The sequence below is a fragment of the Desulfocurvus thunnarius genome, assembly GCF_055390965.1.
This window is the reverse complement of sequence record NZ_AP042411.1, coordinates 2,225,001-2,281,590: the sequence shown is the minus strand read 5'-3', so window position 1 is coordinate 2,281,590 and position 56,590 is coordinate 2,225,001. Positions and strand designations below refer to the sequence as shown.

Annotated in this window: 50 protein-coding genes and 1 tRNA gene (2 of these 51 only partly in view); 24 read left to right on the top strand and 27 right to left on the bottom strand. The window is 67.0% G+C overall.

Going from position 1 to position 56,590, the window contains the following annotated elements:
- Together ACZ5KV_RS09960 and ACZ5KV_RS09955 are read left to right on the top strand one after the other, a co-directional pair.
- On the top strand, positions 1 to 367 hold the 3' portion of the coding sequence (locus tag ACZ5KV_RS09960) for an ABC transporter permease (protein WP_464241831.1). 428 nt of this gene lie to the left of the window's left edge; the window shows 367 of its 795 coding nt (coding positions 429–795); the start codon falls outside the window, past its left edge; it ends in the stop codon at positions 365 to 367.
- 121 nt (positions 368 to 488) lie between these two features.
- Positions 489 to 1,769, top strand: coding sequence for an EAL and HDOD domain-containing protein (locus ACZ5KV_RS09955; RefSeq protein WP_464239148.1), 1,281 nt, complete (start codon positions 489 to 491; stop codon positions 1,767 to 1,769).
- 511 nt (positions 1,770 to 2,280) lie between these two features.
- Here ACZ5KV_RS09955 and ACZ5KV_RS09950 read toward each other — a convergent pair.
- From ACZ5KV_RS09950 to ACZ5KV_RS09920, 7 genes are all read right to left on the bottom strand, one after another.
- Positions 2,281 to 2,730, bottom strand: coding sequence for a VanZ family protein (locus ACZ5KV_RS09950; protein WP_464239147.1), 450 nt, complete (start codon positions 2,728 to 2,730; stop codon positions 2,281 to 2,283).
- A 3-nt stretch (positions 2,731 to 2,733) separates the two neighbouring features.
- A complete protein-coding gene (locus ACZ5KV_RS09945) occupies positions 2,734 to 2,898 on the bottom strand; it encodes a hypothetical protein (RefSeq protein WP_464239146.1) in 165 nt (54 codons plus the stop codon).
- Between the two features lie 134 nt (positions 2,899 to 3,032).
- Positions 3,033 to 4,067: a GGDEF domain-containing protein gene (locus ACZ5KV_RS09940; protein WP_464239145.1), complete on the bottom strand. Its 1,035-nt coding sequence runs from the start codon at positions 4,065 to 4,067 to the stop codon at positions 3,033 to 3,035.
- A gap of 150 nt (positions 4,068 to 4,217) precedes the next feature.
- Entirely contained in the window at positions 4,218 to 5,864 is a 1,647-nt protein-coding gene (locus tag ACZ5KV_RS09935; RefSeq protein ID WP_464239144.1) for an AMP-binding protein, read from the bottom strand.
- A gap of 89 nt (positions 5,865 to 5,953) precedes the next feature.
- Positions 5,954 to 6,505, bottom strand: a complete 552-nt coding sequence (locus ACZ5KV_RS09930) for a helix-turn-helix domain-containing protein (RefSeq protein WP_464239143.1) — start codon at positions 6,503 to 6,505, stop codon at positions 5,954 to 5,956.
- Between the two features lie 55 nt (positions 6,506 to 6,560).
- Positions 6,561 to 8,210, bottom strand: a complete 1,650-nt coding sequence (locus tag ACZ5KV_RS09925; protein WP_464239142.1) for an AMP-binding protein — start codon at positions 8,208 to 8,210, stop codon at positions 6,561 to 6,563.
- Positions 8,211 to 8,222: 12 nt separating this feature from the next.
- Positions 8,223 to 8,789, bottom strand: coding sequence for a helix-turn-helix domain-containing protein (locus ACZ5KV_RS09920; RefSeq protein ID WP_464239141.1), 567 nt, complete (start codon positions 8,787 to 8,789; stop codon positions 8,223 to 8,225).
- 272 nt (positions 8,790 to 9,061) lie between these two features.
- Between ACZ5KV_RS09920 and ACZ5KV_RS09915 the strand changes: the two genes are divergently transcribed.
- Positions 9,062 to 9,718 carry a class I SAM-dependent methyltransferase gene (locus tag ACZ5KV_RS09915; protein WP_464239140.1) on the top strand — a complete coding sequence of 219 codons (657 nt, stop codon included), beginning with the start codon at positions 9,062 to 9,064 and terminating at the stop codon, positions 9,716 to 9,718.
- An 89-nt stretch (positions 9,719 to 9,807) separates the two neighbouring features.
- Here ACZ5KV_RS09915 and gmd read toward each other — a convergent pair whose 3' ends face one another.
- From gmd to ACZ5KV_RS09850, 13 genes are all read right to left on the bottom strand, one after another.
- Positions 9,808 to 10,896 carry a GDP-mannose 4,6-dehydratase gene (gmd, locus tag ACZ5KV_RS09910; RefSeq protein ID WP_464239139.1) on the bottom strand — a complete coding sequence of 363 codons (1,089 nt, stop codon included), beginning with the start codon at positions 10,894 to 10,896 and terminating at the stop codon, positions 9,808 to 9,810.
- A gap of 63 nt (positions 10,897 to 10,959) precedes the next feature.
- On the bottom strand, positions 10,960 to 11,727 hold the full coding sequence (locus tag ACZ5KV_RS09905; protein WP_464239138.1) for an HAD family hydrolase: 768 nt from the start codon (positions 11,725 to 11,727) through the stop codon (positions 10,960 to 10,962).
- A 6-nt stretch (positions 11,728 to 11,733) separates the two neighbouring features.
- Positions 11,734 to 12,936 (bottom strand): DUF3179 domain-containing protein, encoded by a 1,203-nt coding sequence (locus tag ACZ5KV_RS09900; protein ID WP_464239137.1) that lies wholly within the window; start codon positions 12,934 to 12,936, stop codon positions 11,734 to 11,736.
- Positions 12,937 to 13,297: 361 nt separating this feature from the next.
- Entirely contained in the window at positions 13,298 to 14,371 is a 1,074-nt protein-coding gene (locus tag ACZ5KV_RS09895; RefSeq protein WP_464239136.1) for an ABC transporter substrate-binding protein, read from the bottom strand.
- A 242-nt stretch (positions 14,372 to 14,613) separates the two neighbouring features.
- Complete coding sequence (locus ACZ5KV_RS09890) at positions 14,614 to 17,424, bottom strand: FAD-binding and (Fe-S)-binding domain-containing protein (protein ID WP_464239135.1); 2,811 nt, start codon at positions 17,422 to 17,424, stop codon at positions 14,614 to 14,616.
- Between the two features lie 132 nt (positions 17,425 to 17,556).
- A complete protein-coding gene (locus tag ACZ5KV_RS09885; protein WP_464239134.1) occupies positions 17,557 to 18,093 on the bottom strand; it encodes a 2-oxoacid:acceptor oxidoreductase family protein in 537 nt (178 codons plus the stop codon).
- Entirely contained in the window at positions 18,093 to 18,833 is a 741-nt protein-coding gene (locus ACZ5KV_RS09880) for a thiamine pyrophosphate-dependent enzyme (RefSeq protein ID WP_464239133.1), read from the bottom strand. The genes ACZ5KV_RS09885 and ACZ5KV_RS09880 overlap by 1 nt, the downstream gene beginning before the upstream one ends.
- Positions 18,833 to 19,894 (bottom strand): 3-methyl-2-oxobutanoate dehydrogenase subunit beta, encoded by a 1,062-nt coding sequence (locus ACZ5KV_RS09875; RefSeq protein WP_464239132.1) that lies wholly within the window; start codon positions 19,892 to 19,894, stop codon positions 18,833 to 18,835. The genes ACZ5KV_RS09880 and ACZ5KV_RS09875 overlap by 1 nt, the downstream gene beginning before the upstream one ends.
- Positions 19,895 to 20,023: 129 nt before the next feature.
- Positions 20,024 to 20,266, bottom strand: coding sequence for a 4Fe-4S dicluster domain-containing protein (locus ACZ5KV_RS09870; protein WP_464239131.1), 243 nt, complete (start codon positions 20,264 to 20,266; stop codon positions 20,024 to 20,026).
- A 109-nt stretch (positions 20,267 to 20,375) separates the two neighbouring features.
- Positions 20,376 to 21,659, bottom strand: coding sequence for an MFS transporter (locus tag ACZ5KV_RS09865; RefSeq protein ID WP_464239130.1), 1,284 nt, complete (start codon positions 21,657 to 21,659; stop codon positions 20,376 to 20,378).
- Between the two features lie 363 nt (positions 21,660 to 22,022).
- The gene (locus ACZ5KV_RS09860; RefSeq protein WP_464239129.1) at positions 22,023 to 22,925 is read right to left on the bottom strand and encodes a phosphate acyltransferase; all 903 of its coding nucleotides are present in this window, start codon (positions 22,923 to 22,925) and stop codon (positions 22,023 to 22,025) included.
- Between the two features lie 159 nt (positions 22,926 to 23,084).
- Entirely contained in the window at positions 23,085 to 24,143 is a 1,059-nt protein-coding gene (gene buk / locus ACZ5KV_RS09855) for a butyrate kinase (RefSeq protein WP_464239128.1), read from the bottom strand.
- Positions 24,144 to 24,223: 80 nt separating this feature from the next.
- A complete protein-coding gene (locus ACZ5KV_RS09850) occupies positions 24,224 to 24,976 on the bottom strand; it encodes an IclR family transcriptional regulator (protein WP_464239127.1) in 753 nt (250 codons plus the stop codon).
- Positions 24,977 to 25,484: 508 nt separating this feature from the next.
- Between ACZ5KV_RS09850 and ACZ5KV_RS09845 the strand changes: the two genes are divergently transcribed.
- The 19 genes from ACZ5KV_RS09845 (at position 25,485) to ACZ5KV_RS09755 (ending at position 46,881) form a co-directional block, all read left to right on the top strand.
- Positions 25,485 to 26,234 (top strand): ABC transporter ATP-binding protein, encoded by a 750-nt coding sequence (locus ACZ5KV_RS09845; protein ID WP_464239126.1) that lies wholly within the window; start codon positions 25,485 to 25,487, stop codon positions 26,232 to 26,234.
- Positions 26,235 to 26,292: 58 nt separating this feature from the next.
- Entirely contained in the window at positions 26,293 to 27,102 is an 810-nt protein-coding gene (locus tag ACZ5KV_RS09840; protein WP_464239125.1) for an ABC transporter permease, read from the top strand.
- Between the two features lie 2 nt (positions 27,103 to 27,104).
- Complete coding sequence (locus ACZ5KV_RS09835) at positions 27,105 to 27,983, top strand: ABC transporter permease (RefSeq protein ID WP_464239124.1); 879 nt, start codon at positions 27,105 to 27,107, stop codon at positions 27,981 to 27,983.
- Between the two features lie 11 nt (positions 27,984 to 27,994).
- Positions 27,995 to 28,771 carry an ABC transporter ATP-binding protein gene (locus ACZ5KV_RS09830; protein ID WP_464241830.1) on the top strand — a complete coding sequence of 259 codons (777 nt, stop codon included), beginning with the start codon at positions 27,995 to 27,997 and terminating at the stop codon, positions 28,769 to 28,771.
- A 411-nt stretch (positions 28,772 to 29,182) separates the two neighbouring features.
- Complete coding sequence (locus ACZ5KV_RS09825; protein WP_291498413.1) at positions 29,183 to 29,365, top strand: hypothetical protein; 183 nt, start codon at positions 29,183 to 29,185, stop codon at positions 29,363 to 29,365.
- A gap of 18 nt (positions 29,366 to 29,383) precedes the next feature.
- Positions 29,384 to 29,767: a hypothetical protein gene (locus ACZ5KV_RS09820; RefSeq protein WP_464239123.1), complete on the top strand. Its 384-nt coding sequence runs from the start codon at positions 29,384 to 29,386 to the stop codon at positions 29,765 to 29,767.
- 254 nt (positions 29,768 to 30,021) lie between these two features.
- Positions 30,022 to 30,204 carry a hypothetical protein gene (locus tag ACZ5KV_RS09815; protein WP_464239122.1) on the top strand — a complete coding sequence of 61 codons (183 nt, stop codon included), beginning with the start codon at positions 30,022 to 30,024 and terminating at the stop codon, positions 30,202 to 30,204.
- 111 nt (positions 30,205 to 30,315) lie between these two features.
- A complete protein-coding gene (locus tag ACZ5KV_RS09810; protein ID WP_464239121.1) occupies positions 30,316 to 31,206 on the top strand; it encodes a DMT family transporter in 891 nt (296 codons plus the stop codon).
- A 58-nt stretch (positions 31,207 to 31,264) separates the two neighbouring features.
- Complete coding sequence (locus tag ACZ5KV_RS09805) at positions 31,265 to 32,488, top strand: ABC transporter permease (protein ID WP_464239120.1); 1,224 nt, start codon at positions 31,265 to 31,267, stop codon at positions 32,486 to 32,488.
- 127 nt (positions 32,489 to 32,615) lie between these two features.
- Positions 32,616 to 33,110 carry a MarR family winged helix-turn-helix transcriptional regulator gene (locus ACZ5KV_RS09800; protein WP_464239119.1) on the top strand — a complete coding sequence of 165 codons (495 nt, stop codon included), beginning with the start codon at positions 32,616 to 32,618 and terminating at the stop codon, positions 33,108 to 33,110.
- Between the two features lie 57 nt (positions 33,111 to 33,167).
- Complete coding sequence (locus tag ACZ5KV_RS09795; RefSeq protein WP_464239118.1) at positions 33,168 to 33,896, top strand: class I SAM-dependent methyltransferase; 729 nt, start codon at positions 33,168 to 33,170, stop codon at positions 33,894 to 33,896.
- A 126-nt stretch (positions 33,897 to 34,022) separates the two neighbouring features.
- Entirely contained in the window at positions 34,023 to 34,721 is a 699-nt protein-coding gene (locus tag ACZ5KV_RS09790; RefSeq protein ID WP_464239117.1) for a CerR family C-terminal domain-containing protein, read from the top strand.
- Between the two features lie 17 nt (positions 34,722 to 34,738).
- Entirely contained in the window at positions 34,739 to 35,743 is a 1,005-nt protein-coding gene (locus tag ACZ5KV_RS09785) for an efflux RND transporter periplasmic adaptor subunit (RefSeq protein WP_464239116.1), read from the top strand.
- A gap of 3 nt (positions 35,744 to 35,746) precedes the next feature.
- The gene (locus ACZ5KV_RS09780; RefSeq protein WP_464239115.1) at positions 35,747 to 38,920 is read left to right on the top strand and encodes an efflux RND transporter permease subunit; all 3,174 of its coding nucleotides are present in this window, start codon (positions 35,747 to 35,749) and stop codon (positions 38,918 to 38,920) included.
- A gap of 227 nt (positions 38,921 to 39,147) precedes the next feature.
- A complete protein-coding gene (locus ACZ5KV_RS09775; RefSeq protein ID WP_464241829.1) occupies positions 39,148 to 39,798 on the top strand; it encodes a Crp/Fnr family transcriptional regulator in 651 nt (216 codons plus the stop codon).
- A 222-nt stretch (positions 39,799 to 40,020) separates the two neighbouring features.
- Positions 40,021 to 41,910 (top strand): anaerobic carbon-monoxide dehydrogenase catalytic subunit, encoded by a 1,890-nt coding sequence (cooS, locus tag ACZ5KV_RS09770; protein WP_464239114.1) that lies wholly within the window; start codon positions 40,021 to 40,023, stop codon positions 41,908 to 41,910.
- Positions 41,911 to 41,978: 68 nt separating this feature from the next.
- Positions 41,979 to 42,743, top strand: coding sequence for an ATP-binding protein (locus ACZ5KV_RS09765; RefSeq protein WP_464239113.1), 765 nt, complete (start codon positions 41,979 to 41,981; stop codon positions 42,741 to 42,743).
- A gap of 650 nt (positions 42,744 to 43,393) precedes the next feature.
- Positions 43,394 to 45,409: an N-6 DNA methylase gene (locus ACZ5KV_RS09760; RefSeq protein ID WP_464239112.1), complete on the top strand. Its 2,016-nt coding sequence runs from the start codon at positions 43,394 to 43,396 to the stop codon at positions 45,407 to 45,409.
- On the top strand, positions 45,403 to 46,881 hold the full coding sequence (locus ACZ5KV_RS09755) for a restriction endonuclease subunit S (RefSeq protein ID WP_464239111.1): 1,479 nt from the start codon (positions 45,403 to 45,405) through the stop codon (positions 46,879 to 46,881). The genes ACZ5KV_RS09760 and ACZ5KV_RS09755 overlap by 7 nt, the downstream gene beginning before the upstream one ends.
- 185 nt (positions 46,882 to 47,066) lie before the next feature.
- Here ACZ5KV_RS09755 and ACZ5KV_RS09750 read toward each other — a convergent pair whose 3' ends face one another.
- Positions 47,067 to 47,546 (bottom strand): hypothetical protein, encoded by a 480-nt coding sequence (locus ACZ5KV_RS09750; RefSeq protein ID WP_464239110.1) that lies wholly within the window; start codon positions 47,544 to 47,546, stop codon positions 47,067 to 47,069.
- A 515-nt stretch (positions 47,547 to 48,061) separates the two neighbouring features.
- Positions 48,062 to 48,138 (bottom strand) — tRNA-Met (locus tag ACZ5KV_RS09745).
- Between the two features lie 88 nt (positions 48,139 to 48,226).
- Here ACZ5KV_RS09745 and ACZ5KV_RS09740 point away from each other — a divergent pair.
- Both ACZ5KV_RS09740 and ACZ5KV_RS09735 read left to right on the top strand, forming a co-directional pair.
- On the top strand, positions 48,227 to 48,952 hold the full coding sequence (locus tag ACZ5KV_RS09740; protein ID WP_464239109.1) for a glycosyltransferase family 2 protein: 726 nt from the start codon (positions 48,227 to 48,229) through the stop codon (positions 48,950 to 48,952).
- Positions 48,953 to 49,108: 156 nt separating this feature from the next.
- Positions 49,109 to 49,837, top strand: coding sequence for a TVP38/TMEM64 family protein (locus ACZ5KV_RS09735; RefSeq protein WP_464239108.1), 729 nt, complete (start codon positions 49,109 to 49,111; stop codon positions 49,835 to 49,837).
- Positions 49,838 to 50,005: 168 nt separating this feature from the next.
- Here ACZ5KV_RS09735 and ACZ5KV_RS09730 read toward each other — a convergent pair whose 3' ends face one another.
- The 5 genes in view from ACZ5KV_RS09730 to ACZ5KV_RS09710 are tightly spaced (at most 53 nt apart) and all read right to left on the bottom strand, a layout consistent with a single transcriptional unit that may run on beyond the window.
- Positions 50,006 to 50,623: a phosphatase PAP2 family protein gene (locus tag ACZ5KV_RS09730; RefSeq protein ID WP_464239107.1), complete on the bottom strand. Its 618-nt coding sequence runs from the start codon at positions 50,621 to 50,623 to the stop codon at positions 50,006 to 50,008.
- A gap of 16 nt (positions 50,624 to 50,639) precedes the next feature.
- Entirely contained in the window at positions 50,640 to 50,894 is a 255-nt protein-coding gene (locus tag ACZ5KV_RS09725) for a DUF6899 family protein (RefSeq protein ID WP_464239106.1), read from the bottom strand.
- Positions 50,895 to 50,908: 14 nt separating this feature from the next.
- Positions 50,909 to 54,409, bottom strand: coding sequence for an AAA family ATPase (locus ACZ5KV_RS09720; protein WP_464239105.1), 3,501 nt, complete (start codon positions 54,407 to 54,409; stop codon positions 50,909 to 50,911).
- Positions 54,406 to 55,719, bottom strand: coding sequence for a metallophosphoesterase family protein (locus ACZ5KV_RS09715; protein ID WP_464239104.1), 1,314 nt, complete (start codon positions 55,717 to 55,719; stop codon positions 54,406 to 54,408). Before ACZ5KV_RS09715 ends, ACZ5KV_RS09720 begins: the two co-directional genes overlap by 4 nt.
- Before the next feature lie 53 nt (positions 55,720 to 55,772).
- Positions 55,773 to 56,590, bottom strand: partial view of a YcaO-like family protein gene (locus ACZ5KV_RS09710; protein ID WP_464239103.1) — the 3' end only. The gene runs 838 nt beyond the window's last position; the window shows 818 of its 1,656 coding nt (coding positions 839–1,656); its start codon lies off the right edge, out of view — the gene reads right to left on this strand; it ends in the stop codon at positions 55,773 to 55,775.

Genomic DNA, 56,590 nt, shown 5'->3' with positions numbered 1-56,590 from the left:
GGTGCGCGCCGAGACGCTGGCCCTGCGCGGGCGCGATTTCGTGCTGGCCGCGCGGGTGGCCGGGGCCGGGCCGCTGCGCATCCTGTTCCTGCACATCCTGCCCAACGCCCTGGCGCCGGTGCTGGTGTCGGCCACGCTGGGCGTGGCCGGGGCCATCCTGGTGGAGTCGTCGCTGTCGTTCCTGGGCCTGGGGGTCCAGCCGCCCATGCCGAGCTGGGGCAACGTGCTCATGGAAGGCAAGGACGTGCTGACCGTGGCGCCGTGGCTCTCGTTCTTCCCGGGGCTGGCCATCCTGGTCACCGTGCTGGGCTACAACCTGCTGGGCGAAGCCCTGCGCGACCTGTTCGACCCCCGGCTGCGCGGCTAGGCGCGAGGCACGGAGCAGCCCCGGCGGGCAGGACCGGCCTTGCCCTCGGCGCGCGCTGCGGCTATATTTCAGAAACACCTATGGCACCCGCAACGTTTGACCCCGTGCTCCCGAGGCCCCGATGACCGACGAAACGGCTCCCGCCGCCAGTTGCTTCCTGCCGACCTTCCTGGCCCGCCAACCCGTGTTCGACGTGCACGGCAAGGTCTGGGGCTACGAACTGCTGTTCCGCCGCGGCCCCGAGGCCGACCGGGCCATGATTGCCGATTGCGACCAGGCGACCATCAGCGTGGCGGCGGAATCGACTTTCGGGCCCGAGGATTTCTTCGGCGGCAACGCCAAGGTCCTCATCAATTTCGGCCAGCGCTCCATCCTCGACGCGGTGCCCTACGCCCTGCCCCCGGGGCAGACGGTCGTCCAGGTGCCCGAGGAGGCGCTGCTGGACGACGGGGTGCTGCGGGCCCTGGAAACCCTGGGCCACGACGGCTACTCCGTGGCGGTGGACGATTTCGCGGGCCGTGCGGATTGCGCCGCGCGCCTGGGCACGGCCGAACTGTTCATCATCGACGTGCTGGCCCATCCGCCCAGGGAGGTCGCGGCCCTGCTGGAGCGCGTCCGGGCCATCGGGGCCACGGCCCTGGCCAAGAAGGTCGAAACCATGGAGGCCTACGCCCAGGCCCGGCACCTCGGCTTCACGCTGTTCCAGGGCTTCTTCTTCAAACGCCCGGAACTGGTGGCCGGGCGCAAGCTGACCTCGCACCAGCAGTCGCGCTTCGCCCTGCTCAAGGCCGTGGAGGTCAAAGACCCGGACTTCGAAGTCCTGGCGCGCGACATCCAGACCGACGTTTCCATCAGCTACCGCCTGCTGTTCTACCTGAACTCGGCGGCCTTCGCCTTCTCCCAACCCATCCGCTCCATCCGCCAGGCCATCGTGCTGCTGGGCTGGAAGCAGTTGCAAAGCTGGCTGCGGGTGGTCATCCTGTCCGACGTGATGCCCGCGGGCAAACCTTCGGAGCTCTTCTTCTCGGCGGTGCAGCGGGCCAAGTTCCTGGAGCTCATCGCCCGCAGCCACGAGTTCGCCGAGGCCCAACCCGACAGCATGTTCCTGCTCGGCCTGTTCTCGCTGCTGGAACCCATGCTCGACACGCCCATGGCCGACATCGTGGACAACCTGCCCCTGGACGGGGCCCTCAAGGACGCCCTGCTGGACCGCCCCGGCTACCACGGCAAATGGCTGGACCTGGTGCGCGCCCACGAGAACGGGCACTGGGAACAGCTCGACACCCTGACCGACGAACTGGCCCTGAACCGGCTGGTGGTGGCGGTGTCCTATTACAAGTCCGTGCTGTGGGCCAACGCGTTCTTCCAGCACGGCGCGGCCCAGGCCGAGGCCGGGGCCTGAGCCCGGCAGCCCGCCGGTTTTGAACGGCCAGCGACCGTCGATCTTTTCAACGGACATCAGGCGCAAAAAAACCCGCCTGGGGGCGGGCAAGGCTGGTCGCCATGGCGACCGGACCGAAAGGCAATCCGGGATGGGCTCAAAAGAAGGGACCCGTCCTGGATTCCGCATTTTCCGGGTCGTACGGGTGGCCTGGAGTCAGGATTCCGCGGGCCAGCTTGCGGGGAGGGGTCCCAGGGGCGCTCCGGCGCGCCGCGTATGGGGGGTGGGGTTTATTTCGGCGTCCCTCCTGCAGGGGTTCTCGCCCTTATGCCATCAAGGCCGCGCTGGCCTCGTCATGGCCCTCTTTGTGATTCCAAGATAGGCTTTCCCGGGGCGATGTCAAGACGCCGCTGCCGTAACGGGGAAGTCTGGGGACGGTGCGTACTTCCGGGGATTGATCGGCCTCCGGCGGCTCAAGGGGCACGCCCCTTGAGAATCCCGCATTGGATGGGATCCTTAAGGGCGACAGCCCTTAAGCCGCCGGAGGCTCATCAGCACTCAGGTCGCACGCACCGTCCCCAGGCTTCCCTCCGCGCGAACGGCGCAGCCAGGCGCGCAGGGCGAACCCGGCGGCCCCGCCCACGGCCAGACCGAGGGCGTTGCCCAGGGCGTCGTAAAGCTGGCAGCGGCGGTTGGGGATGGCCAGTTGCACCAGCTCCAGGCCGAAACCCAGAAGCAGCAGGGCCAACAGCACGCCCAGGGCCCGGGCCCGGCTGCGCGGCGCCAGGGGCGCCACCAGCCCCAGGGCCGCGAAGGCCGCGACGTGCAGCACGTTGTCCAGGGTCACGCGGCCGAAGAGCCGCCGGTAGGCGGGCATGAAATCCGAAAACAGCGACAGGTGGACCAGCAGGACCACGCCCACGGCCAGCAGCAGATGCCAACGCCAGGGCGCGAGCCTGGCCCAGAGACGCCCCGGCGCCATGGGCTACTTCTTGCGCCGCCGGGCGATGGCGTAGCGCGTGGCCCCGGCCAGCAGCCCGCAGACCACGCCGAGGAAGAAGGCCCGGGCCGGTTCCATGCCCAGGACGTAGGTGGCCATGATGCCCAGCGCCCCGCCGATGAGGACGCCCCTGAAGACGGCTTCTTGCATTGATCGCTCCCGGCGCAGGGCGCCGCGTGGAAATGTGGAACTGCGCGCCCTCGGACCCTAGCAGGTTGGGGCGCGGGAGAAAAGCCCGCGCGATGGAGGGGTATGCCCCGGGGTGCCGCGGTTGCGGGGCCCGCTCAGGCCCGGCCCGCGGCGCGCCGCAGGCCGGGCCGGGCGGCCTTGCGCGCGAAGAGATCCTCGTCGGCGCATTTGAGCAGCAGGGCCGGGGAGGTGGCCCGGGGATCGGCGCTGCTGGCCACCCCGGCGCTGAAGCGCACCAGCCGGTCGATGCCCGGCACGGGGGAATAGTGGAAGAACTGCTCCACGCGGTCCATGAAGGCCCGGGCCTGGGCGGCGGCGGTGCTGGGCAGGATGACCACGAACTCATCGCCCGCGAAACGCGCGCAGGAATCGATCTTGCGGGCCATCTTCTGCAGGCGGGCGGCGAAGAAGGCCAGCATGGCGTCGCCCGCGTCGTGGCCCAGGGTGTCGTTCACGCCCTTGAAGTCGTCCATGTCGATGAAAGCCACGGAGAGCACCTGCCCGTAGCGCTGGGCGCGCAGGAACTCGGCCTGGAGGCGTTCCTCCATGGCCCGGCGGTTGAGCAGGCCCGTGAGCGGGTCGCACAGGGCCAGCCGGGCCAGCTTTTCGTGGGCCGTGACGTTGGACAGGCACAGCGAGACCTTCACCGCCAACTGGGCCAGCAGGGTGGCGTCCATGTCGGGGCGGAAGCGCCGGGGCGAGGTGTCGGCCTGGTTCAGGGTGCCCACCAGCCGCCCGTCCAGGGTCAGCGGCGCCACGGCAAGGGACCCCAGGCCCCGGGGCGCCGGGTCGGGCATGAGCGGGGCGAAGCGCTCCAGGGCGCTGTTGTCCAGCACGGGGGCGCCACGGCCCGCCAGCAGCGGCAGCACCGCCCCGCGCTCGGCCAGAACCATGGGACACGCCCCCCGCGGGGCCTCCATGCCGTCCAGCAGCCCGGCCAGCTCGCCGTCGGCGAACAGGGTGATCCAGACATGGGGGATGTCGAATTTGGTGCGGATCAGGCAGACCAGGCGGGCGAAGAGATCCTCGAACTTGAGGATCGTCAGGATTTCGCTTTCGACCTCGAAGAACTTGACGCGGATGGCCTCGTTGCGCCGCAGGACTTCAAGGACCCTGGTCTTGTCGTGCATCGCCCTTCCCAAGGCACGGACGGAGCCCCCGGGCCCCCTCCCGACCACAGCTTTCTAGAGATTTTCGTAATTATCTCTCAATGTGTCCCAAAAGGCAAGGCGGCGGAGCCATCTCCGCCGCCCTGGGTGCCGGGCCCGGGAAGGCCCGGCCTAGCAGCCTTTTTCCAGGTCGCGCTGGCGGATCTCGGCGCGTTTGATCTTGCCCGAAATGGTCTTGGGCAACTCGGCCACGAATTCGATGATCCGGGGATACTTGTAGGGCGCGGTGACCTTCTTCACGTGGTCCTGCAACTCGCGGCGCAGGGCGTCGGTGCCTTCCGCTCCCGGAGCCAGCACCACCGTGGCCTTGACCGCCTGCCCGCGCACCTCGTCGGGCACGCCGGTGACGGCGGCCTCGACCACCGCCGGGTGCGACACCAGGGCGCTTTCGACCTCGAAGGGCCCGATGCGGTAGCCCGAGCTTTTGATCAGGTCGTCCACGCGGCCCAGGAACCAGTAGTAGCCGTCCTCGTCGCGCCAGGCCTTGTCGCCGGTGTGGTAGACGCCGTCGGCCATGGCCAGGGCGGTTTTCTCCGCCTCGTCCACGTATTCGCAGAACAGACCGGTGATCGGCGCGTCGCCCCGGCGGATGCAGATTTCGCCCTCCTCGCCCTCCCCGCAGGGTCGGCCGCCCGCGTCCAGCAGCACCACGTCCCACCCCGGCACGGGCTTGCCGATGGACCCGGGCTTGGGCGCCATGAACGGGAAGGTGGCGATCTGCAAGGTGGTCTCGGTCTGGCCGTAGCCCTCGTAGATGGGCAGGCCGGTCAGGCGCTTCCAGTCCTCGAACACGCTGGTGTTGAGCAGTTCACCCGCGGTGGTGCAGTGGCGCAGGCGCGAGAGGTCGAACTTCGAGAGGTCCTCGCGGACCAGGAAGCGGTAGACCGTGGGCGGGGCGCAGAAGGTGGTCACGCCCTCGCGGGCCATGACGGCCAGAAGCTCCCCGGGGTGGAACTTGCCCCGGAAGTCGTAGACGAACACCGTGGCCCCGGCCATCCACTGGCCGTACATCTTGCCCCACACGGCCTTGCCCCAGCCCGTGTCGGCCACGGTCAGATGCAGGTCGCCGGGGCGCAGGTCGTGCCAGTGGGCGCCGGTGACGTAGTGCCCCATGGGGTAGGTGTGCGTATGCAACACCATCTTGGGCTGGCCCGTGGTGCCCGAGGAGAAGAAGATCAGCAGCGGGTCGGCGCCCCCTGCGGCGTCGGCGGGCCGGGGGAAGGCCGGGGCCGCCCCGGCGCAGATGTGCTCATAGTGCGCCCAGCCCTCGGGCAGCATGCCGGGGCCGCACTGGACCAGGGTCCGCAGCCCCGGGCACTGGGCCCGGGCGGCGTCCACCGTGGCGACCACCGAGTCCTCGGCGATGACGCCGACGATGTTCCCGGCCTGGACGCGGTAGACGATGTCCTTGACCGTGAGCAGGTTCGGCGAGGGCACGGCCACGGCGCCCAGGCGGTGCAGGGCCAGCATGGCCACCCAGAACTCGACGCGCCGGTAGAGGATGAGCATCAGCCGGTCGCCCTTGGCCACGCCGCGCGCGGCCAGGGCTCCGGCCAGCCGGGCCGAGGCCTCGGCCAGCCAGCCGAAGGTGTATTCACGGCGGTAGCCGTCGGGCGCCACGTGGACGAGGGCCTTGCGCCCGGGGTCGGCGGCGGCCACTGCGTCCAGGAAGTCGTAGGCGAAATTGTATTTCTCGGGGATGTCCAGGGCGAATTCCTTGAGGAATTGCTCGTAGCTTGCGGGAGTGATTTTCTGCATGGTCTGCCTCGCTCGGTCTGCTGGGTGCGCGTTGGGATGCCGTGGGGCCGTGCCCGGGGCGGGCGTCCGGTGGGGCGGATGCCGGACGCCTAGAGAATCACGTCGAGGAACAGGGCGTCGGACTCGCCCAGGGCGCGCAGGCCGTGCGGGGTTTCGGAGTTGAAATAGAGGCTGTCGCCGGGCTCCAGCACCTCGGGGCGCCCGGCCAGGGTGATCTCCAGGCGGCCTTCGAGCATGTAGATGAATTCCTGCCCGGCGTGAGTGGCGGTGTTGACCTGCTCCGGCGCCTTGGGCGGCACGCGGATCAGGAAGGGCTCCATGCGCCGCCCGGTGAAGCGGTAGGCCAGGCTCTTGTAGTCGTAGTCCTTGCGACGCTCCACGGACAGGCCCTCGCCCTGGCGCACCAGGGAATACTGGCGCAGGTGGGCCTCGCCGCCGGAAACCAGCACCGTCAGGTCGATGCCGCACTCCTGGGCCACGGTGAACAGGTAACTGACGGGAATCTCCACGGCGCCGGACTCGTAGGCGGCCACCTTTTCGGGCTCCACGCCCAGGCGGGCGGCCATCTGGTCCACCGAGAGCCCGAGGGCGTCGCGCAGTCCGGCCAGCCGGGGGGCGATCTCCTTGTAGGCCTTTTCCATAAATGTCTTCTCCTGGCTTGGGCCGGGCGGTCGCCGCCCGGCCCCGTTGCGGCGCCTAGGCGTCGGGCCACAGCCCGGCGGCCATCTCGCGCAGCTTGTATTTCTGGATTTTGCCGCTGGCGGTCATGGGATAGGTGTCCACGAAGGTCACGTAGCGCGGGATCTTGTGGAAGGCGATCTTGCCCCGGCAGTAGTCCTGCACGTCCTCGGGGGTCAGGCTCGCGCCCTCCTTGAGCACCACGAAGGCTCCGACCTCCTCGCCGTATTTGCGGCTGGGCACGCCCGCCACCTGGATGTCCTTCACGCCGTCCATGTGGTAAAGGAACTCTTCGATCTCGCGGGGGTAGATGTTCTCGCCGCCGCGGATGATCATGTCCTTCAGACGCCCGGTGATGGACACGTAGCCGTCCTCGTCCATGACGCCGAGGTCGCCGGAATGCAGCCAGCCGTCGGCGTCGATGGCCTGGGCCGTGGCCTCGGGGTTGTTGTAGTAGCCCTTCATGACCAGGTAGCCCCGGCAGCAGACCTCGCCCTGGGTGCCGCGCGGGCTCTCCCGGTTGGTCTCGGGGTCCTTGACCAGCACTTCCACGGCGGGCATGGCCCGGCCCACGGAGGCCGTACGGCGGGTGATGTCGTCGTCCATGCGCGTCTGGGTCATCACCGGGCTGGACTCGGTCAGCCCGTAGCAGATGGTGATGTCCTTCATGTACATCTTGTCCATGACCTGGCGCATGACGGCCACCGGGCAGGGCGACCCGGCCATGATGCCCGTGCGCAGGCTGGAGAAGTCGAAGCGCGTGAACAGGTCGTGCTGGAGCACGGCGATGAACATGGTCGGCACGCCGTACAGGGCCGTGCAGCGCTCGCGCTCCACGCTCTGCATGACCATCACCGGGTCGAACTTTTCCAGGATGATCATGGCCGAGCCGTGGCTCACGCAGGCCAGCACGCCCAGCACGCAGCCGAAGCAGTGGAACAGCGGAACCGGCAGGCAGACCCGGTCGCGCTCGGTGAAGCCCTGGTTCTCGCCGATCCAGAAGCCGTTGTTGCCGATGGACTTGTGGGTCAGCATCACGCCCTTGGGGAAGCCCGTGGTGCCCGAGGTATACTGCATGTTGACCACGTCGTCGGGGTGCAGGCCGGCCTGGCGCGCGGCGTAGTCGCCTGCGGTCACGGTCTTGCCCAGGGCCAGGATCTCGGGCACGGAGTACATGCCCCGGTGCTTCTGCGGCCCCAGGAAGGCCACGCGCCGCAGGTGCGGGAAGCGCTCGGACGCCAGCTCGCCGCGCGGCTGGGTCTTCAGCTCCGGCACCAGTTCGTAGAGCGTCAGCACGTAGTCCGTGTCGTAGAACCCGTCCATGACGAAGATGTTCTCGCACTCGGACTGGCGCAGCAGGTATTCCAGCTCGTGGCTCTTGTAGCTGGTGTTCACGGTGAGCAGCACGGCGCCGATCTTGGCCGTGGCGAATTGCAGGGCCACCCAGTAGGGCACGTTGGTGGACCATACGGCGACCTTTTCGCCGCGCTCGACGCCCAGGGCCATGAGGCCCTTGGCGAAGCGGTCCACCAGGTCGCCGAACTCGCTCCACGTCAGGCGGAAGTCGCGGTCCACGTAGACCACCGCGTCGCGGTGCGGCCAGTTGGCCACGGTTTCGTCCAGGATCTGGCCCAGGGTCACGTCGAGAACTGCGGGTCTGTCGGTCATAAGGGCCTCCCGCTAGAAGGGCACGTGGATCACGGCGTAGATTTCGGCGGCCTGATTCCCCCCGGCGCCGACATGATGCGGCACCACGGAGTTGTAGTACATGCTGTCGCCGGCGGACAGGGTGTGCACCTCCTGCCCGTAGCGCAGCACCACCTGGCCGGACACCACGACCACGAACTCCTCGCCCTCGTGGGAGGACAGGGCGGGTTCGCCGTCCTCGGGGTCCAGGCGGATGAAGAAGGGCTCCATGTGCCGGTCGGCCTTGCCGTGACCGAGGTGGTGGTAGGTCATGGCCAGGTTCTTGCCGCCGCTGGCCTGCACGGCGCTGTCGGGAGTGCGCGTCGCGGCGCGGGTGATGCACGGGTCGTCGGACAGTTCGTCGTCGGTGAAGGTGCCCAGGCGCGTGCCCAGGGCGCGGGCCAGCTTGACCATCGGCCCCAGGGCCGGAGCCGCCGCGCCCTCTTCCATGGCCTCGATGAACTTGGGGTCCAGGCCGGTCTTCTCGGCGAGCTGCTCGACGGTCAGATTTTTCCGCTCGCGCCACGTCTTGATGCGCGCGCCGATCTTGCCGCGTTCCATGGGCTACCTCCGCTTGGCACTCTCTGGTTGTTTCGGAAAGGGATGTGCGGGCGGCGACCCCCACTGTGTACAACGCCCCCCACAGGGGCGCACACTACGGTACTTTCCGGCCCGAGGCAACAGCGGGAACCCCACGGTTTCCCTGAGAATTGCATGCGCAAAAGTTCCAGGCCGGGGCCGCATTCCGCGCGGAACCCACCGGCGCATTGCCAGGGCCGCGCACAGGGCCTATCCTGAAGGGAACCCCGCGCCCCGCGCGGCCAGGAGCACCCATGCCCACATCGCCCCACCCTTCCGGCGGCCCCGCCGCCTCCGACGACTACGCCGCCGTCGCCCGGCTCTACGATCCGCTGACCGGCCCGCTCCTGGCGCCCCTGCGCCGCCGCCTGACCCGCCGGGCCGTGGAACGCGGCGCCGCCAGCGCGGCCGACCTGTGCTGCGGCACGGGCCGCCAGCTCATGCTGCTGCACGCCGCCGGGCTGCGCGCGGCGGGGGTGGACCGCTCCCCGGCCATGCTGACCCGGGCCCGGCGCCAGTGCCCGCCGGGGGTCGAACTGGTGGCGGGCGACGCCACGGCCACCCCCTGGCCCGACGCCGCCTTCGACCTGTGCAGCATCGGCTTCGCCCTGCACGAGCGGCCACGGGCCACGGGCCTGGGCCTGCTGGCCGAAGCCCGGCGCCTGCTGGCCCCGGGCGGGGCCGTGCTCGTGCTCGACTACCGCCCCCCGCGCGGGGCGGCCGGGCGCCTGGGGCACCTGGCCGTGGGCGCCATCGAACGCGCCGCCGGGGCCGAACACCACGACCACTATCGCCACTGGCTGACTGGCGGCGGCCTGCGGCCCCTGGCCCGCGAAACCGGGCTGGCCTGCACCCTTGCCGACTCCTTCCTGCTTGGCGCCGTGGGCCTCTACGTCCTGACCCCGGCCTGACCCCACTGGCGGCGCCCCAAAACAACGCCGCCCGAAGCGCCGAAGCGCTCCGGGCGGCAGGTCGTGCCGAGGGGGCCCGGGCTCCCGCCCTATTCGTGGTGGTTGAACACCGGGAAGCCCTCGCGCAGGCACAGATCGTCGCGCCGGGCCTCGTCCAGGTCGGCGCGGACCATCTCGCGGACCATCGCGGCGAAGTCGATGCGCGGAGTCCAGCCCAGCTTCTCGCGGGCCTTGGTGGCGTCGCCCAACAGCGTCTCCACCTCCGTGGGCCGGAAATAGCGCGGGTCCACACGCACGACCGTGCGCCCGGTGGCGGCGTCCGTTCCGGTCTTGTCGCGGCCCTGGCCCTGCCAGCGGATGTCCAGCCCCAGTTCGCGCCCGGCGCACTCCACGAACTCGGCCACGGAATGCTGCACCCCGGTGGCGATGACGTAGTCGTCGGGCTCGTCCTGCTGGAGCATGAGCCACTGCATCTCCACATAGTCGCGGGCGTGGCCCCAGTCGCGCCGGGCGTCGAGGTTGCCCAGATAGAGGCAGTCCTGCAACCCCAGGCTGATGCGCGCCAGGGCCCGGGTGATCTTGCGCGTGACGAACGTCTCGCCGCGCAGGGGCGACTCGTGGTTGAAGAGGATGCCGTTGCAGGCATACATGCCGTAGGCCTCGCGGTAGTTCACGCAAATCCAGTAGGCGTAGAGCTTGGCCGCCGCGTAGGGCGAGCGGGGATAGAACGGCGTCTTCTCGGTCTGCGGCGTTTCGACCACCTTGCCGTACAGCTCGGAGGTCGAGGCCTGGTACAGGCGCGTCTTGCGCTCCAGGCCCAGGATGCGCACGGCCTCCAGCAGCCGCAACGGCCCCAGGGCGCAGGTGTCCGCCGTGTATTCCGGCGTCTCGAAGGACACCGCCACGTGGCTTTGGGCCGCGAGGTTGTATATCTCGTCGGGCTGCACCGTCTGCACGATGCGGATCAGGTTGGTCGAGTCGGTCATGTCGCCGTAGTGCAGGATGAACCGGCGGCCCGTCTCGTGGGGGTCCTGGTAGAGATGATCCACGCGCTGGGTGTTGAAGAGCGACGAACGGCGCTTGATGCCGTGGACCTCGTATCCCTTCTCCAGCAGGAACTGGGCGAGGTAGGCGCCGTCCTGCCCGGTGATGCCGGTAATGAGGGCTTTTTTCTTCATGGCCTGCCGTGGGGTTGAGGGTTGCCGGGCCGTCCGCACCGGGCCGGGGCCCGCCCGGCGAGTCTATGCCGGGTGCCCCGCGCTGTCCACCCGGCCCGGGCCCGGGGCGCCCCGGGCCGGAGCCCCGGCGCCCTCCCCGGCGGGCAGGAGCCCCGCCAGGGCCAGCACCCCGGGCAGCCCTGCACAGTCGCCGAGCACGAAATCCGCCCCCGCGGCCAGCAGCGCCGCCCGGCCTCCGGCTCCGGTGAGCACCCCGGCGGTGAGCGTGCCCAGGCGACGGCCCGTCTCCACGTCCATGGGATGGTCGCCGACCATGAGCGCCGCCCCGGGCGCCGCGCCCAGGGCCGCCAGGGCCGCGCCCAGGTGCCCGGGGTCGGGCTTGACCCGCGCCACGTCGTCGCGCGTGAGCACCGCGCCCACCACCGTGCGGGCGTCGGGGAACACCATGTTCAGCGCGCGGGAGCAATTGCGCGTGACCACCGCCGTGCCCACTCCGCGCGCGGCCAGCCCGGCCAGCAGCGCGCGGGCAAAGGGGAACAGCCGCGTGCGCCCGGCGGCCTCGACCTCCAGGGCCTGGATGCGCGCGTGGGCCGCCGCCAGCAGCGCCGGGCCCGCCCCGGCCTCGCGGGCCTGGGCCTCGACGGCCAGCCCCTGGAGCCATTCGAGCACCGGAACATGCGGCGACGGCCGCGCCCCGGGCACGAAAGGGTGCACCACTCCGGCCAGTTCGCGGCGCATGTGCCCGAAGTCGAGCACCGGCTCGGCCAGGGTGCCGTCGAAATCGAAAACCACGGCCCGCAGCCGGGCCGGAGCGCAGGCGATTCCCTTCACGGCGGGTCACATCTCCGGGGCCGTGCTGGGCATCATCGTCGGCAGGACGCTGGTCCCGGGGTCCGCCGGGCCGTCGGGCAGGGCTTCCAGCGGATCGCCCGGCCCGGTCCACAGCAGCGTCCCGGGGTGGAACGCCGCCCAGGCGAACCACATGCAGTCCATGGCCGCCACCCGCTCCAGGGCCAGCCCCCGCAGGGGGCCCTCCAGCGCCCGGCCCTCCACGGACCAGCGCGAGCGGGTCTGCTCGTCCAGCAGCGTGCCGCCCACGCGCACGAAGGTCAGGGCCCGGCCGTCGGCCTCGGCGTGGAATACGCGCACCGCGTCCAGCGCCGGGTCGAGGATGGCCGCCAGGGGAATCAGCCCCGCCGTGGCCGAGGCCACCCCGCTCCGGCGCACGGCGGCCTCGGAAAAGGCCAGGGCCGCCTCGCCAACCCGCAGCCCGAGCACGCGCTCCTTGGCCGCCAGCCGCGCGTCCTTGTGGCTCAGGGGCTGGGTCGGCTCGCCCGTGGTGTACCATGTGCCGTCGCGGCGGTACGAGCCGTAGGGGTCGCGGTCGTACTGCACGCGAAAGCCCGTGTGCCGCGAGAGCACCCGGGCCTGGGGCCAGCGCTTGGAGGCCAGCCCCCAGCGCGTCCACAGCAGCGGGAAGCGCGTCAGCGTCTGCCCGCGCAGCGCCCCGGAAATGCACTCGCCCATGATCTGCGGCCACAGGCTGTTGGTCGCCCGGTCGTAGAGCACGCGGTTCATGTTCAGGAACTGCCCGGTGGTGCCCAGGGCGAAGCTGCGCGCGCCCAGGGCGCCCATGTACCCGGCCACGCTGCCCGTGAGCGGGCTGTAGGTCACGCTGCGCCGCGCGCCGCCCTCGTCCTGCAGGTTCAGGACCTCGTGGCGAACCAGGATGTCGCGCGGATAGATGAACACCGGGCCGCCCTCGCGGACCGGCTCTTCCACCAGCACCCCGGCCTCGCGCTCCAGGTACAGGGCGGCGTCGGACACCGGGATGAACTCCGGCGCGTCCACCGCGCGGGGAAACTCGCGCACCCGTTCGTCGCCCATCAGGAACTCGCGCAGATGCGCATACGGGTCCGGCGGCGGCGGGTTGATTTCGTCGGAGGCGCTGGTGGTCGACTGCGCGGCCCCGGGCTGGGCCAGACAGGCCAGCAGCAGCACCCCCAGCGCCCAGGCGCGCATTACGACGGACAGGCTCATGCTTCCCCCGGTTCCCGATACAACCCGGCCGGCGGCAACGGCACACCCATCGCGCCGCCGCCCGTTCGGCCCCATCCCGCCATAGCACGGGCCCCCCGGCCGTGCAAAGCCCCCGGGGAGCGGAAGGTCCGGGGGCGGCGCACGCGGCCTGCGGGCCGATCGGCCTCCGGCGGCCCAAAGGCGCGCCCCCTGGGCATCCCGCCCGGGGGGCCGCGCAAAAAGACGAGCCCCCCGCCACGCCGTAGGGAGAGCGGACTACGGCAGGGCGAGGGGCCCGCTCGGAGACGGAGATTGCGCGGCAGGGCCCGTCAGCGCGGGCCGCCGGGGCAACCGGCAAAGGCCTCCGGAGGTTTTCCCGAAATCACTTCCAGTCGGGAATGGGTTGCTCGACCAGCTTGAGGAACTTGTCCGTCACCACGTCGCGGCGGTCCAGCCTGGCCACTTCCTCCTTGGAAAAACGGCCGATGCCGACGAAAAAGTCCGCGATTTCCTTCTGCCACCGCTCGGCCTTGGACAGGCCCGCGCTCTGGTCCATGACCTCCAGAACCTCTTCATACGTCCAGCGGGGATGCAGTTCCAGGTCGGCCCTGGATTCCTCCTGGGTCATGCGGATGCCGCAGAATTCGTTCATGTACTGGCGGTGCAACTCCACGATGCGGTCGCTCAGGCCCTCCTCGCGCATCATCCTGGCGACCCGGAAATGCACGCGCAGGAACTTGGCCACCAGGTCCGGATGCTGGTCGCACCACTCCCGGTCGCCCACATAGGAGGCGACGGTCGGCACCTTCAGGGAATCCCCGGTTCCGGCAAGAAGCCAGCCGTTGCGCTGCGCGGCAAAGACAAACGGCGCCCACAGGCCGACCGCGTCGCCGATGTTGCGCTCGAAGGCCGGAACGGCGGAAGACTGGTCCATGTTGACCATGGTCACGTCGTCGAAGGTCAGCCCCAGCACCTGAAGCCATTTGCCGATCAGGTAATGCACGGTGGTCTGGGTGGTATAGAGTATCTTCATGCCCCGTACCGTGTCCGGGCTGCCGTAAACCTCCGGGTAGTCGGGGTTCCAGCCCTTGACCTTGGTGGCCGGATGGCCGGGCCGCAGGTACAGTTGGTTGATGCCTTCGTTGATGGTCGCGGCAACGGAGTAGACGTTGTAGCGGATGACCCCCGTGAGCTGGCCCCCGGCCCCGGTGGAGCCGAGCACCCATTGCTTGGCGGGCAGGGCCTCCATTTGGGCCGGGCCGCTGTTGAACAGGTGCATGACGATGTCCAGGCCCTCCTCCTTGTCCCAGCCCATCTTTTTGGCATACCAGATGTTGAAGCCCGGCGATTCGTCAATCCAGCAGGTATCTATCCTGACCGGCTTGTCGGCGGCGACAACCGGAACGGCGCAGCACAGAACAAGGCCCGCCAGGACGGCGATCAGCAGCTTTCTCATGGCTTCCTCCCTTTGTTCGCTCAATTTGACGGCGACCCTGTGCTCTTGCGGGGCCCCGCCCCGTACTCCGCCGGGAGCATCCCGCCCCCGGCCCCCGGCCCCGGCAAACGGCCCCATGCACGTCTGCCGGACCCGGGCGGCCCTCACATGCCGGAAACGGGAGCAAGGCTCCTCCCAGAGTCGTCAACACCATCAACCGCGCAGGAGCCCCCACGGCCCCGCCGAAAATACGCGCGGCGCCCCTATCGCGTACACTCGTCGACAAGGTACAGGATGTTCCGGTACGGTTTCTTGCCGTGCAGGGTCAGGCCGACCTCGCAGGTGCGCGAGGAGCTGTAGCCCTCCTCGCAGTCCTTGATCTGCTCCTCCAGGTGCCGCAGCGCGAAGGCGTTCAGCTCCGGGTGCGTGAAGCCCTTGTCGCCCGAAAAGCCGCAGCAGAAGATGCCCTCCGGAATGACCACCGAAGTCACGCAGTGTTCGGCCACTTCCCGGAATTTGTCCACCAGGCCCATCTCCCGGATGGAGCAGGTCGGATGCAGGGCCACCTTGCGTTCCTTCCTGACGAAATGCAGCCTGCCCACCAGCCGCTCCAGCACGAAGGCCACGGGCTCCTGGATGCAAACGCGCTTGTCCATTTTCTTTTTCATGCGCGCCACGCAGGGGCTTGTTTCGCACAGCACCGGAATTTCCCCGTTCCCGCTCAGGGCCAGGAGCACGGTCTCCAGCTCCTTCAGCTTGGCGTCGGCCTGCTCGTGCAGGCCCTTCGTTTCGAACATCTTGCCGCAGCACAGGCCCTTGGCCTGCTCCGGAAGGATCACGGAGTACCCCGCCTTTTTCAGCAGGCGCACCGTGACATCCATGAGCGACTCCTCCCGGGCGCCGTCCGCATCCTTGTAGCCCATCATGCGCACCGCGCAGGAAGGGTAATAGACCACCGCCGGGGCGCCGGGCGTGACGCTGCCCCGGGGCGCGGGGGCGCCGCCCGTCAGGTGTACCGCGTTGAGGTCCGGCACCTTCATGCCCGTCACGGCCCTGGTCAGGGCGCCGGACGCCTCGGCCAGGTGGTGGCCGAGCAGCTTGTGTGCGCCGGAGCCGAAAGAGAGCATGCCCGAGGCCGCGCCTTCCAGCAGGCCGAAGTGCCGGGCCGCGGACGAGGCCATGCCTTTGGCGAAGGACGAATGCCCGAGGCCGCGCAGTTTCTTCATGAACCCGGCGATGTCGATGCCCAGGGGGCAGCGCGTGGCGCACAGGCCGTCGGCCGCGCACAGGTCGACGCCGATGCGTCGGAAGGCCGCCTCCCACTTGTCCGCCAGGGCGTTCTTGCCGTCCTTGCGCAGGCCCGCGATGGTGCGCAGCGTGTAGATGCGCTGCCGGGAAGACAACCCCACGCCGCCGGAGGGGCAGACGTATTCGCAAAACCCGCAGTCGATGCAGGTATCCACGATGGAATCCACGGCGACCGCGTATTTCAGGCCCGTAAGGTGGCAGTTCGGGTCCTCGTTCAGCATCACGTCGGGGTTCATGATGTTCAGGGGGTCGATGATCCCCTTGAGCGCATACATCACCCGGACCAGATCCTCGCCCCACTCCAGGCGCATGAAGGGCGCCACGGCCCGGCCCGTGCCGTGCTCGGCCTTGAGCGCGCCGCCGAGGCCGACCACGACCACGGCCACTTCCTCGATCACCTTGGCCACATCGCCGATCGCCACCGGATCGTTGATGCGCAGGGGGATGGAGAAGTGGATGTTGCCGTGCAGGGCGTGCCCGTGCACGCCGGACTTCGTGAACCCGTACTTGTGCAGGATCTCCACGAAGCTCCGGCAGGCCTGGGGCAGGTTGTTGATCGGCACGCAGTAGTCTTCCGAATAGGCGAACTCCTCCGGATGCCGGGTGCCCGCCAGCAGGGGGAAGAGCGCCCGGCGCACGTTCCAGAGGGACTCGCAGACGGCGGGGTCCGTTTCGAAATTGACCGGTGAAACGGGTTTGACCTCCTCGAAGACGGCGACCACCTCGGCCACGTTGCGGGCCAGCGCCTCTTCCGTCTCGGCATTGGTCTCCAGCAGCAGCGCGCAGGCGTCGCTGCCCAGCCCGCGCAGGAAGCCGGGGAAGGCGGGCAACTGCATCAGGGCGTTCAGGGACACGTGGTTCAGGAACTCCACCGCATACATGGAGCAGCGCTTTTCCAGCAGCAGCACGGCCCGGATGGCGTCGTCCAGGGAGGAGAAACCGACCAGGGCCGTCGAACGGTAGGGCCGGACGCGCTCGGTGCGGATGGTAATGGAATGGATGAATCCCAGCGTGCCCTCGGAGCCGATCAGCAGGTGGGCGAGAATGTCCACCGGGTCTTCGAAGTCGGTGAAGGCGTTCAGGCTGTAGCCGTTGGTGTTGCGGATGCGGAACTTGCGGACGATCGTCTCGCGCATCGTGTCGTCGCCCATGATGCGCGCCCTGAGCGCCGCGAGCTCTTCCAGCATCGCGGCGTGGCTCTTGCGGAAGCGCGCGACGCTGTCCCGGTCCTCGGTGTCCACGTCGGTGCCGTCGGCCAGGGTGAAGTGCAGGCCGGTCATCATGCTGTAAAGGTTCTTGTCCACCGTGCAGCCGAGCCCGGCGGCCTTGGTGGCGGCCATGCCGCCGATGCTGGCCGCGCTGATCGACGACGGGTCGGCGGTCATGTAGCGGCCGTACGGCTTCAGGGCGGCGTTGACCTCGGCGCCGATGACGCCGCAGCGCGCGCGGACGCGTTCGCCGTCGTCCAGCACGTCGATGCGCTTCCAATAGGGGCCGGGCAGCCGCACGGTCACGTCGCGGGCGATGGTCTGCCCGCTGACGCCGGTGCCGGAGCCGCGATAGGTCAGGCTGACGCCGGTCTTGCGCGCAATGTCCAGCAGCAGGCCGAGCTGCTCGGGGTTGTAGATGTCCACCACCACCCTGGCGATGGGCTCGAAGGGGCTGCCGTCGACCGAATAGGCCTTGACCAGCAGCTCGTCGGTATACACCTGCCGTTCCGAAAGGCCGCTTTTGGCCTCCTGGATGAACCGGGTGAAATCAGCCATGGAATACTCCTCGGGGACCATGCTCCGTCGCTTCTGGGCGGGGGCTGAGGGTTCTGGTCCGCGCGGTGCCCCGGGCGGGCGCGAGGCCCGCCCGGGCGCACGGGAAGCCGTCTGTGCGGGGCCGGCGCGGCGTCATACCGCGTTATACCCCGCCTCGAACGCCGCGGTGTTGCCCTTTTCGAATTTCTCCTTGCCCTTCTTGCGGAACATGTTGTTCATGCCGCGCATGCCGTCCTCGAAACTGAAGTCGTTGAGCAGCTTGAGGATGGCCGCGGTCATGATGATATTGGCGCCCTTGGGCTGCCCGATCTTCTGGGCCAGCGAGGAACAGGGCACCCGGTGCATGGACACGTCCGCACGCGCAAACCCCTCGCCGCCGACCAGGTCGCTGTTGGCCAGGATGATACCGTTTTTCCTGACCAGCGCCCCATACATGGTCAGGGCGGACTCGCTCATCGCAAGCAGCAGGTCGGGCTCGTCGAGGGACGGGTTGAAGACCATGTCTTCGCTGTACTTCACGGTGCAGTTGGCCGAGCCGCCGCGCATGGCCGAGCCGTAGGAGGGGCTCCAGGTCGCGGTGCGCCCGTTGAACAGGGCAACTTCGGCCACGATCAGACCGCAGGTCAACACGCCCTGGCCCCCCAGTCCGGCAAAGAGTATCTCGCGCATCAGCGTTCCTCCCGTTTCTTGAATTCGCCCAGCGGATAGTAGGGGATGATTTCCTCCTCGATGCGCTTCATGGCGCCGAGCACGTCCAGCCCCCAGTTGGTCGGGCAGGGCGAAAGCACCTCCACGGTGGAGTAGCCTTCCTTGTTGACCTGGGCTTCCAGGGCATTTTTGATGTACTTTTTCACCGTCATGATCCGCTTGGGGCTGGTGACCGCGCCGCGCGCCGCGTAGGCCACGTCGAACTGGCTGGCCACCAGCTCGGGGAAGCGTAGCGGATTGCCGGTCACGGAGCAGTCGCGCCCCTTGGGGGAGGTGGTGGTCTTCTGGCCGGGCATGGTCGTCCAGCTCATCTGGCCGCCGGTCATGCCGAAGTTGGTGTTGTTGATGGCGATCATGGTGATGTTTTCATTGCGGTAGGCGGCGTTCAGGGTCTCCGCGATACCGATGCTGTAGGCGTCGCCATCGCCCTGGTAGGCCACGATGGTCACGTCGGGCATGCAGCGCTTCATGCCGGTCGCCACGGCCGAGGCCCTGCCGTGCGGGCAGTGCAGGCGGTCCGTGACGAGGCCGCCGCCGAGCAGGCTCGAACAGCCCACGCCGATGGGGAAGACGATGTTGTCGTCCTGCCCGAGTTCCTCCAGGCATTCGGCGATCAGGCGGATGACGATGCCGTGCCCGCAGCCGGGGCAGAATCCGGTCTCCCTGTCGATAATGGCAGGGACTCTACGCGAAACGGCCATTAGTACACCTCCTTGCGGGCGCCGGACACGACCTGCCCGAACCCGTCCATGATGAACTTGCGCGAGGGCAGGCCGTACACGCAGGGCAGAGCGTGCGTCGGGATGTAGCGGTCCCGGAACACCGTTTTGACGGCCAGGGCCACGTCGTCCACAAGCTGCCCGGTGGCGTTGGCTTCCACGGTGATGAACCCCTTGACTCCGGGGTTCACTTCGGCGAACGCCTTGACCGGGAACGGCCAGGCCGTGATGGGGCGGATCAGGCCCACCTTGAGGCCCTGGGCACGCATCTCACGGGCCACGCCCTTGACCGCGCGGCCGGGCAGGCCGTAGGCCACGAACACGTAGTCCGCGTCCTCGACGTTTTCCGACTCCCAGCGCTGCTCCTCGGCCCGGATGGTTTCGTACTTCCTGTTCAGCAGCACCGCTTCCTTCATGGAATCGCGCTCGAAGATGCCGATCTTCTTGTAGCTGTACTTGCCGTCGAAGCCCCAGGGCAGCTTGGGGGGCTCGATGAAATCGGGCAGGTCGCAGGGCTCCATCATCTGGCCCAGGGCGCCCTCGGTCATGAAGATGGTCACCACGCGGTATTTCTCCGCCAGTTCGTAGGCGGTGCGCATCAGGTCCACGGCTTCCTGGACGGATGCGGGGCAGAGCACGATGCAGCGGTAGTCGCCGTTGCCGCCGCCCCGGGTTTCCCGGAAGTAGTCGCACTGGGAGGAGAACAACGTGCCGAGGCCGTTGCCGTAGCGTACGACGTTGACCACGACGCAGGTCAGTTCCTCATCGGAGAGGACCGACACGCCTTCCTGCTTCAGGCTGATCCCGGGGCCGGACGACGCGGTGAGCGCGCGCACCCCGCAGGCGGCGGCGCCCATGACCATGTTGATGGCCGCCAGTTCGCTCTCCGACTGGATAAATTGACGGCCCAGTTCCGGCAGTCGCTTGGCCAGGTATTCCATGATCTCCGAGGAGGGCGTGATCGGGTACCCGGCGTAGAAACGCACGCCCGCCCGCACGGCCGCCTCGGCGATGGCGACATTGCCTTTCATCATTTCAGCCATAATACGCCTCACTTACATACGCTTTGTGTCCGGAGCCTTTGGGGATGCCGCAAGGCTCCGCAAGAAGTTCGCTGCAAACCGCCGCCCGGGGCTGCCCCGGTGCGTCGCCGTCTCCCGGGGCGGGGCGGCTCAAGCCGAAGCGGCCTGCGCTCCGGCGGCCTTTTTGTCCACGGCGCCGTCGATCCTGAACACCCGGTCCGGGCACACGATGTAGCAGATGCCGCACTTGATGCATTTGGCGTCATCCACCTGCACCGGCCTGTACCCGGCCTCGGTGAAGGCGGCGGAAAAGGAAAGCGCCTCCTGCTTGCAGTTGGCCACGCAGAGGCCACACTGTTTGCAGCGGCTTTGGGTCACGGTGATCCTGTCCATTGTCTCTACTCCATGCGGGCGGTTGTGGGCCGTTCCTGACGGCCGTTTGCAAAGGTTTTCCCGCCCGCAGCGCCGCACCCGCTCGGAGCTGCGGACGGGAAAGGGAAACTCAGGCGGCGGCCTCCACGGGCACACCCACCTGCTCGGCAAAGCGGCGCTTGTAGCGGAAGGTCAGCAGCGCGCTGACCACGCCGAGGGCGCACATGACGATGTCGTAGATGAAGATGTAGTTGTAGGCCGCGTTGCCGTAGGTATCGAGCCAGTGCCCGAAGAGGATGAAGATGAAGAGGTCTGGCGAATAGCCGATGGCACAGACGATACCGGCGGTGATGGCCGCATACTTGACCGGGATGCGCACTTCGGACGGCACGGCGAACATGGTTCCGCGCGCGGTGAAGGTGAACACGCCCATGAGCAGCATCAGGATGACGGCGACGGCGATGGGCGTTTCAGGCGGCAGGAACATGATGGCCGTCACGACCACGGCCGCGCCGATCCAGGAAAGCAGGAGCACCTTGGTCACGGAGCCGAACTTGTCGCCCAGCACGCCGCCCACGGGGGACATCACGAAACGGATGCCGTAGGTGCGGATGATGGCCAGGCCTCCGGAGAAGACCACGGACACGCCCAGCACGTTGGTGAAATAGGGCGTGAAGTAGGAGATGGAGCAGTACAGGGTGTAGGTGGAAAAGACCGCGATGCCCGCGAACCATGTGCCCGGGCAGCGCAGCACGACAAAGAAATCGCTCAGGGTGATGGGGGCCTTGGCCTTGTCGATGGTGCCCTTTTCCTTGAGCTTGGCCGGGCCGTCCACAAGGAAGTAGAGCACGGCGCTACAGGCGATGCCGCACAGGCCGAAGAAGATGAGCACGGCCTTGAAGCCGAAGACCTCGTCGACATACCAGGCGAAGACGCTCAGGGCGATGGTGTTGACGATAACGCTGCCCAGCCCGGCAAACGCCTCGGCAAAGCCGAAAACCTTGCCCTGGTTGTTCTCGTCCGTCAGCAGGCGCACGACCTTGATATGCGCCGGGAAAAGCAGGAACAGGCCGGTGACGGCAAACCCCGCGAACACGAACAGCGCAAAGTCGTAGTTCAGGTTGTACGCCAGCAGGATGGACAGGAGCGAGGTGCCCATCAGGCCGCAGATGTACATGGTCTTGTGGTTGAATTTGTCCGAGAGGATACCGCCGATGGGCGCACCCACGATGTTGCCCCAGCCGAAGATCATGACCAGGATGCCGAGCTGGGCGTTGGTCGCGCCCAGGGCTTTCAGGGTCGGGTCATAGAACACGTACTGCACAAACGGTGCGGCGTAGGTGATGGCGTAGGCCATTCCACAAAAAAACAGGGTGAGAAACGTCTTGGGGCTGAACGTCCGCTGTCGCGACATAAACCTCTCCTTGCCTGGTTAAGGGTTTCCCTCGCGGCGGAAACGCGGCACCATCGTTGCGCGGTGTCCTTCCGCCTCACACCTCCGGGATGCGGGGCATTCCGCTGCCCCCCGGGAACGGGCCCACGGGGCCTCGTCCACGATCCCTTCCATTCAGAACGCCCCTGCCGCGCGCCTGGCGCATGCGACCGGGCGAGGCCGTCTGCGTCCGCCGCGCGGGCGTTCATGATGCCGCCAGGATCCCCGGGCTCTCCGAAAACGATTTGCGTACCGGCCCATCCCGGCCTCCGACCTCCTGCGCCGCCCGGCGGCCCGTGCCGCAGGGCACAGCCGCCGGGTGGGAGGCACACCCGGCGGCGGCCCTCAGCCCGCCGCCCGCGCCAGCAGGCAGGCGAGCGCGATGGAATTGACTTTGACCTCCGCCGAATCCGAACGCGAACCGAGCACCACGGGGTGCGTGGTACCCAGGATGACCCCGGCCCACCGGGCCTTGTTCAGGGTCAGCCAGGACTTGCCGAGGGCGTTGCCCGTCTCGATGTTGGGCGCCAGGATGAGGTCCACATCCCCGCTGATTTCGCTGGCGATGTGCTTGTGCTCCGCGGCCGCCCGGTCGAAGGCCACGTCGAAGGCTATCGGGCCTTCGAGAATGCAGGGCAGGGTTTCCCCGGCCGCCGCCATGCGGGCCAGGGCTTCGGCGTCCACGGTGGCGGGAACTTTGGGGTCGACCATCTCGTTGGCGGTCAGGGCCGCGACCTTGGGCCGGGCAAAGCCCAGGCGCTGCATGGCCTGGAGGGCGTTGTGCAGGATGCCGGCCTTCTGCTCCAGGCCGGGGGCCGTGTTCATGCCGCTGTCCGAGCAGAAGATCAGCTTGTGGTATTCCCTGACCTCGTAGACGGCGAGGGCACTGAGCAGCGCCCCGCTACGCAGGCCGTATTCCTTGTTCAGGATGGCCCGCAGGTAGGTGGAGGTATTGATGGTGCCCTTCATCAGCACGTCGGCATCGCCGGAACGCACGGCCCTGACCGCGACCGCCGCGCACTCCTCCGGGGCCTCGCAGGGCAGCACGGAGTAACGGCCGAGCCCGACTTCGGCGCACAGCTCGCGCAGCCGCCCGTCGTTGCCCACCAGCACCGGGTGGATGAAGCCGTGGGCCTGGGCCATTCTGGCGGCGGCGAGGATCGCGGGGTCTTCCGCCGCGGCGATGCAGACCCGGAACCTCGGGCCGGAAGCGACCCGTTGGAGGAGTTCGGCAAACGTTTTCATCATGAGCGGCCTCGCAGAAACTTTGAAAGTCCATCTGTTTTAGAACATCGTTCTATTTTTGTGGCGTGCCGACGCCACTGCCATGTGCCGACAAGCCCTCCCGCTCCATGGCGGGAATCAGTCCGGCCACCGTCCGACAATGCCTGCCCTGCCGGGCGGGCGTCAGTATTCCCTGGCGACCTCGTCGCCGCGAAGCACCCGCAGGGCACCGAGGGCCAAAGATTCCATCTCCTTCTCCCCGGCCAGCACGACGACGGGCGCGAGGAAACCCACGTGCCCGATCACGCCGTCGACAACGCGCCGGGAGCGGGCAATGCCGCCGGTGATGATGATCCGGTCGACCCTGCCCTGCAACGTGGCTCCGTATTTCGCGATTTCGCAGGCCACCTGATAGATGAAGGCGTCCATGATCAGGAGCGCGCGTTCGTCCCCGGCCTCGCAGCGGGCCTCGATCTCCAACATGTCCTTGGTGCCGAGGTAGTCGTACATGCCGCCGCGAACGCTCAGCCGATCGACCATTTCCTTGTGCGTGTACCTGCCGCTGTAGCAGAGGTTGACCAGCGGATAGGCGGGCAGGCCGCCGCTGCGTTCGGGCGAGAAGGGGCCGTTGCTGCGCCCGCCCGAGCCGTCCACCATCCTGGCGCCGGTATGCGCGGCGACGGAAACGCCCGAGCCCAGGTGGGCCACGATGAAATTGTAGTCCGCATAGACGCCGCCGAGCCGCCGTGCCACTTCGCGGCAGACGGCCTTCTGGTTCAGGGCGTGCATCCAACTGGGGCGTTCCAGATCGGAAATGCCGGAAATCCTGGCAATATCCCAGAACTCGTCGACCGAGACGGGGTCCACGGTATAGGCGGGAACCCCGGCTTCGTCAGCCAGCTCGCGCGCCAGGATCGGCCCGAGGTTGGAGGGATGTTCCCCGAACTTGGCCACCTTCAGGTCGCCAAGCATCGGAGGGGAGATACGGTAGGTGCCGCCGGGCAGACGCTTCAAAAGCCCCCCCCGGCCCACCACACAGGCAAAGCCGCCCAAGGGCATGTCGCGCTCGCGCAGTTCGGCCAGGATGGCCGCCTTGCGCATGGGGCTCTGGGCCACGACCGAGGGGAAGCTGTTGATCAGCTCCTGGGAATGCGGGACGTTGGTATTGAAGAGTTCCCGCTCGCCGTCGAAGGCGGCGATCTTGGTGGACGTGCCGCCCGGATTGATAGCCAGAATACGCATGCCGTTCTCCGTTGCGTTCTTTCCGGCCTTCGCTCGCGCGGCACCGCCCTGTCGGCGCGCCCTGGGCGCGCGGGGGCAGGCTAGAGCAAGCCGGAAATATCCGCCGAGGTCTGCTTCAACTGTTGTACGATGAGCTTGATCTCGTGATTCCGCAGGCGCTGGGTCGGGCCGGAAACACTTATGGCCGCGACCGCTTCGCCCTTTTTGTTCAGGATCGGCACGCCGACGCAGGTCAGGCCGATTTCCTGCTCTTCATTATCCATGGCGTAGCCCTGCTCGCGCACTTTTTTCATTTCAGCAAGCAGCGCCGGGACATCGGATATCGTATTCACCGTATACTTGATAAACTTATAATTCTTCAGCGTCCGCTCGGAGATGCCCGGAGAAAAAGCCAGCAGGCATTTCCCGACGGATGAGCAATAGCAATCCATTATCGAACCTATTTTGGGGCTCACAGAAAGAATATTACTTTTGCTGTCTTCCTTGAGCACGATCACGCTGCGGTACACATCCACGGAGCTGACATCGAGAATGGAAACATTGACAGACTCGTTGAACTCCGCATGCAACCTGACGGCAAACGGACGATAGAATTCATATTTGTTTATCTTGTTGGCCATTGATATATAAATTACGCCAAGACCGTACTTTCCTGAACTCTTATCCTGCTCCACAAAATGCTGGGATTCAAGCGTCTGCAACGTCCTGAATACCGTACTCTTATATATCCCGAGATCCTTGCTGATCTGTGAAATGCCCACAGGCTCCTCGTGTCTGTTGAGATACAACAGAATATCCAGGGCTCTTTCCACAGATTTGATGTTTGTCGACATGACTTCTCTGCTCCTGCTTGAACGGTACGTTATTTTGTTGGAATCGGCGCTACCGTCCAGCCTTTAGCACAGAAATACAGTTCCCGCAGCACGGCCCCTCCGGGCCTCGTTCTATCTGTCAGAACGATGTTTCGTAACTGACAGGGCAACACTGCGACCGGCGGCATGAAAAGTCAAGCCCGAAAAAAACAACGCGCCGCATTTTCCTCTTCTCGCGGGGAGCTTCCCGCCGCAAACAGACAAATAAATACAATAAAATCAGCAAAAAATCCACGAGGCAGAAATTTGCAGAAAAAAGAACGTCGTTCTATTTTGTAGAGACGCCCGGTCACAGACCGGCCCACTCTGTTGACACAACTCGTGTTTTTTGGCATGCTTCGCAAATATAGAATATCGTTCCATTTGACGGAACGACATGCAGCGCGCATACTGTCCGCCAGGGTCTCCGGCCAATCCGCCCGGGCGGGCAAAAAGCACGTGCTCCAAAGACGAACAGCAAGGTCCGCGTATGCTCCAGCAGGAATCCAAAGGCGTTGCGGTCGCCAACCTGACCAAATCCTTCGGGGAGCTGACCGTTCTCGACAACATCAGCTTCTCCATCGCCGAGGGCGAGCTGCTTGCCTTCGTGGGCCCCACCGGCTGCGGGAAAACGACCTTTCTCAACTGCCTCGCCGGGCTCACGCCCCCGTCTTCCGGCAGCATCGCCATCGGCGGAGAACCCGCCGACCCCGCGAAACACAACCTGGCCTACGTCTTCCAGGAGCCGACGGCCCTGCCCTGGCTTACGGTTCGCGAGAACATCGCCTACGGCATGCGCATCAAGCGCCTGGGCGCCAGGGTCGTCCGCGAACGCCTGGACAGGATCATGGCCCTGGTCGGCCTGGCCGACATGGGCGACCTCTACCCCAACCAGATTTCGGCCAGCATGATGCAACGGGTCGCCGTGGCCCGGGCCTTTGCCGTGGAGCCGGACCTGCTGCTCATGGACGAACCCTACGGGCAGATGGACATCAAGCTGCGCTTCTACCTTGAGGACGAACTCGTCCGCCTGTGGGACACGCTGAAAAGCACCGTGCTCTTCGTGACCCACAATATCGAGGAAGCCGTGTATATCGCCGACAGAATCATCATTCTGACGCCCAAGCCCACCACGGTGCGCTCGGAGATCGTGGTGGACCTGCCGCGCCCGCGAAACGTGATTGCTCCGGAATTCCTGGCCATCCGCCGCAAAGTCACGGAACTCATCCGCTGGTGGTGACCGGGAGGGGACGCCGCGCAACCGGCGCCCCACGCCGCGCATGGCGGGGAAGGAAAAGATGAAGACAACGCCGCATCCAGGCCGAAACAGGGTCCGCCTCCGGCTGCTCTCCCTGGGCAGCCTGATCGCCTTCGTGCTGCTCTGGCAGTTTTGCGTCGCGCCCGAGGGCGTCCACGACTGGCGCGTTCCCCACACCATGCTGAGCCCGCCCTCGGAAGTGGCGGCCCTGTTCGTGGACAAGCTCACCAACCCCAAGCCGGACGGCGAAACACTGGTGGTGCATGCCTGGGTGAGCATGCAGGAAGCCTTCCTTGGCTATCTGCTCGCCCTGCTTGTCGGCCTGCCCCTGGGGCTGGCCATGGGCTGGTTCAAGACCGTGCGCGGCCTCTTCCGGCCCCTCTTCGAGATGATCCGGCCCATACCGCCGGTAGCCTGGATTCCGCTCACGGTGTTCTGGTTCGGCATCGGCCTGGGCGGCAAGGTCTTCATCATCTGGATGTCCGGCGTGGTGCCCTGCGTCATCAACGCCTACATCGGGGTGTCCATGGTCAACCCGACCTATATCAACATGTCGCGCACCTACGGCGCGACGAACTGGCAGATATTCACCAGGATATGCATCCCCTCGGCCCTGCCCATGGTCTTCGGGGCCCTGCAGATCGCCCTGGTCTATTGCTGGATCACCCTGGTGGCGGCGGAACTCCTGGCGTCCGACAAGGGCATCGGCTACCTGATCACCACCGGACGCTTCCTCGGCCGGACCGATCTGGTGCTGGTCGGCATGGTCAGCGTCGGGCTCACAGGAGCCCTGATCAGCCTGATCATCGACAGGATAGAAGCCAGGCTGCTGGCCGGGCTGAGGAGATAGGCATGGCCGCGACACAACACCCGGCCCCCGGCCCGTGCAAGCCCCGGGCGGCGGCGCCTTCGCCCATGAACGAGCCCCTCGGCTCTTCCCGGCGCATCTTCAGTTTCAAAAGCAGCGAGTACCCCCTCTACATGGTGTCGCTCGTCTCCTTTTTCGCCGTCTGGCAGTGGGCGGGTTCCGCCTTCCCCGGGGCCGGGGCCGCGCTGGCCACTCCCACCCAGGTCGTGGCCAGCCTTGCGGACCTCTCCTCCTCCAACTTCGCCGGGCTGACCCTGCCGGGGCACATCTGGGCCAGCGCGGTCCGGGTGCTGGCCGGGTTCGCCATCGCCGTGGCCCTGGGCATCCCCATCGGGCTGGGCATGGCCTACAGCCCGGTGTTCCGGGCGCTGTTCAACCCCATCTTCTGCCTGCTCAAGCCCATGCCGCCCCTGGCCTGGATATCCGTGGCCATCCTGTGGATGGGCATCGGCGAGGCCCCCAAGATATTCATCATCGTGCTCGGCTCGCTGATTCCCGTCATCCTCAACTCCTACAACGGGCTGCTGCTCATCGACGAGGAAATGTACGACGTGGTCAGGATGCTCGGCGGCAGCCGCTGGGACCGCATCCGGCTGGTCAGCGCTCCGGCTGCCCTGCCGAGCATCGGGGCGGGCCTGCAGATAGCCATCTCCGTGGCCTGGGGCAGCGTCGTCGCCGCCGAGATGGTCAGCTCGCGCTCCGGGCTGGGCTTCATCATCATGCAGGGCATGAAAATATCCGACCCCGGCATGATCATCAGCGGCATGGTGGTCATCGCCCTGCTCGCATTCTTCTCCTCCCTGCTGGTGGAGGCACTGCTCAGGCGCGTGTGCGTCTGGCGACAGGATATCAGGGGCCTATAGGAAGGCGCGTGATGGACAAAACGGCGGCCCATATCGAATGTGACGGTGTGACGAAGAGCTACCTGCAAAAAGGGAAGGTCGTCCCCGTGCTGGACGGCCTCTCCTTCGGCGTGCGCGAGCGGGAACTGCTGGTCGTGCTCGGGCCCGGCCAAAGCGGCAAGACGACCCTGCTGCGCCTGATGGCCGGGCTGGAACGGCCCGAATCCGGATGCATACGCATGCACGGCACCCCCGTGACCGGCCCGAGCAACGACAAAGGGCTCGTGTTCCAGAGCTATATGCTCTTCCCCTGGCTGACGGTTCTCGGCAATGTGGAGATCGGCCTCGACATCCAAGGCAGGCAGACCGGCGCGAACCGCGGGCAGGTGCGGGAAAAGGCCCGCGCCTATCTGGACATGGTCGGCCTGTCGGGGTTTGAGAACTACTACCCGCACCAGCTTTCCGGAGGCATGAAGCAGCGCGTGGGCATCGCCAGGGCCTACGCCCTTGAGCCGCAGGTCATGCTGCTGGACGAACCCTTCGGCCAGCTCGACGCCCAGACGCGCCTGAGCATGGAGCAGGAAACGGAGCGGATCTGGCAGGCGCACAAGAAGACCATGGTTTTCGTCACCAACAACATCGACGAGGCCGTTTTCCTCGCCGACCGCATCGTCATCCTCGAAGGCAAGCTGCCCGGCCGCTTGGCCGCCATCCGCAGCGTGCCACTCCCCCGGCCCCGCGACCCCATGGACGTGGCCTTCCTGCAACTGCGGGAGGAAATCACGGCCATGCAGAAGCTCGCCCTGTAGCCCCCCCTGGAAACGGAAGCCCGGGGCGGTGCGCCTCTCCTCCGGGTTGATGCGCCTCCGGCGGCCCAAGGGCTGTCGCCCTCGGGTCTCCCATTCGGGGCGGGCGCCCAATGCGGGAGTCTCAAGGGCCCGTGGCCCTTGAGCCGCCGGAGGCTCGTCAATCCCCGGGGGCATGCACCGCCCCCGGGCTTCCGCCCACCCCGCCCCCCGGGCCCGGCCAAGGGGCCGTCTTTACTGCCGAACTGGCAAGACAGCGAAGACAGATTCGCTGTCTATTTACATTATGCTGTCAAGCATGCTATATGCGCCGGAACGCACCGGATGCGGCCCGCGCGCGGCGTCCCGCCCTGCCGTCGTTTCCCGGCGCGGCCTGCGGCGGCTGTTCCGGTCGGCGCGGGCAAGGGCAAGATCATGGCCGACGAGGACAAGAAGCAGCTTACCCTGCGCATCCCCCAGGACGTACACCGCAAGGTGCGCCTGCTGGCCGCCCTGCGCGACCAGACCATGACCGAACTGTTCGTCGCCCTGGTCGAAAAGGAATACGAAAAGCACGCCAAGGACACGGGCCCAGTGCAGCTCAAGCTGCCGACCTGAAGCCAAGGAGGAAGGCGGATGCGCGCGAGCACCATGCCGTTCACGACCATCACCCTGGACAATGGCCAGGGCGGCTCCATCACCTTCAAAGGCGCCCTCTACGCCCAGACCTCCTTTTTCGAGGAGGACACCGGCGTGCTGACCAAGCAGGAGCTCTACTCCACCGCGGACGGCCACCAGGCCTTCGCCCTGGTGTCCACCGACGGCGACGTGAAGCGCAAGAGCGCCTACATCGTCCGCCGCCAGGGCGACATGTGCGTCCTGGACAACGGCGAGCGCACCATGAGCCTGCCCTACGACTGGCTGATGATGTTCACCCAGGCTTTGTGGGACATCGACCTGGAGGAGCAGCGCAGGCGCTGCGCCTTGGACCAGGACCACGACGCCGCCCTGAACGGCTGATCCCCCGCCCCGCCCCCCCGCGCCCGCTTTCCGCGACGCCCGCCCGGCCGGGCTGCGGCGCCCGAGGGCGTGCCATCGGCGCCCCGGTTCTTCGCCCTTTCCGCCATATCCGGCTCCGTCGGCGCCCCAGGCGCCCCCGCCGAAAATCTGCGCCCCGCCGCGCGATTTCACTGTGCCGTCACCGGCCCGCCCCGGGCCGGAAACGCTCCGGGCGTAGCTTCCGGGCATCGCCAACCCGAACCCGGAGGGCCGTCATGACCATCCTGTTCATCGATGATCCGGCGGAGGAAACCGTTCTCGTCGTCTCCTGCCCGGCCTGCAAAACCCCACAGGAGGTGCGCGTCGCCCCGGGCACGTCCGTGGGCGAGGTCTGCGTCCACTGCAACGCCCTGTTCTCCGTGCGCCTGTTCCCCAGCGGCATGGCCGTGGTGGATTAGCCGGACGCGCTCCGCGCCCGGCGGAGCGGCCCGGGGCCGGGCGCGGACGCACCGCGCGCCCCCCTTTTTCCCGTTGCCAGCCCCAGGCCTTTGGGGTACGTCCTGGCGCTTATGCAAGCGCGCGTCATCAAAGCCAATATCTTCCTGCTCATCACGGCCGCGGTCTGGGGCTCCGGCTTCGTGGCCCAGCGCTCGGGCATGGACTACGTCGGGCCCATGACCTACAACGCCGCGCGCTTCGCCATCGGCGCCCTGTCCCTGGTGCCGCTCATCTGGTTCCTGACCCGGCGCGGGCTCAGCGGCCCGGCGCCCACGCCCGCCGGGCGCTCCCTGGCCCTGCGCGGCACACTCATCGCCGGGGCCGTGCTCTTCTGCGGCGTGGCCCTGCAACAGATCGGCCTGGTGCAGACCACGGCGGGCAAGGCCGGGTTCATCACCGGGCTGTACGTGGTCCTGGTGCCCTTCTTCGGCATGGCCGTGGGCCAGCGCCCGGGCGCGGGCGGGGTGCTCGGCGCCGCCCTGGCCGCCGCCGGGTTGTACTACCTGAGCGTCACCGAAGGGTTCGCCCTGGCCCCGGGCGATCTGTGGGTCATGGTCTGCGCCGTGTTCTGGGCGGTGCACGTCCACGTGCTGGGCTGGCTTTCGCCCCGGGTGGACTGCGTGCGCCTGGCCTTCGGCCAGTTCGCCGTCTGCTCGGCCATCCACTGGGTCGCCGCCCTGCTGACCGAGGAAATCTCCTGGGCCACCCTCTCGGCCGGATGGTTCCCCATCGTCTACGGCGGCATCATGCCCGTGGGCGTGGCCTACACCCTGCAGGTGGTCGCCCAGAAAGACGCCCCGCCGACGCACGCCGCCGTGATTCTCAGCCTGGAGGCCGTGTTCGCCGCCCTGTGCGGCTGGGCCGTGCTCGGCGAGACCATGGGCCTGCGCACGGCCCTGGGCTGCGCCCTGATGCTTGCGGGCATGCTGCTGACCCAGCTCTGGCCCGCCAGAAAAGCCTGACCGTCCGCGCCTTCCCCCGGGCGCCGTTTTGCCGTAATCCTTGGGGCATGGAGGCGCCATGAATTTCGGCCTGAGAATCGCCCTGGCATCCCTGTCCACCCACAAGCTGCGCACGATACTGGCCATGCTCGGGGTTTTCCTCGGCGCCCTGGCGCTGACCGGCGTGCAGCACGTGTCCCAGGCCATGGTCCGCAAGGCCGAAATCGAGACCGAAAAACTCGGGCCCAACCTGTTCATGGCCCGCGCCGGGAACATCCGCTTCCGCCGCTCCGGCGGCTCCGGCGCCACCGGGGACATCCGCACCTTCAAGGTCGCCGACGCCTACGCCGTGATCGAGGGCCTGCCCGCCGCCGCCTCCGGCGCGCCCTTCACCCAGGCGCCCATGGAAATCCGCGCCGGGAGCGTCAAGGTTCCCTCCACCCTGGTCGGCTCCACTCCGGAATACCTCCACGTACGCAGCCTGGAGCTGGCCCAGGGCCGCTTCTTCAACCAGCAGGAACTCCACGACCGGGCCATGGTCTGCGTCCTGGGCTCGAACATCGCGGAGCGCCTGTTCGGCGGGCCCGACGCCGCCGTGGGCCGCGAGGTCTATTTCTTCCGCGCCCGGCTGCGCGTGGTCGGCGTCTGCCTGCCCAAGGGCGCCGACATCGTGGGCACCGACCAGGACGAGCAGGTCTTCGTGCCGCTGTCCACCTACATGCGCCGCATGGCCAACACCGACGCCATCACCGGCGTCTACGTGGAGCTGGCCCCCGGGGCCGACCCCGAGCAGGCCCGCAGCTCCGCCACGGGCATCCTGCGCCAGCGCCACGGCCTGCAACCCGGCCAGCCCGACGACTTCTTCGTGCTCACCGCCCGCGACACCATCGAACTCCAGCAGCAGGCCCTGGACCTCGTGTCCGTCCTGGGGCTCATCAGCTCCTCGGTGTCCTTCGCCGTGGGGGGGCTGGGCATCCTGTCCATCATGATCCTGCTCGTGCGCGCGCGGCGGCTGGAAATCGGCGTGCGCCGCGCCGTGGGCGCCCGGCGCGGGGACATCGTGGCCCAGTTCCTCTTCGAATCCGGCCTGCTCTCGGGGGTCGGCGGGGCCCTGGGCGTGGTCGTCGCCCTGGTCCTTCTGGGCGCCCTGTACGCCCTGAGCCCCTTCCCCGCCGTGTTCGACCCGCTGCTCATCGCCGCCGTGCCCCTGGGCTCCGTGGCCCTGGGGCTGGCCGCCGGGGCCTACCCCGCCTGGCAGGCCTCGCGCTACGAAATCCTGGACATCATCCGCAGCCGAGGCTAGCGACCCGGCCGTGCTCCACGGCCGGGCGGCAACGCCGCGCCGACGGCGAGGAGTCCTTGACATCCGCTCCTCCCGGGGCTACTTCCACCGAATGTCGAACAAAACGTTTGTCGGAGATGAACGTGCGATGCCCGGCGGGGCCCTGCCCGAACACGCCGCCGCACAAGAGGGAAACGGCGCGGACCCCGCCCTGGTGGAGGCCATGAACGAAGCCCTGCACGCCCTGATCCTGGGCCTGCGCCTGCACCGCCTGGACAGTTGGGACCCATTGCTCAAGGGCCTGAATTTCATCGATATGGGCATCATCCAGCGCGTGAGCCGCGATCCGGACCTGATCCTCAAGGACATCCGCACGGCGCTGGGCGTCCCCCAATCCACCCTGTCCAGCGCCGTCAGCCGCCTGGAGGCGCGCGGCATCCTGCGCCGGACGCTCTCGGCCCGCGACAGGCGCTCCTACGGCCTGGCCCTCACGGCCAAGGGCCGGCGCATCGTGCGCGCCCACGAGGCCCTGGACCAGATGCTCGCCACCAGGATGCTCACCGCCCTGGACGACGAGGCCGACCGCCGGACCCTGGCAACGCTGCTCGGCCGTGCCGCCGGTCGCCTGGCCGACGAAGCCTGAGCCTTTTTCCCGGCCCTTAAGAAACGAACTTCGCACAAAACGATAAACGGAGGAACCATGCCAAATCCAACACCCACGAAGGAAACCGAAGACAGGCAGGCCCCCCGGGGGCTCACCCAACCCGGGCTGGCCGCCACCGCCGACGGCCGCCCCCTGTTCGCCCACTACCTCGGCGCGGACCACAAACCCCTGGGGCTGGCCTTTTCCCGGCCCTCCGGCCTGCTGGGCCGCCTGGCCGGGGCCCTCATGGCCCGCAAAAACAACCCGATGAACGCCTTCGCCATCACGACCCTGGCCCCGCAGGACGGCGAACGCATCCTGGAGATCGGCTTCGGCCCGGGCACGGCCCTGGCCATGCTCGGGCGCCAGGCGCCGGGCTGCCCGCTGGCCGGGCTGGACCCCTCGCCGCTCATGGTCCGGGCCGCGACCCGGCGGCTGGCCGCCCTGTCGCCCGCTCCGGACCTACGCCAGGGCACGGCCGACGCCCTGCCCTGGCCCGAGGGCCACTTCGACGCCGTGCTGGCCGTGAATTCCCTGCCTTTCTGGTCGCCCCTGGACCGGGCCCTGGGCGAGGTCCGCCGCGTACTGCGCCCCGCAGGCCGCTTCGTGGTCGGCATGCGCATGACCCTGCCCGAGGACCAGGGCAAACTGGAGCCGGGGTGCGCGCCCCACGAGGTGCTGACCCTGCGCGGCCTGCTGGCTGCGGCCGGGCTGGAGCCGGAAACGGAATCCGCCCTGCGCGGCAGGCGCGAAACGCGCTGCCTCGTGGCCCTGCGCCGCCCCTGAACGACAGCAGGATTCATCAAGCACGCGGCGGCGTGTCACGGTACTGTCGCTTGACAGGGTGAAACGTTTATTTTAGTCGCCCGGATGAATCATTGTTTCAACCGTATGTTTGAGAGGCCTGCGCGCATGCCGCATCCCGCTCCGCGCCCCGCTTCCGGCGCCGAACCCGCCGCCCGGCGCCGCTCCACCGCGGCCCGGCTTTTCGACGCCGCGATCACCGAGTTCGCCCGCCACGGCTACCAGGGCGCCACGGTGCGCGCCATCTGCCAGCGCGCGGGCGCCAACACGGCCGCGGTGAACTACCACTTCGGGGGCAAGGAGCAGCTCTACGCCCAGGTGCTGGAGCATATCTTCCGCGCCCCGCGCGAGACGCGCGCCGCCCTGCGGCCCGACCTCGCCGCCGCGCCCGCCGCCGAACGCCTGCGCGAGTTCATCCTCAACTTCTTCCACGAGGTCTACGGCTGCGTGGACGACCGAAACCAGTGCGGGGACCTGGCCTCCATCTTCATCATGGAAATGGCCCACCCCTCCCCGGCCCTGGCGAGGATCATCGACACGTACATCCTGCCCGATTCCCGGCGGCTGACGGACATCGTGGCCGAGCTGCTCGGCCCCGGCGCGGCCCCGGATCTGGTGCGCTACGCTTCGGGCGCCGTGGTGGCCCAGGTGCTGCACTTCTGCAATATCGGCCCGATCATCGCCCGGCTGGCGCCCGAATCCCTGCCCGTTCCCGGGCGGCTGGAGGCCCTGGCCGACCTGGCCTTCCGCTTCTCCCTCGGCGGCCTGGAAAGCCTGGCCCGCCAGCACCCGAACCATCAGCCGTGAGGACATCGATGCACGCGATGCAGTGCCTCCGCCTTCTGGCGGCCCTGTTTGCCGTGGCCCTGGCGGCGGGCCGGCCCCTGCCCGCCCCGGCCCAGGAGCTTGCCACGGCCCGGCCCGCCACGGTCCAGGTCCGCCTGTCGGGCTTCACCCGCGCCCGGGCCGAGATACCGCTGGTGGCCGAGGCCACGGGCAAGGTGCTGCGGGTCATGGCCGACGTGGGCCAGCCCGTGGGCGCGAACGGCGTCTTCGCCCAGGTGGACCCGACCTTCATCGAACTGGACCTGCGCGACAACGCCGTGCAGCGCGGCAGGCTGCGCGAGCGCATGGCCTACGACGAAACCGAGGCCGGGCGCTACCGGCGGCTGGTCGGCCAGGGCAACGCGGCCCAGGCCCGACTGGACGAACTGGAGCAGGCCCTGAGCCAGAGCCGCCACGAGCTGGCGGCGCTGGAGGTGGCCCGCGACGTGCTGGCCGAGCGCCTGCGGCGCACGCGGGTCACGGCCCCGGCGGGGTGGGTCGTCGCGGCCCGCGAGGTGGAGCCCGGGCAGTGGGTCACCGAGGGCCAGGTCCTTGGCCGGATCGGGGACTTCAACACCCTGCTGGTGCCCTTCGCCCTGAGCCCCGAGCAGTTCGCGGCCCTGCGGGGCGCAGCGGACGGATTGACCCTGGCCCTGCCCGAGGCGGGCGGTCCGGTGCGGGCCACGGTCCACCGCGTCTACCCCGGGTTCGACCCAGAAACCCGCAAGATCGCCGTGGATCTGGCCGTCGCCGACCTGCCCGGAGGGCGCGGCGGGCTGCGCGCGGAACTGACCCTGGAGGTGCCCGACCCCGCCGGGGGCGTGCTGCTGCCGCGCGGCGCCGTCACCGAGCGCTACGAGCAGCACTGGGTCCGCCGCGACGACGGCACGCAGGTCCAGGTGGTGCTGCTGGGCAACCACGGCGGCCCGGAGGGCGACCTGCTGCGCGTGGCTTCGCCCCAGGTGGCCCCCGGCCAGCGCTTCGCCCTGCAGGCGCAGGAGTAGCCCATGCGCCCGGTGGTCCGCTTCACACTGGCCCAGACGGTCCTGTTCAACCTCGTCTTCGTGGCGCTCATCGTGGCCGGGGCGTTCTCGGTCATGCGCGTGCCCGTGGAGCGCTACCCGCAGGTGAACTTCGGCAAGGTCATCGTCTCCTGCTTCTGGCCCGGGGCCAGCGCCCAGGACATGGAGGCCCTGGTCACCCGCAAGATCGAGGACGCCCTGGAGGACCTGGAGCAGGTCGAGTTCATCCAGTCCTCGTCCTCCCAGCAGTTCTCGGTACTGGTCGTAAAATTCAACGACGACACCGATTACCAGACCCTGTACGACGAGCTGCGCTTCCGCGTGCTGTCCATGATCGACGAACTGCCCGACGACGCGGACCCGCCCGCCTTCACCCTCGTGCGCACCTCGGAGTGGCTGCCCGTGGTGGCCGTCAACCTCGTGGGGCCGAGCGGCAACCGCGCCCTGAGCCTCATGGCCGAGGAGCTCAAGGTGCCCCTGGCCGACATTCCGGGGGTGCAGGAGGTGGAGATCGAGGGCGAATACCAGCGCGAATTCCACGTGCTGCTCGACCCGGGGCGCATGGCGGCCCTGGGCGTCTCCTTCGACCAGGCCGCCCGGGCCCTGGAGGCGGCCAACGTCTCCCTGCCCGCCGGAGACTACACCAACGAATCCGGCGAGTTCATGATCCGCGTGGACGAACGCTTCCGCACCCGCGACCAGGTGGCCGCCACGGTGGTGCGCCGCGACAAGGACGGCTCGGCGGTCACCGTGGCCGACCTGATGAGCGACGCGCGCCTGGGCTACCGCGACCCGCGCGTCATCTCCTCGGTCAACGGCCAGGACGCCGTGACCCTCAAAATCAAAAAGACCGAGGCGGGCAACGCCCTGGACATCATGGCCGGGGTCCAGGCCGTGCTGGCCGACTTCCGCCCCGCCCTGGACCGCGAGGGCGTGGCCGCCGTGCCCACCCAGGACTCCACGACCTACATCGCCGACGCCATGAGCACCCTGGGCTGGAACATGGCCCTGGGCATCGTCCTGGTCTGCGCCATCATCTGGTACTTCATGGGCGCGCGCAACGCGGCCCTGACCACGGTGGGCATCCCCTTCGCCTTCCTGACGACCATGATCCTCATGTACCTGACGGGCAACTCCCTGAACGAGATCACCCTGTTCTCCTTCGTGCTCGTGTCGGGCATCATCGTCGACGACGCCATCGTGGTGGTGGAGAACATCTACCGCCACATCCAGGAGGGCCGCCCCCTGGGCGAGGCCATCGTGGACGGCACGAGCGAGGTCATGATCCCCGTGGTCTCGGCCACGGCCACCACCGTGGCCGCATTCCTGCCCATGCTCATCATGACCGGCTCCACCGGCGAATTCTTCGCGCTGATCCCCAAAGCCGTGAGCTTCGCCCTGGCGGCTTCGCTGTTCGAGTGCATCTTCATCCTGCCGCTGCACTACAAGGATTGGGGCCCCAGGCCGCACCCCGGCGACGCCCGGGCCGACGAGGACACCGCCCTGCTGCGCGTGCTGCGCCGGGTCACGGTCCGGCTGATGCGCGTGACCATGCGCTGGCGCGCGGCCAGCCTGGGCGCCGTCCTGGCCGCCTTCATCGCGGCCCTGGCCGTGTTCGGCCTGTCGCTGTCGGGAACGGTGCCGCTCATTCCCATCCAGTTCTACCCCGACGACTACAGCCTCTACTACGCCTTCATCGAGGGCTCCGGCACCACGAGCATCGAAACCACCTCGGCCAGGGTGAAGGAAATGAGCGCCGCCATCATGGCCGAGGGGCCGGGCATGGCCCGCTCCGCAGCCGGATACGCCGGATTCACCGTCACCGAGGACTACGAGCAGGTCTACGGGGCCAACCTGGGCACGGTGATGGTCACCCTGCCCGGCAAGGAGGAACGGACCTTCCAGGACCCCATGGCCCACCTGGAGCGCATCAAGACCATGCTCGCCGGACGCTTCGGGACGGACGGCTTCTCCGTCACCGTGCGCCCCGAAAAGGACGGCCCGCCCTCGGGCAAGGACGTGACCGTGCGCGTAGTCGGCACCAACGAGGCCTCCATCGCGGCCCTGGCCGGGGCCGTGACCGAGGCCCTGCGCGGCCCGCAGCTCGGGCCGCACCTGGACCAGCTCGACGACGACCTGGGCCGCAACGCCCGCGTCTACCATCTGGCCGTGGACCACGCCCGGGCCAGCGAGCACGGCGTGGACGCGGACCAGGCCGCCCGCATGGCCGCCTCGGTGCTCGACGGACGCTACGCGGGCAAGTTCCGCCTGCACGACGAGGAGGTGGACCTCAAGCTGCGCCTGGACCCCGCCGCCCTCGAACGCCCCGAGGACGCCCTGGCCGTGCCCGTGCTGGAGCATCCCGCGGGCCCCGTGCGCCTGGGCGACATCGCCACGCCGAGGGCCGTGTCCGAACCGCGCGAACTCAAGCGCTACAAGCTCCAGCGCGCCAGGACCATCACGGCCAACATCCGCCCCGGGGCGCCGCTGTCCGCCGCCGGAGTGGTCAGGCACATCGGCGCACTGTACGACGCGCGGCGGACCGAGTTCCCCGGCGCCACGCTGGACTTCGGCGGCGAATTCGAGGACACCCGGCGTTCCTACACCTCCCTGACCTACGCCTTCGTCATCGCCGTATTGCTCATCTACCTCATCCTGGCCACCCAGTTCCGGTCCTACATCCAGCCGCTCATCGTCCTGTCCGCCGTGGTCTTCGCCCTGACCGGGGTCATCTTCGGCAAGCTGCTGACCCAGTCGCTGTTCACCGTCAACAGCTTCATCGCCGTGGTCGGCGTCACCGGCGTGGTGGTCAACGACTCGCTGGTGCTCATCGACTTCATCAACCGCGCCTACCGCCGGGGCCTTTCGCGGCGCCAGGCCGTGGAGGAGGGCATCCGCGTCCGCCTGCGGCCCATCCTGCTGACCACCCTGACCACCACCCTCGGGCTGCTGCCCATGGCCCTGGGCATCCCCAGCTACTCGCTGGTCTGGGGCACCATGGCCTCGACCTTCGTCACCGGCCTGGCCACCGCCACCATCCTGACCCTGTTCATCGTGCCCGTGGAGTGGGACCTGCTGGCCCAGTTCCAGGAATGGCGCGCCCGCAGGGCCACGGGCCCGGGGGCCGGTCCGCAGGGGCCGCCGCCCGGCGAGGGCTGACCCCCGGCGGCACCCGCCCGCCCTTCCGCCCTCCCGCCCCGGGGCCGCGCGGCGCCGGGGCCGCATGCGGGGCCCCGGCCCGGGCCCGGCGTCTCCCCCCGGCGCCCCGGCGACACCCCGAAAAACGCCCCGGCGTGGACAGCGCCCGCGCCCTTTGCTAGCGTGACCGGGCGGATTTCCCCAAAAGCCTTCTCCACCAGCCGTTCCCGCCGAGGTGTCCCGTGGGCATGAAATTCCTGGACCACGATCTGCTCGATTCCCTGGAGCAACCCGAGTTCGCGGAATTGCGCAAGGTGCTGCGGCGACGGGCCTTCGCCCCGGGGGCGCTCATCTTCGGCCCCTGCGAGGCCGAAAACCTCGTCTTCGTGGTGGTTTCCGGCCGGGTGCGGGTCTACCTGTCCTACGAAGAAAAGGAGTTCACCCTGGCCGTGCTGGGCCGGGGCGACATCTACAGCAACCATTCGGGCACGTTCATCGAGGCCCTGGACGAAGTGGAGCTGCTGGTCACCGACGTGCGCACCGTGCGCGCGCGGATGCTGGGCATCCCCGAGGTGACCCTGACCATGATCCGCGTGCTGGGCAACCTGTTGCGCAACACGTTCTCCATCATCGACGGGCTGGTGTTCCACGACGCGGGCAGGCGCCTTGCGGCGCTCCTTGCGGGCGAGGCGCGCAAGTCGGGCACCCCCGAGGGCGCCGGGACGCTCCTGCACCTCGACCTGCCCGTCGAGCAACTGGCCTGCATGGTCGGCGCCACGCGCCAGACCGTCTCCTCCCTGCTGGGCGACATGGCCCGCCAGGGGCTCCTGGAGCGCCGTTCCCGGGGTCTGTATTTCATCCCCGACCTGGACGCCCTGGAGCGCGCCTCCGGCGAATAACCGCCGCCCGCGCCGCTTCTCCCTCCGCCCGGCCCGCGCCGGGCCGCCTCGTCACACGAATATCCGCATCATATGCCGCCTTTTGTCGCCCCGCCGACAAACACGCGGGCCCCGGCCTGTTATCCAGAGTGCAAAACCAGGAGATTCCGGCGCACCGGGGGGTGGCGTCGGCTCCGGACGCGGCCCCCGGCCGCGCCGCACCGCAACCAGGAGATGTGGGTTATGACCAAGGAACCGAGACCCGTCGAGGAACTGTCCATCTGGGCCGACGCCCAGGCCATGCTGACCAAGGCCCGCAAGGACGGCGTGCGGACCGCCTGGGACCGCCTGGAGGCCCAGACGCCGCACTGCACCTTCTGCGACCAGGGCCTGACCTGCAAAAACTGCGTCATGGGCCCCTGCCGCATCAGCACCAAGGAAGGCAGCAAACGCCGACGCGGCGTGTGCGGCGCCGACGGCGACGTGGTCGTGGCCCGCAACTTCGGGCGCTTCGTGGCCGGGGGCAGCGCCGGGCACTCCGACCACGGCCGCGACCTCATCGAGGTGCTCGAAGCCATCGTCGAAGGCCACACCGACGCCTACCGCATCACCGACGAGGCCAAGCTGCTGCGCCTGGCCGCCGAGGTGGGCATCGCCGTGGACGGCCGCCCCGTGATGGACGTGGCCCGCGACTTCGTGGACGCCTGCTATGCCGACTTCGGCAGCCGCCGCAAGGCCGTCATGTTCACCGCGCGCGTGCCCGAAAAGCGCCGCGCCCTGTGGGAGGGCCTGGGCATCACCCCGCGCGGGGTGGACCGCGAAATCGCCGAAATGATGCACCGCACGCACATGGGCTGCGACAACGACGCGCCCAACACCCTGCTGCACGCCGCGCGCACGGCCCTGTCCGACGGCTGGGGCGGCTCCATGATCGGCACCGAACTGTCCGACATCATCTTCGGCACGCCCACCCCGCGCGCCTCGCGCGTGAACCTCGGCGTGCTGCGCAAAGATCAGGTCAACATCCTCGTCCACGGGCACAACCCCGTGGTGTCCGAAATGGTCCTGGCCGCCGCGCGCGAGCCGCAAATGATCGAGCGCGCCAAGGCCCTGGGCGCCACGGGCATCAACGTCGCCGGGCTGTGCTGCACGGGTAACGAACTGCTGGCGCGCCAGGGCGTGCCCATGGCGGGCAACCACCTCATGACCGAGCTGGCCATCGTCACCGGCGCCGTCGAGGCCGTGGTGGTCGACTACCAGTGCATCATGCCCAGCATGGTCCAGGCCGCCGGATGCTACCACACCCGCTTCATCGACACCGCCGCCAAGGCCCGCTTCACCGGCGCCATCCACTTCGACATCCACCCGCACAACGCCCTGGAGCAGGCCCGCGAGATCGTGGGCATCGCCGTGGACGCCTTTGCCGAGCGCGACCCGAACCGCGTGGAGATTCCCGGCGAACCCGTGGACATCCTGACCGGCTTCTGCAACGAAAGCGTGCTCGCCGCCCTGGGCGGCAGCCTCAATCCGCTCCTGGAGCAGGTCAAGGCGGGCAACATTCGCGGTTTCGCCGCCGTGGTCGGCTGCAACAACCCCAAGTTCCAGCAGGATAGCTGCAACGTCGGCCTCATCCGCGAGCTCATCAAGCGCGACATCCTCGTCCTGGTCACCGGCTGCGTGACCACCGCCGTGGGCAAGGACGGGCTGCTGGTGCCCGAGGCCGCCTCGCGCGCCGGGGCGGGGCTTTCCGCCGTGTGCAAGGCCCTGGGCGTCCCCCCGGTTCTGCACTTCGGCAGTTGCGTGGACAACTCGCGCATCATCCACCTCTGCGCCCTGATCGCCAACGCCCTGGGCGTGGACATCGCCGACCTGCCCGTGGCCGCCTCGGCCCCGGAGTGGTACTCCGAAAAGGCCGCCGCCATCGGCATGTACGCCGTGGCCAGCGGCATCAGCACCCACCTGGGGCTGCCGCCGCACATCACCGGCTCCAAGGCCGTCACCGACCTCGCGCTCAACGGGCTGGAGGGCATCGTCGGCGCCGCCTTCATGGTCGAGCCCGACCCCGTGAAGGCCGCCGCGCTCATCGACGCGCGCATCAGCGCCAAGCGCAAGGCCCTGGGCCTGCCCCGCTAACCCCCCAAGCGGGCCGTCGGGATTTCTCCCCCCCTCTCCCGGCGGCCCGCGTTCTCCCGGAGGCCGACATGAAACTCGCATTTGCCGGCAAAGGCGGCGTGGGCAAAACGACCCTGTGCGCCTGGACCGCAGACTACCTCGCCCGCCAGGGCCACACCGTGTGGATGGTCGACGCCGACACCGCCCTGTCCCTGGGCCAGGCCAGCGGCGTGGCGCCCGCCGCCCTGCCCGAGCCCCTGGTGGTCCGTGAGGATCTGATCCGTCAGCGCATCGGCGCGGGGGGTATGATTTCCCTCTCCCCGGCCGTGGACGACCTGCCCGAGCTGCTGGGCGTGGATGTGCCCGGGCCCGGCCCCGGGCGCAGGCGCCTGCTGGTCATGGGCACCGTGGCCGGGGCGGGCGGCGGCTGCGCCTGCGAGGCCAACGCCCTGCTCAAGTCCCTGCTGGCCCACCTCGTGCTCGACCGCAACGACTGGGTGCTCGTGGACCTCGAAGCCGGGGTGGAACACCTGGGCCGGGGCACCGTGGCCCATGTGGACGGGCTGGTCGTGGTCAGCGAGCCCTCGCACCGGGGGCTCGAAACCGCCGCGCGCATCGCCGCCATGGGCGCCGACCTCGGCCTGGGCAACCAGGTGCTGGCCCTCAATCGCGCCTCCGATGCCCCCCTGCCGCCCATCCCGGGGCTGCCCGGGCGCGTCCTGCGCCTGCCGCCCCTGCCCGGCCTCGCCGCCCGCCAGCTTCAGGACCCCAACGTCCTGAACCTGCCCGAGGCCGCCACCGTCGACGGCTTCGTGGCCGACCTGCTGGCCGCGCTGGAACACGGACGACGGTAGGCCTGCGCGCGCCGCACGCCGCGCACTGACGAAACTCCGCCCCGGCCTCCTGCGGACGGGCCGCCAGAGCGCACCAGGGCTGGTCCTAAGCACCTTTAATTTTTAGACCTTCGGATTCATGCGAAGGGAGGAACGGCTGCCCGCGCGGCAACACGCCTCAACCCGAACCTGACGCCGCGCGGAGGGGCGAAAGGAGCACAAAAAGAAAAAGGGCTTACGGTCATGCCGACCGTAAGCCCTTGATTTGCTGGTAGCGGGGACAGGATTTGAACCTATGACCTTCGGGTTATGAGCCCCAGTCAGCCCTTTTCCCTCGATTTCCTTTCAGTTCATTCTACATCCTAACAGTTCACCATCATTGAAGAAGTCTTTCACTCTCTTTCCTTTGATTTCCCCTGATTTCACCCAATTTCCATTTCAAAAGTCACAGATTAGTCACAGATTGAACTGCCGGGAAATGGCGGGAAATCGGGCCAGCAAGGGGTATTTCGTGATCAATAAATCTGATATTCCGCCAAGTCCTGACGCTAGAGAGGGCGTCCATCCTCGCCCTGCACCTCAAAAACATGCTAGACGACCAAGGCCATGTTGAGGCATAAGAAAATTCATCCGATGGCACAAATTTCTGGTTATAACAAGGACATACTTTCATGGCAGAGCTAATCGTTATCCCTGAGGGGAAAATTTGTGATTATATTGATGGTAAATTTCGAAATGATACACCTGAAGAGTATGTACGCCAGAACATTGAAAAACGATTGGTTAACGAACACAAATATCCTAAAGATAAAATAGCTATTGAATTTACATTGAGTGTAGGCTCTGGAAAACCAAGAGCAGATATTGTCATATTTAACAACTCTACCTCAGAAAAGAAGCAAGAGAACATTAATATCATCATTGAGTGCAAAAAAGAGACTGTTTCTCCAACTGCTAAAAAGGATGGCGTAGGACAACTTCAGTCCTATATGTCTACATGTCCTAACTGTGAGTGGGGGATGTGGACCAACGGAAAGCACAAAGAAGTTTTTAGAAAAATTGTTAATGAGAAAGGTGTAATCGAATTTATAGATTTCAACGATATCCCTTCAGCAGACGGGAACTTGGAAGACATCGACAGACCAAAACGCAACACGTTGAAAAATGCAGTTGAAGACAATTTATTGTTTGTCTTCAAAACATGCCATAATCATATATATGTTACTGATGGGATGCAAAAGCAACCTGCCTTCTTTGAACTCCTAAAGGTGATATTCTGCAAGATTGAAGACGAGCGAAATATTGGGAAGCCCCTTGAGTTTTACGCATCCTCAGGAGAAAAATCAAATCCTGATGGACAGTTGACGGTAAAAAAGAGAATCACTTCGATATTTGATCAGGTCAAGAAGAAACACTTCCGTATATTTGAAAGGAACGATGAAATTAAGCTTAAGCCTCGCAGCCTGGCGTATATTGTTAGTGAGCTTCAAAAATATTCCCTGCTGAACACAAATATAGACATCAAGGGCAAAGCCTACGAAGAGTTGGTCGGTGCAAACTTGAGAGGTGACAGAGGAGAATTCTTCACCCCTCGTAATGTTATGCACATGGCCGTTGAGATGCTAGCGCCAACTGCTGATGAAAGGATATTAGACCCTTCGTGTGGAACAGGTGGATTTCTAGTAATTGCTATGAATAAAGTCATACAAGAATTAGAAGAAAACCTTGTCCAAGAGTGGGAGCGACCTAAATCCCAGTGGACTGATGACGAAAAGCGACTTTTCCAACAGCGCATAGCTGAGATTGCTCAAGCCAATTTCTTTGGGTTTGATCTTAATCCTGATTTAGTAAAAGCGACCAAGATGAATATGGTCATGAACAATGACGGAAGCGGCAATATTTTCCAAACAGACTCGCTTTTGCCGCCCCATGCTTGGGAATCTGATTTCCGCAAAAGGCTAGCAAGCGCGTTAGACATTCGGAAAAGCGACTTAAGAAACCCTCAAGGGATTGGCTTCTTTGATGTCATAGTCACTAACCCTCCTTTTGGCAGCAAAATACCCATAAAAGACCCTCACATCCTGGAACAATTCACTCTGGGGCATATTTGGACGAGGGATAAGAAGGCCTCCGACCATTGGAGCCCCACTAAAAGGCTTCAAAGCTCCGTCCCCCCTGAGCAGCTTTTCATTGAAAGGTGTTTCCAGCTTCTAAAGCCCGGTGGACGGATGGGGATTGTGTTGCCTGATTCTATACTAAGCTCGCCAGGGCTTGGATATATCCGGCAATGGCTAATTGAGAAGACTCAGATTTTGGCTAGCATCGATCTCCACGAAGACACCTTCCAGCCCAGAAATGGAACGTTCACCTCTGTCCTCTTCATCAGGAAGAAGACCGAAGAGGAAATCCAGGAGCAAGAACGAACTCGGCAAATGGCTGATTATTCCATTTTCATGGCGACCGTTGACAAGGTTGGTCATGACAAACGTGGCAACCCTTTGTTCAAGCGCGACAAACAAGGCAATGAAATCCTCGTTCCTGACATTGAGGTCATTGAACTCGGTCAAACTGCCGACGGCACGAGAACATCCAAAACAGAGTCAAAGAAAAAAGTTTTAGACGACCAAACGCTGCTTGTCCCTGATGCTTTCGCCAAATGGCGGAGAGAGGAAGGGATAGCATGGTAAGCCAGGTTCTCAATAAATCCAGTTTTGCACCTGAAGAAATCGAACTACCTGAAGAGGATTTGCAATGGAGTAGTGTCAAACTCCAAGAGGCGGTATCCAAAGAGTATCGGTTAAAGGCTTCTGTTTTTGGGATTGAAGGTCGCCATGCAAGAGCCGCCCTAGATAATTCTAAGTGGGGCATAATAAAATTAGCAGGCCCGCTAGGAGCGGTAGATTCATTATACCCAAACAGGTTCAAAAGAATTTGGGTTGATCATTCTAGTCACCCTATTTTTCAGCCAGGACAAATTAATGACATTAACCCCATTCCAACAGGATATATTTCTGAAATAACACAAACAAATTTCGATGAATTAAGAGTAAGTAAGGGACAAATTCTAATGACTCGCTCTGGTCGGTCTGGGAGTATCGGAAGAACAACATATGTTTCTGACACATTGCATAATAGAATTTTTAGCGATGACCTTATACGGATAACTTGCAAAGAAGATGGCTGTGCAGGTTATGTTTATGCATTTCTCAACACCAAGACTGGACGTGCTCTTGTAAAAACTAACGAATATGGGGCGATGATCCCCCACATCGAACCACATCATCTGGAATCAATCCCAATTCCAAATCCTCAGCCAATTTTGAGGAAACGAATTCATGATCTTGTCATTGACTCCTATGCTTGTCGTGACAGGGCAAATGAATTCTTTGAGGAAGCTCAAGCAATCCTTTTAGAAGTACTCAACTTAAAACATCTCAGAGAATTTCAGCTAGAAGCTAAAAAAAGCCATTCCATTGATTATGCAGTGAGCCTTTCACAGGTTGCTGGTCGCCTTGATGCGGCTTACCATCGCCCACGGGTTAACTCTATTATTGCCTCTTTGAGGAGTAATTCAAAGGAATTAACTTGTGTAGGTGACCCTCGAATTTCCAAGCAAGTTATCCTTCCAGGAAGATTCGCAAGAGTTTATGTCGAAGAAGGCCAAGGCGTTCCTTTCTTTGGAGGAAAACAACTTCATCAGCTTGATCCAACAGATCGAAAATTCTTGTCTCTCAAAAATCATGGAGCGCGCATCAGGAGTCAGCTCAAAATTGAAGAACATATGACCTTGATCACACGCAGCGGAACAATTGGCAAGGTAGCCTTTGCTCCAAAGCACTGGGAAGGATTCGCCGCAAGCGAGCACATAATACGAATTGAGCCAGCTTCAGAAGATCTTGCTGGGTTCATTTATGTTTTTCTTGCAACAGAACACGGCAGAGAGCTCATTAAAAGATTTTCTTATGGTTCAGCGGTTAGTGAGATCGACGCACAACATGTCTCTCAAGTTCAGATTCCAATTCTAAGTGACGCTAAAATCCAAAACAAGATCAATCAACTTGCCTTAGAAGCTAGTGACAAACTTGCCGAGGCTTACCGTCTTGAGCAAAAGGCAATTCGCATTACTAACGAAAAAGTAATCAGCACTAAGCAGCTGTAGCTTGCTGCCATTATTTATCGTTTCCAGGCGTCAGTCTTTTTGTAGTACCCTTCACATTCAGGATCAGGACATCCAAACATCAGCAATTCTTTTCCACAGATCGAGCATTTGAAAACATTCACGAGGATATCTCGGCTGTAGTTAATATCTGTTCCAATTGATGTTGCCATCATCATCACCTCGCTTCATATCGCTATAAGATTATGATAAATTTCTTCTCTTGGTATCCAAGAAATTTGCCCGCCTTCCCCTCCAAGCAACTTGATCAAACATTCACAGGAAGAAGTTTTCTCGAACTCATCTGTTGAAAAATGTTCGACAGTAATCTTTTTCCCTTGAAGAAATGCTGGCGCAAATATTCCAGTGTATAAATACACCTTGCCGACCTCTTTTCCCAAGTAACCTTTTATGTTGTCGCGGCACTCGTTGCAGTGGCAATTAAATACATGATCACTATTTGAATATTTACATTGCTTGCCATTCATTATTATAGATTGCCTTCTGTGTTCTTCTTTACATTTTGGACAAGGAATCTTCTCTTCATCTGGTGCCGGAGAGCAGTATCCTTCTCCATCCCAGCTATCTGCATCATACAGATATCCATTGACGCAGACGCTATCAGGGTATTCCGTTGCTCCAAATTCATTACCTTGGTAGTCGCACAATCAAATCACCTCAATTGCCATACTCATCAACTTCGTTGCCGTATTCCCTTTCAAACTGTTCTCTTCCGCCATCAAAGCCGTAAATTGACCAATACTCTTCTTCTGCTTCTTGCATTGTTCTCATTTTTCAAACCTCCAGGTCATTTGACCTCTCCGATCTTCGAGAGGTCAAAATTGCCATCCCGGCTCGCCGGGTGTAACTCTCCCTGATGAGTTCAAATGAACTCACGGGAAACAAAAAGAGCCCAAGGGAAAATATCCTTTGAGCTCTTTCCTATGTCTACCTAGGTAGACACGAGATATATTTAAACTTTTCTGTGTTGCAGGCTACAAATCGTAAAACCCGACGATCCCTGAGTCCACCAAACTAATACAAATGTCTGAATTTAAAGACTAAAATCAAAGCAGTATATATAACATATTGAATTTATTGAATATACTCAGAAAAAAGTCACAGATTGGTCACAGATTAAAGAAAAAGGGCTTAGCCTTATAAGCTAAACCCTTGATTTCTTTGGTAGCGGGGACAGGATTTGAACCTATGACCTTCGGGTTATGAGCCCGACGAGCTACCGTGCTGCTCCACCCCGCAACGCTGTTGGAAGAGTGGGTATATGCGCCTTGGCCGGGCTTGTCAAACCTTGTTTACAACTTTTTTCAAATCGCTTATCAGGGCCGTCATGCCAAGCGAAACCTCCGTCACCGTCGTGGTTCCCGTTTTCAACGAAGAGCCGAACCTGCCGCCGCTGCTGGACGAGATCACCCGTGCCCTGGGCGGTGGGCCCCGCCAGTGGGACGTGCTCTTCGTCAACGATTGCAGCACCGACGGCTCCCTGGCCGTCATCAAGGCCCTGGCCGCGCAAAATCCGCGCGTGCGCTACCTGTCCTTCAGGTTCAACCAGGGCCAGTCCGCCGCCTTTGCCGCCGGGTTCGCCAACGCCTCGGGCGACGTGGTTGTGACCATCGACGCCGACCTGCAAAACGACCCCGCCGACATCCCGGCCCTGCTGGACACCATGGACCGCGAAGGCGTGGACATGGTCATCGGCTGGCGCAGGCGCCGCCAGGACACCTGGGTCAAGCGCATCAGTTCGCGCCTGGCCAACCGCCTGCGCGACTGGTGGACCCGCGAGACCGTGCGCGACACCGGCTGCTCCCTCAAGGCCATGCGCACGCCCGTGGCCCGCAGGCTGCACGTCTTCAGAAACATGCACCGCTACCTGCCGACCCTGGTCAAGATGCAGGGCGGCACCGTGGCCGAGGTGCCCGTGAACCACCGCCCGCGCGTCCACGGCGTGTCCAAATACGGCACGTGGGACCGCGCCAGGGCCGGCGTCTACGACCTCATCGGCGTGCGCTGGCTGCAAGACCGCGCCATCCGCTACGAAATCGACGACCGCAACTGACCCGCGACGCGGGCCGCCCCGGCACCCCGGGCGCCCGCAGCGCCCGCGCCCCCGAAGTGCGGCCCCGCTGCGCTCTTTTCAGCGCCCCCGCGTTGGGGTAGGCTGCCCGGGCGCGCCATCCCGGCGCGCCGCAACCCTCGGCCCCCGGCACCCCCTTTGGACAGACAGACAAAAATCCTCCTCAAGGGCCTCGTGCTCATCGCCTCGCTGGTGGCGGCGGGGCTGGCCGCGCGCCACCTGGGGCTGGCCGACGCCCTGAGCGAGGGCTGGATGGACGCCCACGTGCGCGGCCAGGGCGCCCTGGGCTGGCTGACCTTCCTGGGCCTTGCCGCCCTGGGCACCGCCGTGGGCCTGCCGCGCCAGGTGGTCAGCTTCCTGGCGGGCTACGTGTACGGTTTCCTGGCCGGAACGCTGCTCGGCGTGGCCGGAACGGCCCTCGGCGCGGCCCTGTCCTTCTTCTACGCCCGGGTGCTGGGCCGGGGCCCCGTGGCCCGGCGCATGGCCCGGCGCGACGCCCGGAACGGCCCGGGGCGCATCGCCCGGGCCGATGCCTTCCTGGCCCGCGCGCCCTTCTCCACGGCGCTGATCGTCCGGCTCATGCCCGTGGGCAGCAACATCCTGACCAACCTGCTGGCCGGGGTCAGCTCCGTGCCCGCCCTGCCCTTCCTGCTCGGCTCGGCCCTGGGCTTCGTGCCCCAGACCGCCATCTTCGCCCTGCTGGGCAGCGGCTTCAAGGTGGACCTCGCCTGGCGCGTCAGCCTGTCCGCCGTGCTCTTCGCGCTCTCCACATGGCTCGGCTGGCGCATCTACCGCGCCCGGCGCCGCGACGCCGCCCTGCTGGACGACGAGGCCGCCGAAACGCCCGCCCCCGACGCCCGGCAGTAGCCCCTGCGCGCGCCGCGACCCGGCGCCCCGGCGCGCCCCTGCCCCGGGAACGCCCCACCAGAGCGCACACCGCCCCGCACTTTTCCCGCCGCAAAAAAACAGGCCCGCCACGCGGTCGCACCGCGCGCGGGCCTGAATCGCGCCGTCGCGGCGCGGCGGGCGACGCCCCTAGCAGCCCGGCGGGCGCGTCGAGGGCAGGCGCACGCGCAGGCCGCCCACGCACAAGAGGAGCACCACGCCGACCACCAGCAACGCGGCCCCGGCGCCCGTGAGCCAGCCCATGAACACGTCCGAGGGCCAATGCTTGCCGAGGTAGACCCGCGAATAGCCGACCACCAGGGGCAAAACCCAGACGTAGCGGCGCGGCCCGCGCCACAGCAGGGCGATGGCCACGGCGGCGGCCATGGCATTGGCCGCGTGGGCCGAGGGGTAGGAGGAGCCCTTCTCCTTGGTCGGCACGAAATCCGGCGGGCGCACCTGCCACTGGCCGTCCTCCACGAAATGCACTCCGGGCATGGCGTTCAGGGGCCGCAGGCGGCCATGGGCCTTTTTGAGCAGGTTGGTGCCGCCGTCGGCCACGCCCAGGGCCAGCAGCACGACCATGAGCCCCGCAAGCTGCGCCCAGCGGTAGCGCCGCACACCCAGGGCGATGCCCGCGCCGACCACCAGCCACAACAGCACCGGAGCGGAAACCCAGGGCATCAGCCAGTCCAGAAGCCGGGCGCGCAGGGTGTCGTTGATGAGCCAGAACAGCCATTTGTCCCAAGCGGGAGTCAGGAAATCCATATCCTCTCCGGGCCGCCTAGATGGGGCCGTTATCCTTGATCTTCTTGTCCTCGTAGGGTGCCAGACGCTGGCGGTACCATTCGAGCTTGGCGTGCTCCATGGCCGAGGAGCACATGGACAGGGTGTCGTAGGACTCGCCCGTGCGCTCGATGACCAGGGTGGCGAGCTTGTAGATGCAGTAATTCATCTCGCCCTGGGTGCCGACCTCGGCGGCCAGGGCCTGCAACTGCGCGTCGAAGGCCGCGCGGCGCTCGGGAGTGATGTAGGGCATGGGGCCTCCGGTGGTCAATCCCGCCCCAGGCGCGCCACGGCCAGCAGCGGAGCGGGCACGGCGGCCTGGGCCAGGGGCAGAAGGTGCTCGTGATGGGTGAAGAAGACGACCTGCGTGCGCCGCGCCAGTTCGCCCAGGGCGGCCAGGGTCGCCCCGGCGCGCTCGTCGTCGAAGTGGACCAGGATGTCGTCCACCACGAAAGGCAGCGGCGGGTTGGCGTCCAGGTAGCGGTGCAGCCCGGCCAGACGCAGGGCCAGGAACAATTGGTCGCGCGTGCCGTCGCTCATGCCCGGCACGCGCACGCGCTCCCCACCGGAGCGCACGCCCTGGAGCACCGGGTCGCCGCGTTCGTCGAAATCGGCTTCCAGCCCCGCGAAGGAGCCGCAGGTCAGCCCGGCGAACAGTTCCCCCGCCCGCGCCAGCACCGGGCCCTGATGGTCGCGGCGGTAGCGCTCGATCTCGCGGCCCAGCACCAGGGCGGCCAGCCGCAGGCGCACGTGGCGGTCCACATCGGCCTGCAGGCGGCCCATGACGCCCTGGGCACGCTCGGCCAGCAGCGCCGCGCGCGAGGTGCCGTCCAGAGCCGCCAGGGCCTGACGCGCGCCGCCCAGGTCCTGAAGGATCTTCTCGTGCTCGGCGGCCAGGGCCTCGGTTTCGGCGCGGGCGGCGGCCAGTTCGGCGGCCAGGGTGTCGGGGTCCTGATCCAGGGCCTGGGCGGCAAAGGCCGCCACCTCTCCGGCGGCCAGGGCCGCCAGGCGCTCCTCGGCCTGGGCCAGGGCCTCGCGGGCCTGGGCCCGCTCGCGGGCGCGCGCCTCGGCCCCGGGCAGTTCCCCGGGCGCGGCGCACCCGGCCTCGGCGCACAGCCGCTCCAGGGCCTGGGCGTGGTCGCGCGCGGCGCCCAGGGCGGCGGCGCGGCGCGTCTCGGCCTCCTTGCGGCGCTCTTCCAGGTCGGCGCGCCTGCGGGCGGCCTCGCGCGCGGCGGCCAGCCGCTCGAAAAGCCGCGCCAGGGCCCGGGCCGGGTCCGGGCCGTCCAGGTCCGGCGCCAGCCGGGCCACGGCCTCGGCCACCCGAGTGCGGAAATCCTCGTAATCCCGGGCCATGTCCGCCACACGCTTGGCCTTGCCCCGCCATTCGGCCAGCACGCCCAGCAGTTCGGCCACGTCGTCCAGGAAACCCCGGGCCTGGGCCGGGGTGCTCGCGGGGGGCAGGCCCAGGGGTTCCACGGCCACGGCCCAGCGCGCGGCCCAGGCGTCCAGGGCCTCCCGGGCGTTCCCGTGGCGCGCGGCGGCGGTTCGTGCGCGGCGCTCCAGGTCGTCCACCCGTCCGGAGGCCGCTTCGCGGGCGGTGCGCAGGGTCTCGGCCTCGCGGACCACGCGCCCTGCGGCGTCGACCAGTGCGCCCAGCCCGGCCCCGGGAGAAGGGGCGGCGGCGGCCAACAATCCGCGCAACTCCGCGCCCAGGGAATCGGCGCGCGTTTCCAGGGCGGCGGCCTCGGCCTCGGCCGTGCGCAAGGCCGCCACGGTGCGGCAGACCTCGCGGCGCGCCTCGGCCCAGGCCAGCATCTCGCGCGCGGGCAGCGGCTCCACGCCCAGGGGCGCCCAGAGCGCCCGCCACTGCCCGTCCAGGGCGGCGGCCTCGGCGGCCTGGGCCTCGAGGTGCTGCCCGGCCCGGGCCAGCCCGGCGGTCAGCCGCTCCCCGGCGGCCAGCAAGGCGGCCTGCTCGGCCACGCGCCCGGCCTCGCGGCGCAGGCGATCGGCCAGGGCGTCGGCCCGGCCCACGGCGGCTTCGAAGGCGGCGCGCAGGTCGGGCGCCGCCAGCGCATCCAGAAATCCGGCCTCCCGGGCCGCGTCCACGCCCCCTCCGGACAGCCGCGCGGCCACCAGGGCCCAGCCCTGGTCGCGCAGGTACCGCGCGGCGCGCAGGTCGGCCTCGGTGGGCACCTCGCCCGCCCCGCGCAGGGCCTCCAGCTTGGCGCCGTTGGCCTCCGCCTCGCGGGCCAGGGCGGCCTGTTCCCGCAAAGCGTCGCGGCGGGCCTCGGCCAGGGTCCGTTCCCGTTCCTCGAAACGGCGCAGCGTCGCATCGGACGGCACGGCCAGGGCGTCCAGGTCCTCCAACGGGCCGGACCACAGCCCCAGGGCCCCGGCTTCGGCCCCGGCTTGGCGGCGCAGGGCCGCGCCCTGGGCCCGGGCCCGAGCCAGGCGCTCCTCCAGGTCGCCCTGGGCGGCCGCACGGCGGGCGGCCTCGGCCAGGGCGGCGGTCTCCGGCGCCGGGGCCAGGGCCTTCAGGGCGGCGCGCGCGTGGTCCAGTTCCCCGGCGACGGCCTCGGCTTCTTCCCGCGCGGCGGCCAGGGCCGCGCCCAAGGCGGCGTGCTCCTGGGCCAGTTCGTGGATGCGCTCCTGCTCGCGGCGCGCCAGACGCAACTCCCCGGCCCGCTCCAGCGGCAGATCGGGCCGCAGAGTGCGCAGCAGCTCGCGCGCCCCGGCTTCCAGCCGGGCGCAATCGCCTTCCAGGGTCCGCGAATCGCGCCGGGCCTTGGTGTGCACCTCCACCTCGGCGTGCAGGGCCTCGATTTCCGCCGCACCATGCACCAGAGCGCAATCCGCCGGCAGGGCCGCCAGGGCGGCTTCCAGCCGTTCCAAAGCGGCCGCCTGGGCCTCGGCCTCGCGGCGGGCGGCGTCCTGGCCCGCCTGGGCCCGGCTGCGGCGTTCGGTGAAGTCCGGCGCCAGCAGCGGCCCGGGGCCCAGCTCCGCCAACAAGGCCAGAAGAGCACGCCGCCGGGCCGCCGGGCCACGGCCCTGTTCCAGGCGTTCCAGGCGCCGGGCCGTGGCCCGCAGGGCGTCCAGGCGGCCCTGGATGCCCTGGCGCCGCTTTTCCAGGCGCCGGGCGTCACGGTCCAGAGCCTCCCAGGCCGCCGGGGTGACGGTGGCCGCCTTCTGCTCGGCGCGCAGGCCACGCAGCTCGGCCAGGGCGGCGTTGATGGCGGAGGTGGTGGCTCGCGGGGCGAAGAGCTTGCGGGCCTCGTCCTCCAACCCGGCCAGCACCCGGCGCAGGCCCGTGACGCCCGAGGCGGCGGCGAACAGGCTTTGGCCCAGCGCCCCGCCCGAATGCAGCAGTTCCTCGCCTCCGGCGGACAGCGCCGCGTGGTCGATGCCGAACAACTGACCGAACAGGCCGCGCTCCACGCCGCCCAGGCGCCGAACCAGGGCCTGCTGCTCCACGGGTTCCAGCCCCGGCAGGCGCACCAGATCGTTCTTGTCCTTCTTCTGGCGGCGCAATTCCAGGACCTCGCCGTCCTCGAATTCCAGGACCCCGCGAATTTCCACGTCCTTGTTCTGGTGTACGAAATTGTCCGCAAACTGGCGGGGCATGCCGTAGAGGAACTGGGTCAGCCCGCGCAGGGCCGAACTCTTGCCCGCCTCGTTGGGGCCAAGGACCAGGGTCAGCCCCTCGCCGGGCAGGAGTTCCGCGGCGGTGAAGGGGCCGAAGGCCGTCAGTTCCAGGCGGCGCAGCTTCACGGGGCGTCCTCCCCGGCGGCGGCCGCAAGCGAGGCCAGCAGGCCGCGCACGTCCTCCAGCAACGCCCGGCGCGTGGCCCGGTCGCCGGGGTCGTCCGGGCCATTCGGGTCATTCGGGCCGGGCAGGTCGGGCAGGTCCACATCCGTGCCGGGCACGGCGCGCAGCTTGGCCGCCAGTTCCGTGAAATCCGCGCCCAGGGCGGCGAAGGCCGCGGCGTCGTCGGCCAGCAGGGTCAGGGCGCGGTCCAACGCGCCCAGGGGCGTATCGGACGCCGGGCCCGAGGCGCCGGAGCCCGCTTCCCCGGACGGAGCCGTATGCAGGACGACCTTTTCCACCCAGGCCCGGCCCGAGGACAGGTCCCCGGCCCGGGCGCGCAGTTCGGCGGCCAGGGCCTCGGGGTCGGCGGCCAGGGCGGCGTGGGCCGGGCAGCGGCCCGCAAGGGTCAGGCGCACGGCCAGGGGCAGCCCTCCGGCGGCGTCCAGGGCCGCGCCCAGGGGCGCGTCGAGCGCCCGGCAGGCCTCGGGCAGCCCGGCGGCGCCGGAAACGTCCAGGTCCAGCACGGTCCAGCGCATCACGTCCAGGGGCACGTGGCGCACGCGGGCCGCCCCGGCCGTTTCCACGTCCACGCGCACGCAGCCCCGGGGGCCGGTTTCGCGGACGCCCCGGCCCTGAAGCGCCCCCGCATAGACCACCGGCGGCGCCGCGTGCAGCACGGCGTGTTCGTGGACGTGGCCCAGGGCCCAGTAGTCGTAGCCTTTGGCCAGCAGGTCGGCCAGCCGACAGGGTGCATAGGGCGCGTGCCCTTGGCTGCCGGCCACGGCGGTGTGCAGCAGGCCGATGTTGAACAGCCCGGGCACGGGCGGCGGATAGCCGGGCACGAAATTCTCGGTCTCGTCGCGCACGGCGTAGCTGCGGCCGTGCACGGCGATGCCCAGATCCTCGAAAACCACGCTGCCCGCCGCCCCCGAGGGCAGCACGGTCACGTTGTCCGGCAGGGTCAGGCTGCGCGTCATGGCGCTCTGGGCGTCGTGGTTGCCGCGCACGAGCACCACGCGCACCCCGGCGTCGCGCAGATCGCGCATGCGCGCGGCAAAGTGCAGCCCGGTCTGGAAGTCCTGCCAGTCGCCGTCGTACACGTCGCCCGCCAGCAGCAGCAGGGGCACGCCCTCGGCCACGGCGTAGTCCACGAGGTTGCCCAGGGCCCGACGCGTGGCCGAACGCACGGCCTCCACGGGCGCGCCCTCGTAGGCGGGCAGCTTGCGCAGGGGGCTGTCCAGGTGGATGTCGGCGGCGTGCAGGAAGATCGGCATGACCGGCCCAGGCTACATCAATTCCCCCCGGGGCGCCACCGGCGCGGGGCGCTTCAACCCCGCAGGCGCGCGAACAGGCGCGGCGAGAGCACGCTGTCGGCGTCGAAGTCCGGCAGCAGTTCCAGCCCGGGCACCAGGGCGCGACACACGGGGATGCCCAGGTCCGCACGGGTCAGGTCCACATAGACCGGAGGCCGCCCGCTGGCGGCAAGCGCGGTCTCGATGCGTTCCAGGTCGCCGCCCGGAGTGCCCGTGGACAGGTCCGGCAGGTCCTCCACGCGGCGCACGGGCAGCGCCGAGGGGCCGGGTTGGGTCGGCGGCCCCCAGGGGAAGGGATAAGGCACCTCGAACAGGGCCGAAGCCGCCGCCTGCGGGCCGCACAGCCCGGCCGCCGCGCCCTTGGTCACCTGGCCCTCGGGGCCCACTGCAAAGGCCCGGTAGCACGGCACACCCAGCTCGGAGGTGATGTCCTCGAACCACACGTCCATGCCCCGGGCGGCGTATTCCGCGAGCTGCGCGCGCAGCTTGCGGTTGCCGGACTCCACGCGGAAGCAGCGCGCCGGGTCGTGGGGCGTGACGCACTCGGCGTCGCGCTCGATAATTTCCAGGAGCGCCGTGAGCCGCGCCCGGGCCATGCAGGCCCCCGCGCCCAGGCCCGTGGAGCCCGGGGCGCTGAACAGGGCGGGCTCGTCCAGGTTGGCGAACAGGAACACGCACTGCGCCGGAACCAGCAGGGGCGTGCCGCCCGCATCGCCCGGGCGATGCGGGCGAATGCCGGGCACCCAGCACAGGGCTTCGTCGGCGGCGGGCACCTCGATGGGCAGGCTGGCCGGGTCCAGGGCCGCGCCCGGGGGCAGTTCGGAAAACCGCG

What these genes read in the sequence shown, in the direction of transcription:
- ACZ5KV_RS09955 (WP_464239148.1), top strand. Translation starts at nt 489, where the DNA reads ATGACCGACGAAACGGCTCCCGCCGCCAGTTGCTTCCTGCCGACCTTC.
- ACZ5KV_RS09950 (WP_464239147.1), bottom strand. Translation starts at nt 2,730, where the DNA reads ATGGCGCCGGGGCGTCTCTGGGCCAGGCTCGCGCCCTGGCGTTGGCAT.
- ACZ5KV_RS09945 (WP_464239146.1), bottom strand. Translation starts at nt 2,898, where the DNA reads ATGCAAGAAGCCGTCTTCAGGGGCGTCCTCATCGGCGGGGCGCTGGGC.
- ACZ5KV_RS09940 (WP_464239145.1), bottom strand. Translation starts at nt 4,067, where the DNA reads ATGCACGACAAGACCAGGGTCCTTGAAGTCCTGCGGCGCAACGAGGCC.
- ACZ5KV_RS09935 (WP_464239144.1), bottom strand. Translation starts at nt 5,864, where the DNA reads ATGCAGAAAATCACTCCCGCAAGCTACGAGCAATTCCTCAAGGAATTC.
- ACZ5KV_RS09930 (WP_464239143.1), bottom strand. Translation starts at nt 6,505, where the DNA reads ATGGAAAAGGCCTACAAGGAGATCGCCCCCCGGCTGGCCGGACTGCGC.
- ACZ5KV_RS09925 (WP_464239142.1), bottom strand. Translation starts at nt 8,210, where the DNA reads ATGACCGACAGACCCGCAGTTCTCGACGTGACCCTGGGCCAGATCCTG.
- ACZ5KV_RS09920 (WP_464239141.1), bottom strand. Translation starts at nt 8,789, where the DNA reads ATGGAACGCGGCAAGATCGGCGCGCGCATCAAGACGTGGCGCGAGCGG.
- ACZ5KV_RS09915 (WP_464239140.1), top strand. Translation starts at nt 9,062, where the DNA reads ATGCCCACATCGCCCCACCCTTCCGGCGGCCCCGCCGCCTCCGACGAC.
- gmd (WP_464239139.1), bottom strand. Translation starts at nt 10,896, where the DNA reads ATGAAGAAAAAAGCCCTCATTACCGGCATCACCGGGCAGGACGGCGCC.
- ACZ5KV_RS09900 (WP_464239137.1), bottom strand. Translation starts at nt 12,936, where the DNA reads ATGAGCCTGTCCGTCGTAATGCGCGCCTGGGCGCTGGGGGTGCTGCTG.
- ACZ5KV_RS09895 (WP_464239136.1), bottom strand. Translation starts at nt 14,371, where the DNA reads ATGAGAAAGCTGCTGATCGCCGTCCTGGCGGGCCTTGTTCTGTGCTGC.
- ACZ5KV_RS09890 (WP_464239135.1), bottom strand. Translation starts at nt 17,424, where the DNA reads ATGGCTGATTTCACCCGGTTCATCCAGGAGGCCAAAAGCGGCCTTTCG.
- ACZ5KV_RS09885 (WP_464239134.1), bottom strand. Translation starts at nt 18,093, where the DNA reads ATGCGCGAGATACTCTTTGCCGGACTGGGGGGCCAGGGCGTGTTGACC.
- ACZ5KV_RS09880 (WP_464239133.1), bottom strand. Translation starts at nt 18,833, where the DNA reads ATGGCCGTTTCGCGTAGAGTCCCTGCCATTATCGACAGGGAGACCGGA.
- ACZ5KV_RS09875 (WP_464239132.1), bottom strand. Translation starts at nt 19,894, where the DNA reads ATGGCTGAAATGATGAAAGGCAATGTCGCCATCGCCGAGGCGGCCGTG.
- ACZ5KV_RS09870 (WP_464239131.1), bottom strand. Translation starts at nt 20,266, where the DNA reads ATGGACAGGATCACCGTGACCCAAAGCCGCTGCAAACAGTGTGGCCTC.
- ACZ5KV_RS09865 (WP_464239130.1), bottom strand. Translation starts at nt 21,659, where the DNA reads ATGTCGCGACAGCGGACGTTCAGCCCCAAGACGTTTCTCACCCTGTTT.
- ACZ5KV_RS09860 (WP_464239129.1), bottom strand. Translation starts at nt 22,925, where the DNA reads ATGATGAAAACGTTTGCCGAACTCCTCCAACGGGTCGCTTCCGGCCCG.
- buk (WP_464239128.1), bottom strand. Translation starts at nt 24,143, where the DNA reads ATGCGTATTCTGGCTATCAATCCGGGCGGCACGTCCACCAAGATCGCC.
- ACZ5KV_RS09850 (WP_464239127.1), bottom strand. Translation starts at nt 24,976, where the DNA reads ATGTCGACAAACATCAAATCTGTGGAAAGAGCCCTGGATATTCTGTTG.
- ACZ5KV_RS09845 (WP_464239126.1), top strand. Translation starts at nt 25,485, where the DNA reads ATGCTCCAGCAGGAATCCAAAGGCGTTGCGGTCGCCAACCTGACCAAA.
- ACZ5KV_RS09840 (WP_464239125.1), top strand. Translation starts at nt 26,293, where the DNA reads ATGAAGACAACGCCGCATCCAGGCCGAAACAGGGTCCGCCTCCGGCTG.
- ACZ5KV_RS09835 (WP_464239124.1), top strand. Translation starts at nt 27,105, where the DNA reads ATGGCCGCGACACAACACCCGGCCCCCGGCCCGTGCAAGCCCCGGGCG.
- ACZ5KV_RS09830 (WP_464241830.1), top strand. Translation starts at nt 27,995, where the DNA reads ATGGACAAAACGGCGGCCCATATCGAATGTGACGGTGTGACGAAGAGC.
- ACZ5KV_RS09825 (WP_291498413.1), top strand. Translation starts at nt 29,183, where the DNA reads ATGGCCGACGAGGACAAGAAGCAGCTTACCCTGCGCATCCCCCAGGAC.
- ACZ5KV_RS09820 (WP_464239123.1), top strand. Translation starts at nt 29,384, where the DNA reads ATGCGCGCGAGCACCATGCCGTTCACGACCATCACCCTGGACAATGGC.
- ACZ5KV_RS09815 (WP_464239122.1), top strand. Translation starts at nt 30,022, where the DNA reads ATGACCATCCTGTTCATCGATGATCCGGCGGAGGAAACCGTTCTCGTC.
- ACZ5KV_RS09810 (WP_464239121.1), top strand. Translation starts at nt 30,316, where the DNA reads ATGCAAGCGCGCGTCATCAAAGCCAATATCTTCCTGCTCATCACGGCC.
- ACZ5KV_RS09805 (WP_464239120.1), top strand. Translation starts at nt 31,265, where the DNA reads ATGAATTTCGGCCTGAGAATCGCCCTGGCATCCCTGTCCACCCACAAG.
- ACZ5KV_RS09800 (WP_464239119.1), top strand. Translation starts at nt 32,616, where the DNA reads ATGCCCGGCGGGGCCCTGCCCGAACACGCCGCCGCACAAGAGGGAAAC.
- ACZ5KV_RS09795 (WP_464239118.1), top strand. Translation starts at nt 33,168, where the DNA reads ATGCCAAATCCAACACCCACGAAGGAAACCGAAGACAGGCAGGCCCCC.
- ACZ5KV_RS09790 (WP_464239117.1), top strand. Translation starts at nt 34,023, where the DNA reads ATGCCGCATCCCGCTCCGCGCCCCGCTTCCGGCGCCGAACCCGCCGCC.
- ACZ5KV_RS09785 (WP_464239116.1), top strand. Translation starts at nt 34,739, where the DNA reads ATGCAGTGCCTCCGCCTTCTGGCGGCCCTGTTTGCCGTGGCCCTGGCG.
- ACZ5KV_RS09780 (WP_464239115.1), top strand. Translation starts at nt 35,747, where the DNA reads ATGCGCCCGGTGGTCCGCTTCACACTGGCCCAGACGGTCCTGTTCAAC.
- ACZ5KV_RS09775 (WP_464241829.1), top strand. Translation starts at nt 39,148, where the DNA reads ATGAAATTCCTGGACCACGATCTGCTCGATTCCCTGGAGCAACCCGAG.
- cooS (WP_464239114.1), top strand. Translation starts at nt 40,021, where the DNA reads ATGACCAAGGAACCGAGACCCGTCGAGGAACTGTCCATCTGGGCCGAC.
- ACZ5KV_RS09765 (WP_464239113.1), top strand. Translation starts at nt 41,979, where the DNA reads ATGAAACTCGCATTTGCCGGCAAAGGCGGCGTGGGCAAAACGACCCTG.
- ACZ5KV_RS09760 (WP_464239112.1), top strand. Translation starts at nt 43,394, where the DNA reads ATGGCAGAGCTAATCGTTATCCCTGAGGGGAAAATTTGTGATTATATT.
- ACZ5KV_RS09755 (WP_464239111.1), top strand. Translation starts at nt 45,403, where the DNA reads ATGGTAAGCCAGGTTCTCAATAAATCCAGTTTTGCACCTGAAGAAATC.
- ACZ5KV_RS09740 (WP_464239109.1), top strand. Translation starts at nt 48,227, where the DNA reads ATGCCAAGCGAAACCTCCGTCACCGTCGTGGTTCCCGTTTTCAACGAA.
- ACZ5KV_RS09730 (WP_464239107.1), bottom strand. Translation starts at nt 50,623, where the DNA reads ATGGATTTCCTGACTCCCGCTTGGGACAAATGGCTGTTCTGGCTCATC.
- ACZ5KV_RS09725 (WP_464239106.1), bottom strand. Translation starts at nt 50,894, where the DNA reads ATGCCCTACATCACTCCCGAGCGCCGCGCGGCCTTCGACGCGCAGTTG.
- ACZ5KV_RS09715 (WP_464239104.1), bottom strand. Translation starts at nt 55,719, where the DNA reads ATGCCGATCTTCCTGCACGCCGCCGACATCCACCTGGACAGCCCCCTG.